This is a genomic window from Paenibacillus sp. 1011MAR3C5 (assembly GCF_003591485.1).
Classification (GTDB): Bacteria; Bacillota; Bacilli; order Paenibacillales; family Paenibacillaceae; genus Pristimantibacillus.
The window spans coordinates 980,418-1,038,088 of sequence record NZ_QZCF01000001.1 but is presented as its reverse complement, the minus strand read 5'-3'; the positions used below and the strand labels follow the sequence as shown (position 1 = coordinate 1,038,088).

Below are 57,671 nucleotides of genomic sequence, written 5' to 3'. Positions count from 1 at the left end.
AAGGACACCGCGCGCTGACAGCCTCCAATCCGGATAGCGGCTATGAAATTATTTGGCCGATTCGCAAGGCCGGGTTGAATAAGGATAACGTTTTTGTCAGCGGCTTTGAAAGCCTGGGCTGGAATGTCAACGTCATTACAACCGAGGCGAAGGATCCGGAAGCGATCTTTGCTTACTATGATTGGATTACGGGGCCAGAAGGCCAGAAGGTGCTGTTCTTTGGGCCAAAGGGCTTGTACTGGGATGAAGAGAATGAAGACGGATCGCCCATTCCGAATGAAACCTACACGAATGTCGATGCTAACGAGCGCACGGAAAAAATGAGAACCTTCGAGGATTTCAACTGGGCGGGCAACACCAGCTTTATCGACACAGCGAAAATGAGCCTGGAGTCGTCGCTTTCGAAGTCGCAGCAATCATGGGAGACGATCGCACAATCCACCGTTACTTGGGCGACTTCCAAAGACATAACAGAGTTCGTTAATACCGAGCCGCTGCCGGATTCCGAGATTGGCGTGATCTCGCAAAATGTTCATGACATTTATACCGTGTCTTTTGCGAAGATGGTTCTTGCCAAAACGGAAGATGAGGTAAAAGCCGTCATGGAGCAGGCCAAAAAAGATTCTGAAAAAGCGGGCCTTGCCAAGCTGCTTGAGTTCAGAACAGAGAAATGGCAGGCGAACGTAGAGAAAATCAATAGGGGACATTAAGAATTCGCTCATACATTTGTGCGCGTGCTTTGCTTATCGGGTTATACAGCTTACAACGAGAGAATAAGACTGTAGACTTATGGAGGTAAAGTACGCGACAGATGTATATTTTTTTGCAAAAAAAACGATAGACGGAGGTATCTATTATGTTGGCAAAGGTAAGAGCAAGATTGTCTCTTCTGCTGGTGTTCAGCATGGTCGTTACATCGCTTGGACTGGGCGGCGCAAGCGCGGCGCAGGCTGAGGAGACTGAGAACGCGCCCTTTGAGACGGAGCTAATTGTGAGAACCGTCAATCAGTTTAAAAATGATGCGGATGTCCAGGCATTCGTAGACATGGCAGATCAATATAACGTTACCGTGATCAGCATGAATGTAAAGCAGGATGAAGATGACGAGGTTCCGTCAGGACAAGTGTTTTACGACAGCTCCATTGCGCCGGTAGCTGCGGGCTACGAAAGCTTTGACGCGCTGCAACATGTTATTGATGCCGCTCATAGCAAAGGGATCAAGGTGCACGCCTGGATTCCGCAGTTCCATGATCAGGCGGCATTTATGGCGCATCCGGATTGGCAAATGCATGCGTGGGTAGACGGAACGCAGGTTCCGTTCACCGGCTCGAACGGTTCCGAATATTTCATCAATCCGATCCACCATGAAGTGCAGGCGTATGAGCGTTCGATTATTCATGAGGTAATCGAAAATTATGATATAGATGGCGTTGTGCTGGATTGGATACGATTTGATGACTACAACATGGATGTTAGCGATTATACGATAGGGAAGTTTGAGGCGGAATTTGGCTATTCCCCTTTAACCATTGATTTTGATGAAGCTTCCGCTCAGCGTGAGGAATGGAACGAATGGAGAACGGAGCAGATTGGCAATTATGTGGGGGATATTCGCAATGACATTACCAGCTCGACTAAACCGGATATGAAGCTTGGCGTATATATCCTGCCGCCTGAATTTGTGGAAGTGGGACAAGATGCGGAGAAGTTCAAAGCCCATATCGACTTTATCGCGCCAATGGCTTATTTCGATGATTGGGGCTTTGCGGCGGATTGGGTATACAGCGATGAGTACGGCATATTAAAGGATACGGCGGATCGGGTTAGCGGCGAGGAGGTAGATATCATTGCCACGCTGGACAATGATTGGACCGATGACGAGTATCAGCAGGTATACCAAGGGATTCGGGAAAACTACCCGAATGTACAACGCTTGTCCTTCTTTGCCTACAATACTTGGCCTGAGGAGGAGCTAGCCAAAATCAACGAAAGAAGGCAGTGGCCGGAAGCGGGCTGGGAGCCGCCGACCCAGGAGGATTATGAAGCGGAGCTGCCTGATGGCTGGAAAGCCAGAAATATCGGCTTGAAGCCGGGATCGGCCGAGTATGATGAGACATCGGGACAGTATGAAATCAGCAGTCTTTCTTCTGACATTTGGGGCAATATGGACACGTTGAATTACGTTTATCGGCAAATCGAAGGCGATGCTACGGTTATCGCCCAGGTTGCATCTATGGAGCAGATGAGCGAATGGGCAAAAGCGGGCGTCATGATCAGGGAGTCGCTTGACCGCGAAGCGAAGCATGCCGATATGATGATTACGCCTGACAATGGCGCTACGTTTCAGTATAGGGAGCATGCTCGCGGAAGCATGGCCGATCAGACTGCCGATGCCGAGGTTCCCCTTTGGGTGAAGCTGAGTCGCGAGGGCGACAGTTTTGCCGGCTTTATCTCGGAGGATGGAACAGAGTGGCAGAATGTCGGCAGTATCACAATACCGATGAGCGATCAGGTGTATATTGGGCTTGCCGTCAGCAACCCGGGATCAACATCGGATAACAAGGCTACATTCCAAGAGGTGCAGGTGCTCGGAGAGGGAGAGGAGCCTGGACCGATAGATCCGGAACCGAATGACAATGATATCCCGCCGCCATGGCAGGCGGCCAGTATCGGCGAAGGAGAGAATCAAGGGAGCAGCTCCCGCTATGATGGGATCGCGAAGGCTTTTACATTAAAAAGCATAGAGACGGATATCTGGGGCGAAAGCGACTCGCTGCACTATATCTATCAATCGCTCGAAGGCGATGGTTATATTTCAGCAAGAGTTCGCAGTATGGATCAGGTGAGCGAATGGGCGAAGGCCGGCGTGATGATCAGGGAGTCGCTTGAAGGGAACGCCAAGCATGTCGATATGATGATGACGCCTAATGTGGCAAGCTTCCAATACCGCAATCAGACAGGCGGCAGCACAGCTGATGCCACGAGCGATGAGGATATGCCAATGTGGGTGAAAGTCGTTCGCTCTGGCAATTTGTTTATCGGCCTTATATCTGACAACGGCACAGAATGGAAGAAAGTTAGCGAACGGGAAATTGCAATGGCGGATGAGGTGCTTGCAGGTCTTGCATTAAGCAACCCAGGGTCATCGGATGCCAATCAAACGATTATCGATCAGGTTGTGGTTTATGAAGGCAGCGATACCGAGAAGCCTACCGTTCCGGGCTTGCCGCAGGTCGAGGAAGCAACAGGGGATTCCATTGTTCTGACCTGGTCGGCTTCGAGCGATAATATTGCGGTAAAGGGCTACGAAGTGACGTATGGACAAACCACTGTACTTACTACTGGTACGAGGATTTTCCTGGAGGGACTTTCTTCGAATACGGCTTACCAATTTGAAATAAGAGCAGTAGATTTGGCGGGCAATCGTTCGGATAAAGCCGAAATTTCGGGCAAGACTGAGGGTTACAATGTGCTAAAGGGTCACAACTGGGAACAATTTTCCGGCGCTGTCGCGTCCGGCAATCAAGTCATTATACAGGGAATGGGCCGTGGCATCGTACCGCTTGGCAATCATCCGTCACAGCCTGCCGTCGCCAATCCCCCTATTAACCTTAAGGGACCTCGATTGAGCGTTGATGGTGACTTTAGTGTAGATTTTTCGCTGCTAGCCTCGCAACAGGCGCAGGCATCCGTACAGTTGTATGGAGCACTGCCGGTCATTCAGGATGAGTGGCGGGAAGAAGGCAGATATGTCAGCATGGAGCTTTACAATGGCAAGCTGAACGTAAGCGTATATGACGGCGATTCCTCTAATCCGGCAACAGGCCAGTTCAACTATACCGGGACGGGAGAGGTCATGGTTTCCCTGGCGAGGAATAAGGGCAAGCTGGAATTTTACCTCAATAGAACTAAAGTGGGCGAGCTTGATGATCCGGGTGTATTTGAAAGCGGAAAAGCGTACTTTGGCGCAAATGCCGCCGTCGGCAAGTCATTTATCATTCAAGCGATTTATGTGAAGCCGCTAAACGAGTCCTCAACCGTCGAGGTGAGAGACCAGCAGTTTAGTAAGTCCGCAAGCAAGGCGCAATCACTGCGCAGCTTGGCGGAGCAAAATTACCCGCACTTATCGATTGGCACGGCGGTTTCTGTTAATGCTCTAATAAGCGATCCGCAATATGCCGAACTATTGGGCCGCGAGTTCAATATGATTACTCCGGAAAATGACATGAAGTTTCAATTTATACATCCGCAGCGGAATCAGTATGCTTTTGCCGAGATGGATGCCTTGATGGAATATGCCGAGCTGAACAATATGAAGGTTCATGGGCATACGATGGCATGGAGCGAAGCGGTGCCAAGATGGGTGACAGAGGGCAATTTCAGCGATAGCGAGCTGAAAACGATTTTGGAGGAGCATATCGCAACAGTTGTAGGCCGCTATCCGCAAATTATGAGCTGGGACATCATTAATGAACCGCTTGCCGGCATGAATGACGATCCTTCTATCCGGCCTTCGATCTGGTATGACAGGCTCGGCGAGGCATATATCGAGATTGCGCTGCGCGCTGCGCATGCCGCCAATCCGGCTGCTAAGCTTTATATTAATGAATACTGGATTGAAGAAAACAATGTAAAAAGCAACGCTGTATACGAAATGGTGAAGGGACTGAAGCAGCGCGGCATACCGATTCATGGTGTGGGCTTCCAGATGCATGAGGATTTGACGGATGAGTGGGATCCGGTCAGTGCGGAGGAATTTAAAACAACGGCAACTAAATTTGCCCATCTGGGAATCGAGGTTCGCGTATCCGAGCTGGATATGAATATTCATAAAGCGGTGAATGAGGAAACGCTTCAAGAGCAAGGCGAGTATTTTGGCTCCATCGCGGATATGGTCAAAAAGTTTAATGTCGGAGGCGTGAAGTTTGGCGCATTATCGATGTGGGGCTTTACAGACCGGTATTCATCCCTGCAGCCTCATCATTCGTATGGCGATTATGGCAACGGACTTATTTTTGATGAGAATTATGCGGCAAAGCCAGCCTATGATGCCTTAGCAGAGTCGCTTAAGGAGCCAGCGCCGCCTGTTCGGCCTAACCCCAATCCAAATTCGGGCGAATCTGGAGTTGACGTTGGCAACGGCGCAAATGACATGTCGGCTGAGCGGAGCTTTTCCTCTAATGAAGGGGGAGAGTTGAAGCTTGGTGACCGATTCGAAGCGGTTATAGCCGAAAACGCACAGCCATCCGATTGGAGCTTGAAGCTAAGACAGGTGCCTGAGGCGGAAGCGAATCAGCTGCTGGTGAATTGGAGGGGCGGCAGCCTATCGCCTGTATTTGAACTGGCGCATCTTGCAGCAAAGCCATTCGCCAAGCCGACTGCCATTAAAATAAAGGCAGATGTCAAACGACTAACGGAAGGACAGGAAGCTGCTATTTACTTTTATAATCAAACTAGCGGCAGTTGGGAAAAGGTTGAAGGCTCGCAGCTTGTAGACGGTTATGTGACAGCCCATACGGAGCAATCGGGATATTTTGCCGTATTGGCGGAGGATCGTGCTTTGACAGTCGAATTTACAGATATCCATAACCATTGGGCCAAACAGGAGATCGAACTGGCTGTCAGAAAAGGCTTCGTACAAGGGTATGAGGACGGCAGCTTTCAACCGGACCGCAGCGTAAGCCGCGCAGAATTTATTCATATGCTTGTTCAGGCGCTAAACGGTGCTGCGAAGACTAATGCGGCTGCTGAAGCTGGTGAGGTTGCGGGAACAAAGGAAGCTGTTGATAGCGATAATCCAAGAAAGGGAAGCGGTAATAGCATTGTGTTTGCGGATCAAGCATCAGTAGGCAAGTGGGCGCAGGCATCCATAGCGGTCGCCGTTGAACAAGGCTGGATTACGGGATATAAGGATGGCTATTTGCGGCCGAATGATCCTTTGACAAGAATGGAGCTGGCGGTTATCGTTGCCAGGGCGTTGAAGCTTTCCGAAGAAAACAATCAAACTGAGGTTGTGTCCGGCAAGACGAATAATCGCTTTGCCCCTCATGATGCGGCTACAAGGGCCGATGCAGTCAAAGTCATTTTATCGATGATTTAAAAAGAGAAAAGGATGATTAAACCAGCTTATGCCCATAGTGTAACGGCGTAAGCTGGTTAGTAGCTGGCAGTATGTTCGGAAGATATCCAATATTTTTAGGATCTCCCGACGATTTCTGATGTGCCTTCTCGCCCAGAGAGCGCAAGCTCTCCAAGTGCTCCGCTGTCATGGCAACTTGCCGTTCTCCATGAGATAGCAGATCTTAAGATGCCTCAAACCTCCATTTACTGGAGGTTTTTTGTTATGGAAAATAAAGAAATGGGCGGCACTAAAAGTTGCTAGTTGAAATCAGCTTGACGCTGGCTAAAAACCAAGATATTATTAAGCAGTAACTTAGTAAATTAGTAATTTAGTAAATCGATAAGAAGCGGAGAGATAAACGTGCCTGCTGCAAAGGAACACCAATCCATTGTGGTATCGGAAAATAACGAGAAGGTTGCGATTTTGCTGCTTCCTTCGGCATCATGACAGACAGGAGGGAAACCAATCATGAGTGAAACGGAATCATTTGAGCTGTCACCCGGAAGACCGATGACGGATGCGGAACAAGGGTTGATTTGGAAAAAGCCGCTGTCTCATAAGGTCAGCGAAGAGGAGCTGCGCATTAGCAAGGAAGTGAGGCGCAATTGGCATCGCGGGGAAATGAAAATCGCCAACATTCTGCTTGAAGGCGACGCAGGCTCCGGCAAAACACAATTGGCAAAAGCATTGTCCGCTAATTTCGGACTTCCATATACGAAAGTGACTTGTTTTGCAGATATGGATAAATCGGATATTATCGGTGCGATATTGCCGGTGATATCATCTGATCGATTAGAGAAATTGGAGCCTGCCGAGCAAGCGGTATTGCAAGTACTCTATGCAAGCGATGGCTTCCAAAGCGCAACCAAAATTTTAATGGACGCCTTAGAGCTTACACAAGAACAAGCATCCTTAAAGATGAGGCAATTGCTTAAGCTTGCGTCAGAGAACACAGACGGCGAAGCCGTTGAGTATCGCTTTTACCCATCGGAAATCGTCAGGGCTTATCGGTATGGTTACCTGCTGGAGATTCAGGAGCCCAACGTCATTCGCGACGCTGCGGTGCTGATGGCATTGAACTCGGCTTTGGAGCTGGATGGCAGTATCAATCTTCCTACGGAAATCATACGCAGACATCCGGACTTCATTGCAGTTATCACGACCAATCGGAGCTATGCAGGCTCCAGGCCGCTGAACGAAGCCTTGCGCGACAGAATACAGCACTCGGAGAAGATGGACCTGCCTGCCAAGGAAGTGATGGTGGAGCGGGCCAAGTCCAAAACGGGCTATCAAGATGAAAGCGTACTGAGCGTATTGGCAGATAGCATTATCGTTTTGGACCAAACAGCCCGGGTCAATGCCATTAAAGGCGTGGCGGGCATGCGTTCCTTCTTCTACTGGGCAGATGCGGTCGCGGGCGGTGCCTCGGCGCAAGAATCGCTTTATTATAAGGTGATCTATAAAATAACGACGGATCCCGAAGAGATCAAAATGCTAGAGGATGCTCTGAAAAAGCAAGGCTTGATGGCAAGCTTAGAGGACATTGATGTTGTAAAAAAAAACGAACATTCAACGATGAGGCCATAGAGCTCAAGATATGGGGAGATATTGGCGCTGCTGATTATGAGCATGACAGCGAAGCGGAAGAGAAGGGGATCGCGCTGAGAAAGTCTGCTGATAGTGAAGATAGTTCTTCCCTCCTTTCTGATCAATCTACCGATATGGCAAGCTCGGATACCGGGGACAATGGCGCTCCCCAATATCATGAAGCCAATCCAGAGCCGATGTCAGAGGATGCGAAGCAGAGGGAGCGCGATTTTCGAAAAAAGCTCAATCAAGCCGCCAGAGAAATCGTGTCTGATTCCATTCATGCAAGAGTGAAGCTTATTGTTCACCGCCCGGATTACGATCAGGATAGCAAGAGACAGTACATCCGGTTAAGCCAGGAGCTTATGCCAGTCGTACAGGAGATTGCCCGTAAGACATTGCCGTTATTGGAGCATGAGACGTCTGCCGAGTTCGAGCGGAATCGCTACTATGGCAGCAGGTTTCAAGCGGACAGCGTAGCTTATAGGGATTATCGCTATTTTGCCAAAAAACGTACTCCGTCTGAATCGCCTTCTCTGGTGGTTGGTCTTCGAGTGGATGAATCCGCATCGATGTCGGCCTTTGGCAGATTGGAAGCAGCCAAGCGAGCGGTCATCGCGGTCTATGAATTTTGCCGGCTATGCCAGATCCCTGTCGTGATCTACGGCGACACTGCGGATGTATCCAAGCTGGAGCAAATGTCTCTCTATGCCTATGCTGACTTTGACAAGCCGGATGTCCATGACCGATACAGGCTGATGAGGATTCAGGCAAGAAGCAATAACCGCGATGGCATGGCTCTTCGGATTATGGCGGAACGATTAGTACAAGCGCCGCAGCAAACGAAGCTGTTGATCAGCATCAGCGACGGGCAGCCCAAGGCAATGGATGATTATACAGGCAGTTATGCGGCAAGGGACATGCAGCAGACGATAGTGGAATATGAGCGGAAAGGGGTCGCCTTTCTGGCATCCGCCATCGGTCAGGACAAGGATGTCATTCATGACATATATGGGCAGGACAAGTTTCTGGATATTGCCAATTTACGCGAGTTTCCCGCAAGGCTAGTCCGGATTATCGCCCGGTATTTATAATTTGAGGAGGAAAAACGATGGATATGAATAAACGCAAAGAGCTGCTTGAAGACTATAAGCAAATCAAGACGTATATGGGCGTCATCCAAATTAAAAATAAAATAAACGGCAAAATCTTTCTCGACAGCTACCCCAATCTGAAAAACAAATGGTTGACCCTGCAGATGCAGCTGGATATGGGGAGATTTGCAAATCTAGAGCTTCAGAGGGAATGGAAAGAGTTCGGTTCTGACGCCTTCGACTATGAGGTGCTGGAGCAGAAGGACGCAAGCAAGGTCGACGATGTGCGCTGGGAGCGGAAGCAAATCTTAAAGCCGTGGATGGAGAAGCTGCAGCCCTACGGGGAAAGCGGATATAACAAGCCTCCTAAGGATTAAATGTATGTGCGTTACCCGTCAATGGATCTATCGGCGGGGTGTTGCCGTATATGAATTGACTTGCACTGAAAACCAAGATAAGATGAAACCGTCATTTAGTAAATGAGTAAATTGGTACAAGGAAAGAGGGAGAAAGATGAAAATACCTACTACCTTAAAGCATAAACCTGTAGTTGTATCCGAAAATTATGAGCAGGTTGATGGCCGAATGGCCGGGAATACGGATGCGAAGGGTCTTTCCTTGGGACTGGCCCAATGGAACGATAGAGGAAAGGTCGATATTTCGGCCAAGGTATGGCGATATACGGGAGAGAAGTGGTCCAGGCAATCGGAGGAGCTGCCCCTTCATCGCGTGCTCGATTTGTCCGTTCTGATTTGCAGCTCTCTGGCGCACTTCCGGGAGGCTTACCGCTACGACCAGCTATATGATCCGCAGCAGCCGGTGATCGATCGGGTAGGTCTGCAAGGGGATGCCATGACCGTGGCGATCTGTACAGACAACGAGAGAATTAATGAGGATATCAAGCTGTTCAGCCAGGCGCTGAGCGACGATGGCGAATTGATCGGCGAGCGTCTGCGTACATTATCCAAGATATTAAAGGATATGGGGTATTAATATAGCTCCCTGTAAAAGCAAACCGGAACGCTAGCCCATTGCTTGGCAATGGACAAGTATTCCGGTTTTTTATTCGTCAATATACTTTTATTGCGACGATAATATTGGCGATTAAGATGGCTGTCAACAGGCAAGGGAGCGTTAATCATCTCCCAAGCCTGCTGCCATCCAATGGATACTTAACGGTATCCCGTTACATCCGCCGGTTTTCCGGCGTCCTGCACTTCTGTAATGTAGCGCCAGGCATCGGGCTGCGAGCCGTCCAGGTCATGAATGCCGTAAATTTTGGCAAGCTCGCCGCTGGAAGTTGATCGTCCTCTCCAGCGAGACACATCCGGGTCGCCCGCTAATGCAGCGATGCCGCGGCCGATATATCGCGGCGTTTCCGAGATGGCGAAGTGCGGCTCCCGCTCAAGCGCATCCTGCCATTTGTCTTCGGTTACGCCAAAGACCTCAAGCATAATCTCGGAGCGGAGCCAGCCGGGTGTAACGGAGAGAGCGGTGCAGCCATGAGGCGTTAGCTCATGTGCCAGCGATTTGGCCATCCGCAGAATCGATGTCTTGGCCAGATCATAATAGAGGGACAGCCTGTAATTGGCATCGTTATAGGATTGAGTGCCATCCGTCACCTCAACGACCAGTCCGCCCGGATTGCGGATCAAGAGAGGCAGCGCATAACGGCTCGTAATAATATGGGTATCAATCGACAGCCGCAGCATGCGCATACCGCCTTCCAGCGAATGCTCCCAGACGGGAACATTCCATTCCACCATATATTCGCCGCCCCAGATATCATTGACCAAGATGTCCAGCCGTCCATGCTCGCTCTCGATCTGAGCGATTAATGCTTCTACCTGTAGCGGGTCAAGATGGTCGACCCGTACCGCGATGCCGGTGCCGCCAGCCTGTTCGACCAGTTCCGCCGTATCTTCAATCGTCTCAGGCCGATTGTATTCCGAGCGTTCCGCCCGTGTGGTTCGGCCCGTCACATAGACCGTTGCGCCAGCGGCGCCCAGTTCAATGGCGATGCCTCGGCCCGCGCCGCGTGTTCCTCCGGCTACGAGAGCTACTTTTCCGGATAAAGGTTTCATATTCTTCAGCTCCTTTCTTCGTATACTGCCTCATTATAAAGCCAGGAATACGACAGCTTATGTCATATATGCATAATTATTTTGCATAATCAGCGCTTATGGGGATACTTGCCAGGATGGTACAATGATGCAATCAAGCACGCAGTACCTAGGGCAAATAGGGAGGAGAAGGATCATGAGCGCGATTAAGCATATGGTTGTGTTTTCACTGCATTCGGGCAAGAACAATGAAGAGGCTGAGCTTTTTTTGCAAACTAGCAAGGATGAGCTGGCCGCAATACCCGGCGTAGAGCAATTTGAGGTTTTCCGCCAGGTAAGTCCGAAAGCTGATTTCGATTACGGCTTCTCTATGGTTTTTGAAGATGGACAAGCGTATGAACGTTATAATAACCATCCGGTACATGTTCAATATGTACAGGAGCGGTGGATGAAGCAGGTTAGCCGCTTCCAAGAGATCGACCTCATTCTTCACCAGAAATAACGAATTCAGCCCTTCACCTCGTATGGTGAAGGGCTGTTTTATTTCAAAGGCAGCACGCGCGCGGCATCCGTCATCCTTGGTGATGTTTGAACGGGGCTACTGGTTAGCTTGAGGCTGGCCGATGATTCGGATGATGACTTCCGGGATAATCAGCAGAAGCGCAATCGAGCCGTATATGCCAATGGTGTAGCTTTCCGGGTACAAGAACCCGAATCCTTGATGGAACAAAGCTGCGATTAGATGGATCAGCATGTTGGTGAAACAGAAGGCATAGCTGCGAATCATCCAGTTCCGGTGCTTGATCATTTGTTTCTTCTTGATTTGCACGAGCGCAGTAATCGTAATAATCGGCCATAGGATATTGAGCAGATTGAAGCCCATGCTGCTTATTTTCCCTCCCGTGGCGTAAGGAGCCATGTAACCGGAAGTAATCACAACGATCAGGACGGATACGATGTACAGGTAGCCGTTCATGCGGTGAAGCTTGCGGTAAAGCAGCAGAAAGCGCGCAGAAAAGTTGATAAGACCCGAAGCCATTGCGATACATGCAAAGGCGACATGAATGTACATCACGTTCAGCCAGACGGGAAGTTTCAGCTCGCGCTTAAGATCGGTTTTATAGCTGAGAAAGCTGCCCGCCTCAGGGTCGATCCAATAATTTTTGGCCAGCGCATAAAGGATAAATAGGATACTGACGGCAACTAACAAACCATATAGCGATATTCGTTTATTCATATTAAGAAATTCGCTCTCCTGTTAGTTTGGAAGCGGGCAGAATGCCAGCCTTGGCCACACCTGTCATCCGGTTGCCGACCGTTTCGACCTCGAACCTGAGATTTAAGCGCATAGGCTTCGTAATGCGAAGCGACCAAACCAGCTTATTCCCGTGCAGTACAGGGTCGATAAATTCCGCTGTCTCATTGTCTTGAATTGCCTTTCCCCGAATGAGGCCGTTGCTTGAGGTAATAAAAAGTTTAACTTGAAGCTTGCCTACCGGAGTGGCAATCGTCGTATCCCATTCTCCGTCGAAGGAAGAAGCTTGTGAGGGCACCTGATCCATCCCTTCTTTCTGTACCGATATATCAGACTCTTGAATGCTCGCGTTCTCTTTGCTTGGGGCTTGCTGGGCTGGCGACATTCCGGTATTCCTCCATGCCGTGCCCCGGCGTTCATATTCGAACAGCTGCTCAACCGCATGCGCGATACGCGGCCCAAGCTCCCGCTCCACCGTATATAGCGCAACATCGATTCCGGAGGTCACACCGCCGCCTGTAATCAGATTGCCGTCATCCACGACACGGGCCTGGACTGGAATAGCGCCTGTTGCTCCCAGCACCTCCATACCCAAATGATGGGTCACTGCCGGTCTGCCTTCCAGCAAGCCGCCCATCGCAAGAAGCAGCGAGCCGCCGCAAACGGTAACGACAATGGTGTCCAACTGCCGGAGCGCCTGCTCGACTTTACTTGTCAGATCTGTCTGCATAGCCCGATTCAAGATGGCTGGGATCGTATCGGGACCGTCTCCTTCTACTTGGCCTGAAGCGCCAGGAACTAGAATGATATCCGCTTGCTCCGGGTTCAGGACCCCGGTCGCTTCTATCCGAAGCCCATTGGTGCCGCTGGCTACAATTCTGGGTCCCTCGGCCGTAACCAGTTCTACGCGAATCGCGTCATCGGCATACATGGCAGCAGCGTGAAACACCTCATAAGGGGCCAGCGCATCCAGCAGGTCGAATCCATCGAATAAGAGAATTTGGACATTTTTCATGCATAATACCTCCTCTTGAACTTCACTTCCGTTGTTGCTGCTATTAACTTACCAAATGAGTCTCTCAATCCAAGCGGCAAAAAGGTCACGAAATGATAAACAAAGCATCACAATATGCTGTGAGTTGATTGCGCAGTTCGGAATGATGTTAAACTAGGTGTTGAAGGTGGGATATGGATGGCTGAGGCGCAGACGGTTCTCGTCGTAGACGATGACCGGAGTATCGTAGAATTGCTTAGAGATTTTTTGGAGCATGAACAATTTAACGTAATAACCGCTTGCGACGCCGATCATGCATGGGGCTTGTTCCAGCAGCATGAGGTTGATTGCATCGTTCTTGATATTATGATGCCGGGCGAAAACGGATTTGAGCTATGCCGCCGGCTGCGGAAGGACAGCGACGTTCCAGTCCTGTTCCTAAGTGCGCGCAGCGACGATGTGGACAAGATCCGGGGACTTACGCTGGGAGGAGACGATTATATCGTCAAGACCGCTTCACCCGGCGAGATCGTCGCCAGAGTCAAAGCGGTATTGCGCCGTACCTCAACCCGGAAATCTGCGGCAGAGAGCATTCTGGATTACGGTCGGCTCCGTATTCATTTGACGGCTAGAGAAGTGACCGTAAATGGCGAGATAGCAGTGCTTACCCCTAAGGAGTATGACCTGCTTCGGTTATTCGCCGAGCATCCCCGGCAAGTCTTTTCGTATGAGCAGCTGCTGGACAAGTTCTGGGACGGGGTAGGCGACAAGCATACGATTCGGGTGCATCTCAGCCGGCTGCGCGAGAAAATTGAGGTTGATCCGAATCAGCCGCAGCTGCTGGTCAACGTGTGGGGAGTCGGATACCGCTTTGAAGGAGGATAAGATGAGAACGCTTCGTATTCGCTCATTCCTGGTGCTGTGTTTTCTCCTCCTCCTCTTGTTGCCCTGGATCTTCTATGTAACAGCTTATTTCCTGGAGAACCAGACGCTTAGCTTCATGAATAGCCGTCAGCAGGATGAAGCGCTGCAAAGCCAACTAAACGAAGTGGTGGCCTTCATCGAAGCAGGCACAGCCAAGTGGACGGATGCCGACTGGCAAAGCCAGCTTCAAAAGCAGCTTAAGCCTACGAAGATAGATGTGTCCCTTCAGACTGAAACTGGCGCCGACATCTACCGGTCGAACCCGGATCGCCGAGGCTCGCGGGCTTCGACAGAACGGTATACGATTATGGAGAGCGGGCAGCTGCTTGGCAAGGCGATCCTTTATCTGCCAAGGTCCAATCAGACTCCGGTGATGTCGGCGCTTGCGGGTTTGCTGTTTGCTTTCATTATCATCGGGATGGAAATGCGAAGATTTCTCTTAAGGCCGCTAGAGAGGATGAGCGCTGCCGCCAGGCAAATTGCCGACGGGGATTGGGATGTTCAGCTGCCGCAGACGAGAATGACGGAAATCGCCGAGGTCCGCGACGGCTTTGACGTGATGGTGAAGGGCATGCAGACCGCCTACCGGAAACAAGCGGAGCTGGAGGAGGAAAGACGATTCGTTATTGCAGCAGTCGCCCATGACTTGCGCACGCCGCTGTTCGCCTTGCGGGGGTATCTCGACGGACTAGAGCAGGGAATTGCCAAATCTCCGGAGAAAGCGGCGCGTTACTTGGCGGTCTGCAAGGAGAAGTCGGCGCAGTTGGACCGATTGGTGGAAGATTTGTTTACCTTTACGAAAATGGAATATGCGGAGTCGTCATTGAAGCAGGAATCGGCTGATCTGGCTTCTGTCATTCGGAAGTCGCTAGATAGTGTTAGCCCGGCAGCTAGGCATAAGGATATTTCCTTCACCAGCGAATTGCCGGAAGGGTGTATCGTAAGCGGTGATGCGCACTTGCTGGAGCGTGCAATTAGCAATCTACTGGACAATGCCGTTAGACATACGCCTCCGGAAGGCGGCATTTTTGTTCATTGCGGCAAAGCGGAACGCCGAGTGACATTCGCCATTCATGATCCAGGCCCAGGCTTCGCGGAGGAGGAGCTGCAGCGTGCATTCGAGCCTCTCTACCGGGGAGAAACATCCAGAAACCGCTCGACGGGGGGCAGCGGTCTAGGACTTACGATCGCCCAGCGCATTGTCCGGCGACATGGCGGCGAGCTTGCGGTCAGCAATCACACAGATGGTGGAGCACAATTGACAGGATGGCTTCCCGCCTATGCTCCCGTTGAAAAGACGGCCCTCCATAATGAAAATAAGCTCTTAGGATGATTCATCCTGAGGGCTTTTTGCGGGATATGCGGCAGTAAGCGCGTGGATGAGATGAGAGCATGGAGAAGAGCCAATGGGAGGAGACGTTCATCTATCGAACGGATTGTATCTAGCTGTGGATGCAGAATAACCGGCAGCGGGCTCTTGGCAATATTCGTGATAGCGAGCGAGCCAGGCATGGAAAGGCTATTTGTATACAAGAAAACGCTGAATGCACTTGGGACATTCAGCGTTTTTTTAGTATTAGAACAAGCCACGGGTGCGTGCTGCCAAGACGGCTTGCGTGCGCGAGGACACCTCAAGTTTATGGTAGAGACGCGACAGATAGACACGCACCGTTCCTTCGGAGAGTGCGAGCTCCGAGGCAATCTGCTTGTTCGACGAACCCTCGCAAATCAGTCTTAGCAAGCCGAGCTCGCTCTCGGTCAATGGCTTCTGATCGGCCGATGCTTGCGGTGCTGATGATTCCGGCGATGGCCGATCGCTCCGAAACGCTTGCAGAAGGGAACGGGCATAGACTGCGGTCGAGTCCTCCGGATTCTGCTGATTATGACTAGGTCTGAACCGCACATAGTCGCTTAGAAGCTCGGCAGCCGGCTGTCCTTCATCCAGGAAGCTTCGAGCGTAATCCATTCCTTGAGCGATAGCGAGCGCTTCTCCCAGCCGGCTCATTGCGGCTTTGCGCTGACCGCGCTGGCGCTCGGCGATCGCTGCAAGCAAGGAGATCTCCACGATGCTTGCGACAATGCCCTCACGCTCCGCTTGCGGTTTAAGCCTTGCTAATAGCTGCAGCGCCTGTGACGATTTCTTCTGTCTGATGAGCAGCCGCGCCAGCGATAAATATTCGAATTCCCGGTTCAAAGTGGGATGCGCCTTTCCGGACAAGTGCAGCAGTTCGGCTGCCTGCTTGGCTGCTCCAACAGCATGAACGTACAGATGCAAGCGGATGAGGAAGGCGCGCAGCGCTCTGAACCAGCGCATATCTGAATAATAAATCGCCACTTCCATGCCCTCGGCAATCCAGTCATAAGCAAGCTGCTCATGTCCCTCAGCCAAGTACAATCGTGCCTGAAGAATCCGATAAGGAATAAACAGGCCGGGCGTATCTTCGATGTCTTTGTATGCGCCAATCTGATGGAGAAGCTCCTGGCACTCCTGAAGCCGATTCCATTCATAGTAGCCTTCGCATATCGAGAGCTTTACGTACAAATTAAACAAGGAGTTCTTCCAGCCCATCGACTCGAGCGCTTGACTGAATCGGAGACCAATGGTCTCCACTTCCTTGGAGAGAATGCCTTTGAGTCCAATAATCGTCCGGTTCAGCTGCGGTTCCGTCACGTTGAAGTTATAGCCGTAGAAGACGACATTATCGCGTGTCAACCCCTCCTTTAAACGTGTTGTAAATGAAAGCCATTCCTCGTAATCGCCGCCAAAAAAGAGGATGTTGGACCGGACGAAGAATATGCCGCTATGAATAGACTTCAAGCGCTGCCTGTCTTCAATGGCAGCTGCCTGTGCTTCCAAGGAAAGCAAGAGCTGGCCGGCCCGCTCAATATGGCCGGTCACCGTGAGAATGAAGATGTACAGGATGGACCATTCAGGCGAAGACACCGCTTCGGCCGGCTTGCTTTCGAACCACCGGAGTACTTTCCGAAACTCCCCTTGCCTTAAAATATCCCCGACATGCGTCTCCAGGAGCTGTTCCATCAGCCCGTATTCCCCGGCGGCAATCGCATGGTCGATGGCGTCGTCGATCATGCCGCGCTCAGAATGGCTGATGCTGGCTCGTCTATGAGACTCCAGCCAGCTATCTTTTTCGTTACGCTCAAGCATTTTGCTAAGAAACTCCGCGAACAAAGGATGATACCGGTACCAGACCCCGTGGAGGTCAATTGGCAGAACAAATAGATGATTGGCTTCCAGCCAAGACAACACAGCTGCGCTATTGGGATTCATCGTTACTGTGCCAGCCAGCTCTGCGTCCATCCGCTTCAGGATGGAGGAGCGCAGCAGGAACTTCTGAATGTCTTCCGGCAGCGAGCTGAATACTTCTGCGAACAGATAATCGGATACGCTGCGTTCGCTTCCCTGGAATTGTTCAATATAGCGGTCTCGTTCCGCTGTCTGGGCAAGCGATACGGCTGCAAGCTGCATGCCGGTTACCCAGCCTTCTGTCCGTTGATGAAGGCTTTGGATATGCGCCTTAGACAGAGAGAGGTTATGCGTTTTGCTATAAAACGCCTCTGCTTCTCCTTCATCGAATTGCATCGTATGGATAGACAGAACAGTCAGCTCACCCAGGGCCAGCCACCTGCTTGTAGAGAAAGGCAGCTCGGTTCGGCTCGCTACCACTAGATGAACATGAGCAGGCAAATACGCAATGGCGTAGGACAGGCTGTCGTGAATATGCTGATCGGTAATGACATGATAGTCATCCAGAATAAGCGCAAGGGTATGATCCAGCTCGTGAAGCTCGTTCATTAAGGCATCGATAAAGGTATACAGGGAGGCATGCGGCAGCGTATGAGCAAGCGACTCGATTCGAACGGCCGTTGCTTCCGGCAGCGAGCCGGATAGAGCCGCAGCCGCATATCTCCAGAAGCGGACAGCGTCATTATCGAGCATATCAAGAGAGAGCCACGCCGTGCGGGAATCCAAGCTGCGGGCCCATTGCCCGAGCAAGGTGGATTTGCCGAAGCCTGCAGGGGCGCATATGACCGTAAGCTTGCCCTCCAAGCTTCGGTTCAGCTGTTGCAGCAAACGGCTGCGTTCAATCAGACCCTCCCTGAGACGTGGAGCGGTTATTTTTGTTTTCAGCAGGTTGATATGGCTGGCGTTATTCTTCAGCTTCATAGTTCCTCCATATGCAGACAAGCTTTCTTGCTTTCAGTATAGCGGAACCCCTGTCATAAAAATAGGCGGAATTAACATTTGCAAATTGTTTCGGAAACGAATTTCCATACAATGAATAGAATTGTGTCACTTCATGTCGGGATATGGAGGACTTAGATTAAGGGAGGTAGCAGGAGAAGATGAACGCGGGATACATAAGGAAGAGAGGACATACCGGGAGGCGCTTGGCGCTGAACTGGCTCTTGATCGCGGTGCTGGCAATAGGAGCTTGGGCTGCTCCCGGTGCTGCCAATGCAGCGGGAGATGAACCTTATACATTGAAGGTAACATCAATATCTGCAGGCGACTCACATGTCTTGGCTCTGCTGAGCGATGGAACGGTCAGGGCTTGGGGCCGCAATAATATCGGGCAATTTGGCAACGGCTCTATAGAGTCTTTGAATGTAGCCATGCCTGTCTACGAGATGTACAACGGGCAGCATCGGACTTTGACCAAAATCGTGGCGGTCTCTGCGGGGCCGCAATACTCATTGGCTTTGGATGAGAACGGAGTCGTCTATTCCTGGGGGTTTAATGCCAGCAATGAGCTTGGGCGTGATCCGGAGTTTATGGTGAGCTATGCGGCGGAGCCAATCGCGGGCCTTCCTAAGATTGTGAAAATATCGGCAGGTTCAACACATGCCTCGGCTTTGGCGGAGGATGGCACGGTATGGGCTTGGGGAGACAATCAGATGGGGCAGGCTGGAATCGGCACTTCGCGTAATTATGTCCAGTTCCCTGTCCAAGTGCTTGCCTCAGCCGGCGTTCCTTTGACGGATATACGGGATATTAAGTCCAAAGGCAGCCAGACGTACGCCATTCAGGGCGATGAGGGAAAGCTGCTAGCTTGGGGGTATAACGGCAGAGGACAGTTGGGCGACGGTACTTACACCCATCGGTCATATCCTATTCGGGTAACAAAGGCGGATGGTACGCCGCTTGAGCAAATCCGGGCAATTGGCAGCGGCGACGCTTACGGGCTTGCCATAGCGAATGACGGGGCGTTATGGGTGTGGGGAAGCAACGAAGCAGCGCAGCTTGGTCTGAATCATACCTCAATCAGAACCCGTGCCGAGAAGCTGATTCTTCCGTCAGGCGATCCATTTGACGATGTGAAGATGGTGGACGGAGGCTTCAATCATACGCTTGCCATTAAGCAGGACGGGAGTGTGTGGGCATGGGGAAGCAGCATGAATTATGATGGAAATGCGGTTACCGGGCAATTAGGCCTTGGGGATAATGCCTCCTTCGTTCAGTCGCCGGAGATAGTTGGGCTGGCGGAGAATGGAGCGGCTATTTCCGATATTCAGCAGGTGGCAACAGCTGCGTTTTATAGTGTCGTGCTGCGAGAGGACGGTACAGTATGGAGCGCAGGCAGCAACAACTATGGTCAACTGGGCGGCAACCGTTCGGAGACGCATCTTGCACGCTTTGCTCAAATGACAATGACAGATCCCCGTCAAGCTTATTGGGCGATTGGTAAAACGGAAGTTCTTTTGAATGAAGAGGTTGCGGTGAGCCTGCAGCTGGCGGATTATTGGAGGCGAAATTCCAAATTCGGCACTGATAAAATCGAAATTCAGTCCAGCATCGGAACGGTTGATCAGCTTATATACGAAGGGGATGGGAAGTTTTCTGCCAAAGTAGCAAGCACATCCGAAGGCCGGGCTGTAATAACAGCCAGCATCAATGGCGTCGTCATTCCGGCTAAGCAAAACGTAAGATTCTTATCAGCGGAGACGCAATACAAGGAGGCGTTGGACTTTGTTATTGCGGATGCGGAGGCGGAGCTGGCAGCGACGGAAGAAGGCATTGATCCTGGACAATATCCGGCAAGCGCGAGATTGGCGTTTGCCCAGGCGATAACAGAGGCGAAAGCTGTCTCTGCCGAAACTGGGGTTCCTTATACCATCTATGATACGGCACGAAAAAATCTATTGAATGCGCTTATGGACTATTGGGATTCGGAAATTATTGAAGTCGATAAGACGGCTCTGAATGCGGTGATTAGCGAAGCTCAAAGCGAACTGTCCACAACGGTAGGGGGCAATGATCCCGGCCAGTATCCAGCGAGTGCTAGAACAGCGTTAGATCAAGCGATCACAGCTGCGAATACAGTGGCGTTGAATGTAATAGCTACGACGGCGCAAGTTGAGCAAGCACGCATTGATCTAAGCGCTGCACTCACGACGTATCGTGGGTCGAAGGTGCCGGAGGCGGATAAGACGGCACTGAACGCAGTCATTGCGGAAGCCGAGACGGAACTGGCTTCGACAGAGGAAGGAACGAATCCGGGTCAGTATCCGGCGAGTGCTAGAACGGTGTTAGGTCAAGCGATCACAGCTGCGAAGGTAGTGGCGTTGAATGTAATAGCTACGGCGGCGCAAGTTGAGCAAGCACGCATTGATCTAAGCGCTGCACTCACGACGTATCGTGGGGCGAAGGTGCAGGAGGCGGATAAGACGGCACTGAACGCAGTCATTGCGGAAGCCGAGACGGAACTGGCTTCGACAGAGGAAGGAACGAATCCGGGCCAGTATCCGGCGATTGCTAGAACGGCATTGAGCCAAGCGATCACCACCGCTAAGATAGTAGCGTCGAACGCGAAAGCGACAGCGGCGCAAGTGGAAAAAGCGCGTACCGACTTAAACGCTGCGCTCGCAACATATCGCGCAGCCAAAGTCCCGGAAGCGGGTAAAGACGCGCTGAACGCAGTCATCGTAGAAGCGGAGACAGAGCTGTCCTCCACAGTGGAAGGAACCAACCCTGGACAATATCCGGCAAGCGCCAGAACGGCGTTGAGTCAAGCAATTACTGCTGCTAAGACAGTAGCGTCGAATGAGCAAGCGACAGCGGCGCAAGTGGAAAAAGCGCGTACCGACTTAAACGCTGCGCTCACAACATATCGCGCAGCCAAAGTCCCGGAAGCGGGTAAAGGCGCGCTGAACGCAGTCATCGTAGAAGCGGAAGCAGAACTGGACTCGACTACAGAAGGCACAAATCCAGGCCAGTATCCAGCTAACGCCAGAACGGCGTTGAGTCAAGCGATTACTGCTGCTAAGACAGTAGCGTCGAACGCGAAAGCGACAGCGGCGCAAGTGGAAAAAGCGCGTACCGACTTAAACGCTGCGCTCACAACATATCGCGCAGCCAAAGTCCCGGAAGCGGGTAAAGACGCGCTGAACGCAGTCATCGTAGAAGCGGAAGCAGAACTGGACTCGACTACAGAAGGCACAAATCCAGGCCAGTATCCAGCTAACGCCAGAACGGCGTTGAGTCAAGCAATTACTGCTGCTAAGATAGTAGCGTCGAACGCGCAAGCGACAGTTGCGCAAGTAGAGCAAGCACGCATCGACTTGAACGCTGCACTTGCTGCTTACCGAGCTTCAGAAGTGGTTCAGCCGGACGCGCCCATCTGGACGAGCGGCGAGGCCAAGGTATCGGAAGTGACAGGTACAGCCCTGAAGCTTACTTGGCCGGAAGCAAAGGCTGACTCCGGTGTAACGGGTTATCGCATTTATATGAACAACGATCTGAAACCGCTGGTTCAAATCGATGCCGGGCAAGATAACAGCTATCTAGTCGATAGTCTCGATACTGGCGTTCGCTATTCGTTTACCGTAAGAGCATTTAATGACGCGGGTGAAAGCGTAGGCTTATCCGTTGAAGTCGTCACATTGGCGGATAAAACAGTTCTTCTCGAGCAAATTCAGACAGCGAAGAAGCGTTTAGCGGATACCAGCGAGAGTACGCGTCCCGGAACATATCCAGCAAGCGCTCGAACCGTGCTGACAACGGCGATTGTTACGGCCGAAGCGGAAGTAGATAAGGCCGACTCCTTGCAGGTGACGATAGACACTGCTGCAACTGTCTTGCAACAGGCCATTGCTGCCTATGACGACTCTGTCATCAAGCCTGGACCAACCAGCCCAGGCGGCCCGTCTACTGAGCCGGAGCGGTCCAGCAATAACGAACTTAAGCAATTAACTATTATGGCCGGCGACAGCCGCATCGAGCTTGTTCCTGCTTTCTCGGCGTCCATATCCGATTACACCATCGAAACAGAAGCGGAGGAACTGGAGATCACCTTCGAGTTCGCGCATCATGGAGCAGAGGCAACGGTGTTCCAGGATGGCAAAAAAATTAGCGGAAGGCTATGGAAGCTGCTTGCAGGTGAAAACAAATTTATCATTACCATCGTTGCGGAAGATGGAACAGAGCGCGTATATAGACTGAACATTCAGCGTAAAGCACCCGAGCCAAAACCGCCGTTAAAGGAACTGATTGATATCGCAGGTCATTGGGCTGAGAATCAGATTAAGCAAGCAGTGGCCTTGGAACTGGTGGATGGTTATCCGGATCAGACCTTCCGTCCGAATCAATCCGTTACCCGTGCAGAGTTTGTCGTCATGCTGGTGAAGCTGCTGCAACCTAAGTGGACCGGCACAACTCATGAATTCACGGATCAAGCATCGATAGGCACATGGGCGGAACGAGCTACCGCTCAAGCGCTGGAGCTAGGATGGGTGCAAGGGTATGATGACGGTACCTTCCGTCCGAACCAATCGATCACTCGAGCTGAAGCTGCTGTCATTCTTGCCAGAGCGCTTGGCATTGGCAAAGACAGCGCGGAAATCACCGGTTTTTCGGACGATAGCAGCATTCCGTCATGGGCTAAGGCAGCGGTCGAGGCACTCCGTCTTGAAGGTAAGATCGGCGGTCGAGGCGCGAATCTGTATATGCCGCAAGCCAACATCACGCGCTCGGAATCCATTGCGCTGTTGATGAGGCTGTACACAGACAACGAAATCGAGTAAGTCATTTGGCAATATGAAAATTGGCAAGAAGCAGGTACGGAGGCCTACGGTTTCTCCTCATGCCTGCTTCTTTTTATTTGCGCTCTTCTATTTCATTTTGATGAACAGAAGGAATTATAATAAAGAGCTAAATCCATAAAAGCCCTAATACGGTATCTCTGATGGATCAAGTCGACGTGACCAATGGAGCGCATATTCTCTATTATTATACGAATCATGATGCTTATATTAAAAACGCCACATCGTTTCTCATCAACGGACTTATTCAAGATGAACATGTCGTATTCATCGATAGCGAGCCGAATTACATGGAAGTGATCCATTCACTTACCGGCCGCGTAGGTAGGGATGTCTTGGAACGGATTCATTATGTCAATCATGTCGACTTTTATTATGAGCACGGCATGATGCTTGTATCCGAAGTGATGAACAATTTCGCAAAACTGTTCGCCCCTTTGCAGCAAGACTTGAGAGCAATCCGGTCTTGGGGCCAAGTGCCATGGGATGAGAACGGAAACAATGCGGAGCAGCTTCTGATTTATGAGCACCGCTGCGATTCTTCCATACTGAACGCCCAGATGTTGGGGGTATGTGCTTATGACGCCAAGCGAATTCCAGCTTATGTCCAAAACGAGATGATGCGCTCGCATGAATATTTTATGACGGATGATTCTCTTGCGCCCTCCATGTTTTACCGGGACACCAGTCGCTCGGTTATTATTCCGTCTCCGGCAGTCCATATGGAGATGCAATCGGAGATGGACCTTTATAAGCAAAAGCTTGATTTTGCCCATGCCGTATCCCATGAGGTTCGCAATCCGCTTACCGTGATCCGGGCATATGCGATGCTCATGCTTAACCCGCGTGCAGAGATGGGCGAAGATCACATACGCAAGCTGCAAGCAATCGTCGACTATGTGGACGTAATTGATCATGAAATTGCCCATATTATTAATACGGAGCAGCTTCTCTCGACAGATACGCTGTGGCAGAAGGAAGCGGTTAGCGTGAAGCCGCTTCTGGATGAGGTGCTGCACATGATGACGACAAAGGCGCGTACGCAAGGTGTGGAATGCCACTCATTGATGAATGTGCAGGAGGCACAAATTTATGGGAGCAGCATCGGCTTCAAGCTTATTGTGTCCAATCTCATTAGCAATGCAATCAAATACAGCCACGAAGGTTCATCTATATCGGTGCATGCCAATGTCCGTGACGGAAAGCTCCAACTTGAAGTCAGAGATAAAGGAGTCGGCATGTCGAAAGAGCAGCTGGAGAAGCTGTTCCGCAAGTATGAGAAGATGAATACGGACAAAAGCGGGCAAGGAATCGGTTTGTTTATGGTAAAGAAGCTGACAGATCATTTTGAGGGCAGTATCGATGTGAAAAGCGAGCTTTGCGCTGGGACAGAGGTACAAGTAGAGTTACCGCTTTTAACGGAGAGCAGTATTTTCGTGAACGGGAAAATGGATGGTTGAATCAATCAGGAAATGGCGGGTGTATGAAAGGCGAGGTCTCATTATAATGGCTGTATCATCATTCAGTGGGCAGGTGATAGTTATGGAATGGCCTTCATGCCCATTGAGCGAAGCTCGGAGCAGGCTAGAATGACGACGCTCCGGTTCACCTCCAGCTGCTCGGCTAATTTGCGCTCGGAAGGCAGCAGGCTGCCGGGAGGAAACTCGCCGTAGGATATGCGCTGCTCCAGATGATCCGCTATTTGAATGAATCATAAATTTTGTAAAACTTTTCATTTTGTTAGGCGTCTATTTGTCTATAAGCGCAAATAGCGGTGGGAGATGAGCTTTTTTTATGAACATTTTAAGGTCAGTTGGTTATGCGGCCTGTTTGACAGGTCTGCTGCTTGCCGTTATTTCGTGTTCCCGTCCTGAAGTGGCTGTTCCAACTTTGACCGAACCTTCGCTTTCGCCAATTTCAACAGCTGCTTCAATTCAATACCCGGTATCTTCCCAAACGCCTGCATCAGCAGCGGTTGCCGGCTTGTCCTTGCCGCTAAAGCTTGAATTGCAACGCAAGGATACGGAGGATGGCTTCAGCTTGGAATATGAAAGCTCTGATATTGCTCGCATCCATGTGTCACAGACATGGATCTCGCCTGAAGTTGAGGAAATGTCATATGGCGTACATGTTGTGACCACTTACAGAAGCGGCGATGCCAACCAATCTGCTGTTCAACAAGATGCTGTTGTGGTCAATCCCAGGACAGGGCAATATATTACTTATCCGCTTTATTATTTTACATACCGGGATGAACCCGATTACTCCCTTGCTGAGGGCTACGGATTCACAGATGACCGCTATTTTGTTTATATTGCCATGTGGAATCATTCCGAGATTGAAATGGGATACCGATATGAAGTGGTCAAGATGGATATTCTAACAGGTGAAAAGATCGTTATATCCAATCAGCCTGATCACCTCGAGAGGATAGACATGTATGCTCACTGCTGGATGAACGAAGCGGGGGACGGCTTGTTTCTAAACAGCTTTGGAGGTACGCTGCTGCGTATCGATCTGGATACGGGAGAATCCGTCGTGAATTCCGAAGAGATCAAACATTCATGGCCGTTCTTTTTGACTTCAATCGCGCCGGATGGAGAGCGCTTCTGGCATACTAGCCTTGAAGACCAAGCGTTCAGATTGTATCAAGCGGATGGAGAACCGCTTCGTGACATCCCCTTCGGAGACAACTACATGTTTGACCATATATTGTGGAGTGTAAAAGGTCAATACGCTTATCAGGATTATACGTCCCAGAATAGCGACATCGTGGAGCGGAGAAATAATTCCGAGTTCAAAGAAATTGCGGCGGAGAGCATCATGATCTATGATCAGGATGGCAAAGAAGTGGAAGTCATATCTGCCCGCACGAAAGACCGGTATGTGGAGCTGGCAGGATGGGTAAGCGATGATGCCGGATTGGAATATGCCCTCATTCATACGTATAGCTGGAAGCCCAATGAAGAGGGTGAAGATCTGTACGGTGTATTAGGAAACCAGACGAACTCTGCATTCAGTTTGTATGATCCACGCCGTGATGCTTACCAATCATTAAAAGTTACGAAGGACAAGACGCTTCTGAAGCATCCCCATGCGGCCATGCACGATTACGGACCAATCTATGCGGTGGATATAAAGGATGGCTATATAATAGAAGTAACATCCGAAGGGTATTGGGTCGATAGCGGCAACACTGACGAATTGGTTTGGGTTGCGGCTGACGTGGAGAATGGCAGGTCATATTCCGTGCAGGTGTGGAACAAGCAGCCGGAGGACGGCAGTTCAGCTTATGAGGCGCTTGATCTTAGAGCCTACAAAGCAACAGAAGGCAAGCTGCTGTCGAGAGACGATATACGATATGTCACCATTCAATAAAGAATGCCGAAGGAGCGTGTGTAGCAGGCCCCTTCGGCATTTTTTGAAATGAACTTCGTTATCTTCCATATTGCTGTATCATCCAACCACTACAGCGCGCTGCCGCCGAAGATCATGCGGTGTTCCCACTGAGTGCCCTTGATGGAGTCAACGCGTACGCCGCCGCTTTTCTTGGAATACGTGTGCAGCACTTTACCGTTGCCCAGGTACAAAGCGACATGTGTTACCTTTTGCTTCGACTTGTTGATCCTGGAGTAGCTGGATGCTTTGGAGCCTTTGTAAGACATGAAGAATACCAGATCGCCGCGCTTCAGGCTGGACCAGCTTTTCTTCACTGTGGAATGCTTCTTCACGTAGCTTGCTTGAGTAGCGGAAGATCCGGGCAGTGTTTTTCCTGCCGCTTGTTTAAAGATATGCTTGACGAAATCGGAGCAATCAAAGGTTCTTGTATTGCTGCGGCTCGATCCGAATTCGTAAGGCGTACCCATATACTTGCCGCCGAGCTTAATGGCTGCTTCAATCTTGGCAGATTTGCTTGACGCTGTTGCGGCGTATGCCGTATCCGCGCCATGTTGAAGCGGTGTAATTCCTGTTACAAGCAATGCGGTTGTAACGGCTCCTGCAATAAGTGTTTTTGCGAATATGTTTTGTTTCATTGTTTGCACCTCCTGGTTGGTACAACTACCGTAACATAGGGTTTGGAACCGTTTTAACCCCACAAAATATGGTCCGTTGCCCAATTCCGCCTCTTAAGGCGGGGAAGCGACTCGACTTAAGTCTAGTTCAAAAACCGCCGAAAGTCCGTTTTATAAAGGGTTTGAACGATCTATACTAAGTACATAAGCAAGAGCTGCTGAACAAGGTTGAATCATCAAAAATGAAAGAATTCTAATAGAAGAAAGGAGAGAGATTTGGACATGAATGGAAAAAGCGCACTTGGTGTCTTGCTAATTGTCATTGGCGGCCTGGCCGTTTTGAACGTATTCAATATTAATCTGGGTTGGATATTTGGACTTCTGCTTCCGTTCATCCTGATCGGCTTCGGCGTAGTAGGGTGGATGAACAATAAGAAAATAATCGGCGGCGTACTGATCGCGATTGGTGGCGTGATGCTGCTGGGCAAGCTCGGCGGAATCTTCATGCTCTTGCTGGCCATCGGGCTTATCGCAGTCGGCGTATCGCTGTTCAGAAACAAGAGATCCTATTAATATAAGAAGTATAGATAACTGGGTTAGGAGGATATATAGATGAGCATTGCACGTCGTATCCGGGACATTACAGTCGCAACGTTGAACGAGAGATTGGAGAAAGCGGAGGATCCGGTGCGGATGATTGATCAGTTCCTCTGGTCGACGAGGGAGGATATCATCCAGGCTGAGAAGCTCCATCAGCAATATGCGAATCACAGCAACCATCTCCGGTCGCAGTGGCTGCAGGCTGAAGCACAGAAGGAACGCCGCGAGCAGCAAGCGATGACAGCGCTCAAGGCTGGAGAAGAGAACATGGCGAGGATTGCTCTTCATGAGAAGGCAAGCTGCGAGGAACGTTCCGCACAGTACAGAGAGCTCTATGAGCAAAGCCGGCAAAATACGCAGGATCTGGAAGAGCAATTGCGGGAGATGCGCAGCGAATACCAGACGGTATACGATAAGCGCGAATATTATGCAGCACGTATGGAATCCGTCAGATTGCAGCAGCGCCTGAACAGCAGAGTACAGGGAGGCGTATCCGACGGAGCTCACCCAGGCACGATGTTCCGCCAAATGGAAGACCGTATCAGCGATCTGGAGCAGGAAGCCAGAAGCTTGCGGGATGTGCGAAGAATGGGTAGAGAGTTTGATCAAGGCGGTACTGGCAACACGGTCAAGTCCGTGATCGAACGCGAGCTTGCCGAGTTGAAACGCAAGCTTGAGAAGGAGGGATGGTCGTCTTGAAAAAGCTATATCGCTCCAGACGGGATAAGAAATTGCTCGGCCTGTGCGGCGGGCTAAGTGAAATGTTGAATGTGGATGCCACACTTATTCGAATACTGCTCATCGTCATCACTGTCCTATCGAGCGGTATGGCCATCTTCATCTACATTATCGCTGGCATGGTTGTACCGAAAGAGCCGCCCATCTACGGCGGGTTCGGCCCCAATGGCTACGGCAATGGGCATAACAATGGCTACGGCGGCGGTTTTGGTGGCGGCTACGGCCCTCAAAACGGTCCGCAACACGGTCCTCACACGGGTTACAACGGCGGTTTCAACCAATATCAGAACAATACGCCTCCGAACAATTGGGGTACTTCATACGGTAAGGAAGAGCCTGCTGCAGGCTCGCAATTTGATAGCATGATGGACGATCTGGAGAAAAAGGCATTGCGCCGCGAAATCGAAGAACTGAAAGAAAAATTAGCGAAACAGGAGAAGGGAGAATAATACAATGGGAATCTTTAAAAGAATGAAGGATATGACAAAAGCGTCTATGAACGAGGTACTGGACAAGCTGGAAGATCCGGTAGTAATGCTTAATCAATACCTGAGAGATATGGAATCCGAGATTCATCAAGCAGAAGTAACAGTAGCCAAGCAAATGGCGAATGAGCGCCGCATGAAGCAGCGCCTGGACGACTCTGTACGCAATGCGGCAGAGCGCGAGTCCAAAGCGGAAGCAGCACTTCGGGCAGGCCAAGAGGAATTGACTCGCAAGCTGTTGGAGGAAAAATTGTACTTCGATCAGAAGGTTGTGGAATACACAGATCTTCATGCTCAAGCAAAAGGGCAGGCAGAAGAGCTGCTTGGGCAGCTGCACTCCATGAAAGAAGAGTTCTACCAGCTTCGCAACAAGCGCAATGAGCTGGCGTCCCGCGCTCAAGTGGCGAAGGCTCAGAAGCAAATGGCTCAGCTGAGCTCGAACCATACGATCGACAGCGGCACAGCATCGCGCGGCTTCTACCGGATGGAAGAGAAGATCATGCAGTTGGAAGCGGAAGCGGATGTGCTTCGTACACCTTACTCTTCCTACAGTGGCGGCAGTACATCCGCCCCGGTAAATGCAGTTGACCTTGAGAAGCGTATGAAAGTGGATGAGCAACTGGAGGCTCTTAAGAGCAAGATGAACGGATCGGCTCCTAGCAAGGCGGAAACGGAATAAAGACCCTATAAAGGATGGAAGCAGCGGACCGGCTACCGGTCTGCTCTTTCATGCTTTCATTAGCGGATTCGCGAGCATAGCCGAGCATTGCATCATGCATAATGCCCGGTTACATAAGGAGCTGTAGGCATGCAGGATCAGGAAAAAAACACCGGAGAACAAGGTAAGGCCGCAAGACGACGCAACGTAGTGGAGACGCTGCTTTGGCTGCTCATTATAGCGTCATTGGTCGTCATATTGCTGCAGGGGCTTGATATCGTCGAGCCGTTCATCTTGCAGGGCAGGTGGGCAATTACAGGTCTCGGCCTGGTCGGTGCGGGACTTGCGGTGGCGGCGCTTAACGGCTATCTGCAAAACTCCAAGCTGAAAGCCAGGCTCAAGCGTCTTACCGAGCAGCAGCGCAAGCGACGTTATTCCGTAACCCTGAACGATCATCCGTCGGACGCAGGGGATGACGATCACGAGCGGGAGAGCGATCCGCAGTGGACCGAAAAGGTGAGATTCACGGCGGTGCTAGAGGAACGCCAGCGTCTTGCGCGCGAGCTGCATGATGCGGTCAGCCAGCAGTTATTCGCGATCTCCATGACGGCGACTGCGGTCAGCCGTACGATTGAGCGGGACTGGGAGCGGGCGAAGCGACAAGTGCAGCTGATCGAGGAGATGGCCGCGGTCGCGCAGTCCGAGATGAGAGCGCTTCTGCTTCATCTTCGTCCGGTTCATCTGGACGGCAAAAATCTGGGACAGGCTTTAACGACGCTGATTGACGAATTAAAGCAGAAAGTGCCGATGGAAATTATTTTGGAGGTCGATGAATCGATTGTCCTGCTGCCGCAGACGGAGGATCATCTGTTCCGTATTGCTCAAGAGGCGCTCTCCAATACACTTCGTCACTCCAAGGCGGGCAGCATGCGCATCCGGTTGCTTCGATTGGACAATAAGGTGCATTTGACCTTGCAGGATAATGGAGTCGGCTTCGATCTGGAAGCGAAGAAGCAGACGTCTTACGGCTTGTTGACGATGGAAGAGCGGGTAAGCGAGCTTGGGGGTTCCCTTCAGGTGATCTCGCAGCCGGGAGAAGGCACAACGATTCATCTGTGGGTGCCGATGGACGGACTTAAGGCAGGGAGTTAAGATAGAAGCATAGCGAAAGGAGCGGGACATATGGAGGAACCGATTAAGGTACTGCTGGTTGACGATCACGAGATGGTTCGGATCGGACTTGCGGCCGTGCTTGATACTGAAGATGGAATTGAAGTTGTAGGGGAAGCCAGCAATGGCGTGGACGGCATCCGATTGGCACAGTCCTACAGGCCGGATGTCGTCCTGATGGATCTGGTTATGGAGGGGATGGACGGCGTGGAGACGACAGCCAAGCTGCTGGAGACCCATCCGGATTGCAAAGTCATTGTACTTACGAGCTTTATCGATGACAGCAAAATATATCCGGTTATCGAAGCCGGAGCGTTCAGCTATTTGCTGAAGACTTCCCGTGCAAGTGAGATTGCGGAAGCGATCCGCGCTGCTGCTAGGGGACAATCCGTGCTGGAGTCGCAGGTAGCGGCCAAGATGATGAACCGGTTCCGCGCGCCGAAGCAGCAGGAGCAGCCGCGCTTGCATGATGATCTGACCGAGCGGGAGATGGATGTGCTGAAGCGGGTTGCGCAGGGCAAGTCCAATCAGGAGATAGCGGACGAGCTCTTTATCGGTGTGAAGACCGTTAAATTCCATGTGACGAATATCTTCAACAAGCTGAATGTGGAGGACCGCACGCAAGCTGCGATCTACGCCCATAAGCAAGGGATTGCAGACTAGGGCGTTATGCTGTGCCTGCGATTTTCAAGCAGGGTGAACAGAGCGTCAACGTCATCAATCGGGATGACGGGCAGAAGAGGCTCCGAGCTAAGGCCCCATTCGGCATCGGGCCTCCCTTCGGCTGCGGTTGCCAAGGCCTCTGGCCAGCATACCAGCGCTATGGGCTGGCTGATTGCTTGCAGCAAGGCAAGCTGGGAAGCTTCGCGGGCAAAGACGATCTTGGGATAAGGCGCTGACTTGAAGCCTTCGATCAGAATAATGTCAACGTCTTGCGCCATTGCAGCGATTAACGAGTCCAGCTCGGTGCCTGACGACTTCAGAATAGCAGTACGGCTGGCAGAGGTGATGGCGGTGACGTCGGCTCCCGCAGCCTGGTGCTGCCAGGTGTCGGTGCCCGGCGTATCGATCTGGAAGTCATGCGCGTCATGCTTGATCGTGCCGACGCGTTGCCCTTTTCTCTTATATTTCTCCGTTAACCGGCAGACCGAGGTGGTCTTGCCGGTGTTTTTGTATCCAACGAATTGAATAATAAAGGCTGTATGATGACTCAAGGGAAGGGCCTCCTTGTAGTTAGATATGTATTCGTATATCGGTAATATCTCGCATTACGATCAAGTGTATCATATACGTGGTTAGAGCCGCTTAATGCTGTTTTGGCTAAGAACGCCATATCCAACCTGTACACTCGCTATGTTACAATAAGAGCAATTATTTAGGGAATTACGGAAAATGATACATTACAGGGTTGGGGGAATCCGGGTGGCAGAGGATATAAGCTTGGACAGCATGAGGAGCGGGGGGAGCGACGGGCGGTTCAACCGGCGCGCGATCAGGGTGGATGAGGCGCAGGGGCGCGTGCTTGCCGCTGCGGCGCGGGCCGCAATCGAGCAGGTGCCGCTTGCGGAAGCCGGCGGCCGTCGGCTCGCGCAGCAGCTGCTCGCGACAAGCGACTGGCCGCCCTTCGCGCGCGCCGGGCTCGACGGCTATGCCGTGCGCGCGGCAGATACGGCGCAGGCGTCGCCGGAGTCCCCGGCGGCGCTGCGCGTCATAGACACGGTCGCGGCGGGCGAGCCCGCCCTGGCGGCCGTACAGCCGGGCACTGCTGCGCGCATCATGACCGGCGCGCCTGTGCCCCAGGGGGCCGACGCGGTCGTCATGCTGGAGCAGACCGCGGAGGGCATGGCCGGGGACGAACGGACGGCGCTGGTGAAGGCCGCCGCCCGCCCCGGGCAGAACGTGGCTCCCCAGGGCGAGGAATTCCGCCTGGGGAGCCCTATCGCTGAGCCCGGCGAGCTGCTGCGGCCGGGCCATATTGCGCTGCTGGGCACGTTCGGCTATGCCGACGTGCCTGTATACAAGCGCCCCCGCGTCGCGGTATTCGCCACGGGGAGCGAGCTGCTCCCCGTGGCCGCTCCGCTCGCGCCGGGCCTCATCCGCGACAGCAACAGCCCGATGGTCGCGGCCATGATCCGCCAGCATGGGGGCGAGCCGCTGCTGTGCGGCGCGCTCCCCGATGAGCCGGAGGCAGTGCGCGAGGCGCTTCTCGGCATTGGGGCGGAAGCGGATATGATCGTGACGACAGGCGGCGTGTCGGTCGGCGATTATGATGCGATGGCTATGCTGCTACGGGGGCTGAGCCCCTGCGAGCCGGCCCAGCAATTGTCCGGGGTTTCCCAGGAGCGGCTCTTGTTCAACCGCGTATCGATGAGGCCGGGAAGCCCGACATCGGCAGCGTGGATGGGAGGAAAGCTTGTCCTGGCGCTATCCGGCAATCCCGGAGCCTGCTTCGTCGGCTTCGAGCTATTCGCCGCTCCTGCTCTGCGTGCTATGCAGGGCGACCCTTCACCGCAGCATCGCAAATGGAAGGCAGTATTGGCTCGTGAGATCGGGAAGGGCAGTCCGCATGACCGCTATATTCGTGTCTCGCTGCAGTACGGTGAAGACGGCAGAATATATGCCGATCCGCTTGCCTTCGGCAAGTCGAGCATGACGGCTTCTATTGCCGATGCGGAAGCGATTGCTGTTATTCCGTCAGGACGGAACGGTGCCGCAGCAGGAAGTATCGTCGAAGCATGGCTTCTGCCTCAATAATATTTGTTCAAGACGACCCCTCGCATGGGAAGCGGCCAATAGGATTGCATTGCGCCGTAATACATGGCATAGGGATAGGCGGTTGTAAAGGGCAGGCGAAGCAGGTCGATGGATTGGCGCTGCTCCGCGAAGGTCAGGGCATGCTTCAAACCTTGAATGAAGCCGTCTGCGCCGAGCAGCAGCCTGCGCAGCTTGCTGCTGTCTCCCAGAATGTCCGGCAGCTCTTGGCGGTCCGCTCCGGCTTCAGCCTTTGAGGCATGGTTTCTTGTCGCTTCACGCTCAGCCGAAGCAACCATCGAACCCTCCCAGCGAAGCTGGCCATCCGAACCTCTACGAATGCCAAGCTGCTCCTGGGCGGGGTGGCGCAGCGCCAGCTCGACCGCTTCCCATACTTCCGGCTGCAACCGGTCTTCATGCGAGCGGAAGCTGCTCCCCAGTTCATTGATCATACCCACCAGCTCATCGATCCGCGAATGGACGAATGAGGCGTTTCGTATGCCGCTGTCGCGGCCAAGCTCTTGCAGCATGCGGTCGAGCCGCTTCTGCGCCTCTTGCGCTTGTCGCAGCCATACGGCTGCGCTGTCCGCCGCATCGCTATATATCCGGTTCCAATCCTCTCTTTGCACGACGGAAACCTGCTCAAAGCTGGTCAGGCGATACGCCGCGTAGCGGTTCACCGGCTGCAGCTTAGTATAATGCATCGTTCTCTCAATGCCTCGTATAGCCCGAGTGTAGTGGGTCATTTTCGGTCCTCCCCCCAAAATATTTTTAAGCTCATCATAGCTTAAGCAGGACGAGAAGGCTGGCGAATGGCGGAGGCGAAGCTTGGCGATTGCAAGCGAAAACGGAGGGAAATGCTTCTTCGGTGCGCGGCTTCTGTCGATTACACGATCAGGAACACAAAAGCAATGTCGTCCAGGTCAAGCTTAAGCGTGTCGTCGGGGCTTTCTTCGTGCGCGGACAAGGAAGGATTATGGCCCTTGGAAGCGTATTTAGTAGGGGAATGGTTCAGTCCCGCGGCCTTTGCCCTTTTCTTTTTCCCGTTCTTTTTGCCTGCTGCTGACACCGGCAGCTCCATCTCGGTCTTGCGTGGAGATTGATCCGCTTCTGTCGCAGTAGAGTCGCGGTTTACTCTTGCGTAATAAGCGGCACCGCAGCTGCTATATGGATTGCCGAGAACCAGCTTGCCGCTTTGGCAAGAACGAATGATTCCAAGCTGTCTGTAGCCTGACTTGGAGAACACCACCACCGGCATCCCGCCATAAGTCGATAATACTTCTTCTCTCAGTGGATAAATCTGCTCCATTCCATCTGTCACCTCGCCAGTATTGTTGCAACCAGTGTATTCACCAGCAGGGCGAACGTGTATAAGTCGTGTTCAAAGTCCGGTTTTCAGCACATGAGCTTATGCTTCCGATGATGCGTTTTTTCAAAACGCTGCAGAAGATGGGATGAAGCTAGGAAATGAGGAGCGGAGCGTAGTGGAAGCTTTTGTGAGCACCGGAAGTTCCGGCTGAATGTCATATCGATGTCGAGTAGACTTCCTAATCTGCTTCGTGATCAAAGGCGGACTTGTTGAACAACCTCTATAAGCCAATTGCATGGGAGGCAATGGTATGTATATTCCGGAAAAATCGGCGCTTCATCTTGGCACGGCTTCCTCGGCGCAAGCTGCCAAGCGAAAGCCGGCTCGTAAAAATCGTTTTTTTGGCATGGCGGGCGCATTCGTCCTGTTGACGATTCTTATTCTCCTTGCACTCCTTCTCTCCAAGTCCGATACCCAAAACCAGCCTGCTATAAACCAGCTTTCGCATGATTTGTCCAAGCTATGGGGGTGGGCAGACGAAACGATGCAGGGCGGCGCTTCTACCGCGGACTGGCATTTGCGCTGGCAGGTAGATGTAGCGGTACCCGGTGATTATGAACGTTTGGCGGAACTGCTGTTTGTCGATCCAGATGGAAAACCGACCGAGAGAAAGGTGTTGAATGAAGGAAAGACGATGCAAGGACGTTGGTTGGGACAAGGGGGCGTGCTCTCGCTGCATATGGTGGAAGAGACGGAATCCGGGGCGCGGCTGATGGTCATGCTGGATCGTGATGCGGACAGCGATGCGCGGTTGAATGAGCTTGTTGCCGATGTGAAGGGGATTGCGGGAAGAATCGGGCAAATATCGCAGCATGTGACCGGGAGTGTAAAGTCGCATGGATTTGTATCAAGTCCCGAGATGGCTTCGCGTCTTGAGCGGCTGTCGCAGGGCAAAGCACTGGAGGAATACCAGGATCGCGGAACGCGAAGCACCACATACAGCTCGGCGCTCTTGCAGACGTCCCAGCCGATCGGAAGAGGGAGAACGGCGAATCTTCAGATTGCCGTTCACGAGCATACGGAGATGCAGTCTACGGAGCTGACGATTGGCGTACCGCTCATTACGGGAGAATTCGGTGCTGTCGAAGCAGCTGAAGAACCGGCTGATGAGCTGTTGGCGGCCCATTAAAACGAATATCTCTCCGGGCATTCCTCAGACATCCAAGAATGAGGCAATCCCGGTGCAGCACCATACGCCAGTTCCTGTGTGGCATATCGATCTTGGCGCCTTTCCGATTGATTTTGCAGCCATTTGAAAAACCGATGATTCCACAAACTTCTGATTATTCTGCAATCAGAAGAACTTGTGCAACTCATCATTATTTTTTATGAGCCGTTCAATGGCGAAAAAAGGGTGAATATGCTACACTACATAACATGTAATTCGTATAAAAATTCCATAGAAAGAATGAGGCATATGACTTACAATACGACTGTAGATTCGATCTCACCAGAGGGCGCCGTCTATTATCTATTCGGTGCGACCGGCGACTTGGCCCGGCGCAAGCTGTTCCCGGCGCTATTCAGTTTATATAAAGAAGGCAAGCTGTCGGAAAACTTCGCGGTCGTCGGCCTTGCGCGCCGTCCCCGTACAAACGAGCAATTCCGTTCTGATCTGTATGATTCCATCAATGAATTCTGCCGCTACAAGGCGGATGACGCCGAGCTGTGGAGCCGGTTCACAGAGCATTTCGTCTATATGTCCCTCGACATCAACAACGTCGACGGCTTCCGCGAGCTGGATGCATTGTCTACGGAGCTGGACCACAAATTCGACATTCCGGGCAATCGCTTGTTCTATTTGGCGCTTGCGCCTTCCTTGTTCGGACCTGTATCCTTCAATCTTCGCGATGGAGGACTGCTGGAGTCGAAGGGCTGGCATCGCCTTGTGATTGAGAAGCCGTTCGGTTACGATCTGCCGTCCGCGCAGAAGCTCAACGAGCAGCTTAACCAGGTGTTCAAAGAGGAAGAGATCTTCCGTATTGATCATTATCTCGGCAAGGAAATGGTTCAGAATATTCAAGTTATCCGCTTTGCGAATGCATTTTTTGAACCGTTGTGGAACAATAACCATATTGCCAACGTTCAGATTACGCTATCGGAGACGGTAGGCGTCGAGGAACGCGGAGGCTACTACGACAAGTCCGGCGCGCTGAGAGATATGGGACAGAACCATATGCTCCAGATGCTGACCATGATTGCAATGGAACCGCCAAGCCGACTGCATGGTGAGGATATTCGCGACGAGAAGGTGAAGGTGCTTCGCTCGCTGAGGGGTTATACTTCCGGCGATGACGTGCGCAAGCATGTCGTTCGCGGACAATATTCGGAAGGCAAAGTAGGGAACAAGGAATTGCCTGGCTACCGCCAAGAGGATTCCGTGGATCCAGAATCGGCGACCGAGACGTATTTTGCGGCGAAAGTATTCGTCGACAACTTCCGCTGGGCAGGCGTTCCATTCTATATTCGTACGGGCAAGCGCATGCCTGTGAAGACGACGGAAGTCGTTGTGGAATTCAAGTCGATGCCGAATAATGTGCTGTTCGCACAGCGCCATGATCTGGCACCGAATCTGCTGGTTATCCGCGTCAATCCGATGGAAGGCATCTATATCAAGATCAATGCCAAGAAGCCGGGATCGGACAATGCGGTACAGCCTGTATCGATGGAGTTCTGCCAAAGCTGTCAGATCGGCATCAATACGCCGGAAGCGTACGAGCGTCTCATTCATGACGCGGCACGCGGCGATTCCACCTATTTCACCCGCTGGGATGAAGTGTCCCATGCGTGGGAATTCGTCGACCGCATCGCGCAAGCATGGCGGGAAGAGAAGAGCGATCTCGCTTTCTATCCGGCAGGATCGTGGGGCCCTGAAGAGGCAGGACGACTGCTGGACGAAGAGGGCTTCCATTGGTGGCCGGTGAATGGCCAGGAAGAAGACAATGTCATCTGGATCACGAACAGCGGCAAGTAGCATCTGCGCTTTTCGCTGTCGTAAACCTTGCATAACGTGAAGGGAAGGCAAGCATGAGTCAATCATTAAGCGATGAAATTAAACAGGAAGTGGACAGAAGACGCACGTTCGCGATTATCTCCCATCCTGACGCAGGGAAGACGACCCTGACCGAGAAGCTCCTCCTATTCGGAGGAGCCATTCGGCTTGCAGGGTCCGTCAAAGCGCGCAAGGCCAGCCGCCACGCAACGTCGGACTGGATGGAGATTGAGAAGCAACGGGGAATCTCCGTTACGTCTTCCGTCATGCAATTTGATTATTTGGACCATCGGGTTAACATTCTGGATACCCCTGGTCACCAGGATTTCTCCGAGGACACGTACCGTACACTGACAGCAGCGGACAGCGCGGTCATGCTTATCGACGTCGCAAAGGGCGTCGAGGCGCAGACAATTAAGCTGTTCCAGGTATGCCGCAAGCGCGGTATTCCGATCTTCACGTTCATCAATAAGCTGGACCGTGAAGGGAAAAGTCCGTTCGAGCTGATGGAAGAGCTGGAGCAGGTGCTAGGCATCCGCTCTGTGCCGATGAACTGGCCGATCGGGATGGGACGCGAGCTGTGCGGTGTATACGACCGGATGAAGTCACAGGTTGAGCTGTTCCAAGGCCAAGACCATTCCACGATCGAAGTGCGGAAGGTTAGCGATTATAACGATTCCATCATCCGTGAGATGGCGGGCGATTTTCTGACTGATCAGTTGATCTCGGAGTTGGAGCTGCTTGATGTCGCGGGCGATCCGTTCGACTACGAGAAGGTACAGGCGGGCGAGCTGACGCCGATCTTCTTCGGCAGCGCCGTGAACAACTTCGGTGTGCAGACGTTCCTGGAGAACTTCCTGCAGCTTGCGCCGAAGCCGACCTCCCGCAACAGCACGTCAGGTCCTATAGAGCCGTCGAATGAGAAGTTCAGCGGTTATGTGTTCAAGATTCAAGCCAACATGAATCCAGCCCATCGCGACCGGATCGCGTTTCTGCGCATCTGCTCGGGACGATTCGAGCGGGGGATGAGCGTTAAGCATGTACGCAATAAGAAAGAGATCAAGCTGTCGCAGCCGCAGCAATTTTTGGCTCAAGACCGCGATATTGTAGAGACAGCTTATCCGGGCGATATCATCGGCTTGTTCGATCCCGGCATCTTCCGCATTGGTGATTCGCTCTCGCAAGGTTCGGAAGTGGAATTCGACGAGCTGCCGACCTTCTCGCCGGAGATCTTCTCCAAAGTTACGGTGAAGAACGCGCTGAAGCATAAGCAGTACCAGAAGGGGCTCGACCAGTTGACGGAGGAAGGCACCATTCAGGTGTTCTACTCGACTGGCAACTTCGATGAGACGATTCTGGGCGTTGTCGGCCATCTGCAATTCGAGGTATTCGAGCATCGCATGAAGGCTGAATACGGCGTTGATATCCAGCTGCACCGGATGACGTTCCAATTCGCTAGATGGATTGTGGACGATCAGATCGATCCCTCCAAGTTCCGGATCAACTCTACGCTGGTCAAGGATAAGAAGGGCAATTATGTTGCTTTGTTCGAGAATGAATATGCGATGAGAACAGCCATGGACAAAAATCCGAGCTCCAAGTTTTTGGAGACGGCTCCATAATTTACTTAGGATAAGAATCCTCCTGCGGAAGCAAAATGCCCCGTAGGAGGATTCTTTAGGTTTTTCTACAAATCTCTTAAGAAATTATTAACCACAGGCACTCTATGTTTTGGTAGACTGATAGAGGTATAGAAAAAAAGCAACACAAAAGGAGTGCATCCAGGGAATATTATGAAAAATCGTAAATTGAAATGGTTAATACCCGCAGGAATTTTGGTCATTGCCGCATGTGTCTTGATTGTGTGGTTCGCCACACGCCCGAATTCATCTACACCGGCTCTGCCAACCCCGAAACCGACGACGATTACGGAAATCCCGCAAGTGGAGACGCCGCAGGAGCAATATGACGTTGTTGTGGTCGGAACGGATCCCGAAGGCGTAACCGCAGCGGTCTCGGCTGCGCGTAACGGCTTGAAGACATTGCTGGTTGATGGTAAGGATCGGGACATTCTAGGCGGCTTGTTCACGCTCGGCTGGCTGAACAGCCTTGACATGAACCGCATGCCGGACGGCAAGGATTATTACAATAAAGGATTATTTAAGGAATGGTTCGATCTAATCGAAGGCGATTCCTTCGACATTACGACAGCCGCCAATGCATTCCATCAATTGGTGGAAGCGGAGAAGCTGATTGAAGTGCGCATGGGCGTCAAGTCCATTGAACCACTTGTTGAAGCGGCTTCCGACGGTACACCAACGGTGAAAGGCGTCAAGCTGACGATGAACGATGGCAAGGAGATGAACGTTAACTCCAGCGCAGTCATTGACGCCACGCAGGATGCGGACATCGCCGCCGCAGCAGGCGCCGAATTCACATTCGGCCGTGAGGATATCGGTGATACAAAGCTGCTGATGGCAGTGACGCCCGTATTTAAGCTGAAGAATGTCACGCCTGAGGTATGGGGCAAAATTAAACATCGGTTGAACAATGATGAATATCCGGGCACAGGCGCCAACGAGGAGAGCGCATGGGGATATATTGAGATGTGGGATTACCCGTCTACGAACCCTGAGCGTATCCGCTCGCGCGGCTTTAACCTTGGCCGTCAAAACGATGAGTCGATGCTGGTTAACTCCGTACAAATTTTTGGCGTAGATCCGTTCGATCCGGCATCGAAAGAGGAAGCTTACGAAATCGCCCGCAAAGAAATTCCGCTTATGCTGGAGCATGCGAAAAAGCTGTATCCGGAATTTGAGACGATTGAGCTTGGAGAGCTTGCTCCTGAGCTGTACATTCGCGAGACGCGCCACTTGGTTGGCATGTACCGTCTGAATATGATCGATCTGCTGGAGCAGCGGACGCATCCGGATGATATTGCATTCGGCTCTTATCCGGTCGACATTCAGAGCACATCGTCGGCCAAGACGGATCGCGGCACGGTGCTGATGGCGCCGAAGCTGTATGGCGTTCCATTCGGCGCATTGGTTCCGCAAGCGGTTGACGGCTTGCTGGTCGTGGGGCGTTCCGCAAGCTTCGATACGCTTCCGCACGGCAGCGCGCGCGTAGTGCCGCTGGGGATGGCTACTGGACAAGCAGCCGGTGCGGCTGTGAAGATTGCAATGGATGAGAAAGTGACGCTTCGCCAGCTGGCGGCGGACGAGGCTATGGTGAAGTCGCTGCGGACGCTGCTTACAGAGCAGGGCGTAGATCTGGAAGCTCCGAAGACAGAGCCGTACAAGTTCATCGGCCATCCGGCTTATGAGGGACTTAAAGCTGCTGCAAGCATTGGCATTGCGCAAGGCGCCTATGCGAATGACTTCCAGTTGGACGCTGCATCCAATCCGCAGCGCATGCTAACGAATATGAAAGGCGTGGCCAAAGCACATGCCGAAGCCTTCCCTTATTCAGCGGATGCCGCTATTCAAGGCATGGACGAGCCGGCCAAGCAACCGCTTACGCTTGAACAGGCCGCTTATACGCTTGCGCTTATGCTTGAAGAAGGAGCGCAGAAGGAAGGCGCTTTGGAGCGCTTGAAGTCGAACGGGACGCTGCTTGACGGTACGATTGCTACGATTAAGGATCCGAACAACCTGACCAACGGCGATGTGTATATGCTGATCAAAGATGCGATTTCCTTCACGACAGGCGTAATTTATTAAAGCAAAATAGGCAAGACATACTTGCAGCCGGCGGCGCTATTTATAGCGTCGCTGTTTTTTTTGCTGCCAAATTGATGAAACGGTTTAATCCCCAATCTCGTAAATAGGATAGAGTCTAGCAAATAAAGGAATGGAGTGAGAGATTGAAAACTTTATCGGTACGATCTTCTTTCTGGTTCAAATCCGTCGTAGCGGCGGCGTTGTCCTTCACGCTTCTGACGCCGGCATTCCAGGCATCGGCTGCCGAAGCGGATTCGCCTGCTGCGGGCAAGACGTTGGATGCGGCGAGTGCAACAGCGTTCCTGGATGACTTCTTCGCGGCGGAGACGACCAAGCCACATTATGTCGGAGCTTCCGTCGTCATTGTCAAAGACGGTCAAGTGCTTGCGCAGAAGGGATACGGCTACGCTGATCAGGAAGGCAAAAAAGCGGTAGACCCGGCATCATCCGTATTCCGTATCGCATCTGTGTCCAAGAGCATCACGGCGTCAGCGATCATGCAATTGGTCGAGCAGGGCAAGATTGGGTTGCAGGATGATTTCACGAAGTATGTGAAAGACTTGTCATTGAACAATCCTTTCGATAAGCCGGTTACGATCGAAAACCTGCTGACACATACGACTGGATTTCAGATTCAGGACGTGAAACCGGAGGATATTCATAACGACTTTGAAAAAGTAGTCGAAATTGACGATTATGTCCGCGCGAATGTACCTCCTGTGGTAAGGGAGCCGGGCAGCAGCTATATGTATGATAATTATGCTTCACTGGTATTGGGATTGATCGTAGAGAATGTAAGCGGAGAGCCATATGCCGACTACATAGACAAGCATATCTTTGAGCCGCTTGGCATGGAGAGCAGCGGTTTTCTGATTGAAGGCAAGATGAAGGATAATCTTGCTGTCGGCTATGGACCTGCGCACAATCCGATTGAGCCGTACGCGCTCACTCCAACGGTGATGCCGCATGGCGGCATGCTGTCGACGGCAGAGGATATGAGCAAGTTTATGCTGGCATTCCTGAACGGTGGAACATCGAGCACAGGACGCATCTTGTCCGAGGAATCCGTGAAGCAGATGGAGATTTACCGTTCCTCCATACATGAGCTCATGCCAAACACTACGTACGGCTTCGAGGCTCCATTCCAGATTCCGGGTGCAGGCAGCAGCTCGAAAATCATTACAAAAGCCGGGGATTTGAACGGCTATAGCTCTTATTTATTTTTCATCCCTGAGCAAAAGACGGGCGTATTCCTGACTTATAATCAAAACGGAGCATTGCGCAACTTGCTCTACCCACAGTTCATCTCGACATTCTTCCCGCAATATGCGGCACCGGCAAAGCTGGAGGCATTCGAGGAGAAGCCTGACCAGTTAGCCAAGTTTGCTGGCTATTATTCCGACTTGCGACTCAATGTGTTGAAGTCTGCAGTGCAAGGAGAAGCCAAGCTTACGATTCATGATGCCATCCTGGGAACAAGAGAACTGAAGCAAGTAGACGAGAACTTGTTTGTCGATCAACTGACCAATCAGTTCACAGCGTTCAAGCTTGATAGCGACGGTAATGCGCTCTATATGAAGGAGCCGTATCTTAACCCGTTCGGGTATGCCATGAAAGGCGCCGCAGCAGCAGGCTATGCGGACATTGCGGCAGACCATCCATACGCGCGCGCAATTCATGCTCTGCAATCGCTAGGCTACTACGCAAATAAAGGCAACGAAAACTTCCAACCGGAACAGGCTGTAACGAGAAGCGAATTTGTGAAAAATGCGCTTACGCTCTTTACGGTTCCCGCAAGCAAAACGGAGCCGACTGCCTTCACGGACTTGGCTGGCCATCCGAATGCGGGCTATGTGCAAGTAGCATTCGAGATCGGGCTCGTTCAAGGCAATGGTAAAGGCAGCTTCAAGCCAGATCAAGCGATTACCCGCCAGGAAGCGGCGGCTATCCTGTGGAGAATGATTGTCGGACAATATGAGCCTGAAGTATTCCAAAGCATCAAGCTGGCACCGGGCACGGATGAGTGGGCCGCTGATGCGGTACGTACGCTGATTGCGTTCCAAATTCACGGACCTGAGGTACAGCCGCAAGAAGACGGAACGATCGACTACCTGTCCGGCAAAACCTTGAACCGTGCAGAAGAAGCGGCGATTTTGTTCTCGTTGAACTTCTCTCCGACTGATCAAATCTATGCCGCGATGCAGCAGCAAGCACAGGCTCCTCAGTCCGAGACGCCTCCGGCTGAAGCGCAAGAAGCTGCTTAACAGACAGCGATAGACAGCAGAAGAGGACACCGCTAGTGCGGTGTCCTCTTCTTTATTCTTTCTAGAGATTCTAACATGGATATCAGATTACTTCAGCCAAGCGTCTACTTTGTCCGAATTGGCTTCAACCCATGCTTTTGCTGCATCTTCCGGAGATGCGCCTTCAACGATTTGAATCATCACTTCAGCCATGTCATCAGGGGACCATTCGAAAGCATCCAGGAAAGCGTAGGCTTCCGGCTGGTCGTCTTTCAATCCGTTGCGAACGATAGTGTGGATTTGCTCATCCTGTCCGTATACACCCTTCGGATCTTCCAGATACTTCAGATCCATCTTGGCGAATTTCCAGTGAGGCGTCCAGCCAGTTACGATAATCGGTTCTTCGTTCGAATAGGCTTTCTCCAATTCTTGCGTCATCGCTGCAGAGGAGCTGGAGAGCAGCTTCCAGTTACCGGCCAAGCCGTATTCTTCCAGAACCTTCTCAGTAGCCATCATCAGACCAGCGCCCGGCTCAATGCCCACGATGGTGTGTTTGACGGAATCGCCAACCGCGTCATTCAGGTCTTCGATGCTCGTAATGTCCATATAAGAAGGAACGACAAGACCAAGCTTAGTACCATTCAGATTCGGGCCTAGATCCTCGAATTTGCCTTCGTTGTCCTTCACATAGGTTTCATGAGTCGTTGGCAGCCACGCGGCTACCATTGCATCAGCGCTGCCATTAGCGATACCGGACCACATTGGCCCTGCATCAACCTGCAGCATGTCGACCTTGTAGCCAAGCTTCTGCTCCAATACTTCCTTGACGACATTGGTGCTGGCGATCTCGGAATCCCAAGCCACATAAGCCAGCTTGATCTCCTTCTTCGGATCTTTTGCGGTGCTGTTGCCGTCTCCGTTAGATCCGCCGCTTCCGCATGCTGCCAGCATAGCCAGAGCTGTTACTACTGCTACGATTAAACTCCATTTTTTCAACTTCATCAAATCAAATCACTCCTAAAAAAGTTTTTGTGAAAACTGTAAATCGCATGCATAACCTTTGGTTTAGTGAAGCATAATTGCTCCGAAAGCAATAAGGCTAACTTTAAAAATGCAGATTAAGCGCTTATTCATCAGGATTGCTTTTCGGTGCGTTGAACGACCTTCTGCGTAAGCCGGTCCAGTATAATGGCCAGGATTACGATGGCAAGTCCTGCCTCGAAGCCGACACCTGTCCGGCCTTGTGTAACTGCCCGGTAGACATATTCCCCGACGCCTTGGGCGCCGATCATCGATGCGATAACGACCATGGACAGAGACAGCATTATCGTCTGGTTAATGCCTGCCATAATGGTCGGTACGGCGATAGGCAGCTGCAGCTTGAACAGCTTCTGGAGCGGGGTAGAACCGAAAGCGTCAGCCGCTTCCACCAGTTCGCCCGGTACTTGCCTGATCCCCAGATTGGTTAGGCGGATGGTCGGCGGAATCGCGAATATAATGGATGAGATAACGCCAGGCACGACGCCGAGGCGGAAGAAGGTTACGGCCGGAAGCAAATATACGAATGCAGGCATCGTTTGCATGAAGTCTAACAAGGGGGTAAAGATTCTCTGCATAGCATTGCTTCTGGCACATAAAATACCGATCGGTACGCCGATGACGACGGATATGATGGCTGCTGTCAGGACGAGCGCAAGCGTCTGCATCGTCGGGCCCCATAAGCCCAGATTTTCAATGATGAGCATACCGACAGCTGTAAAGAGAGCCATCTTCCACTTGCCAAGGAACCAGGCCAGCACGACGAACAGAGCGATGATGACGAGCGCAGGAAGTCCTCTCAGCACATCGTCAAGTCCGTTCACTGTGCCGCCGATGATCATGCTGATGAAGTCGAACAGCGGCCCCAGATTGTTTTCGAGCCACTTCTCGATGCTCTCGATCCAATCTGCGAGCGGAATCTTAGGAAGATTCATTCGGAGTCACCTCCATCCAGCAGCGAGTTGCCGTTGCCCGCAAGTGCGGCAAGCACGGCGCCTTTGATGACAACGCCTTTGAGGCGTCCGGTGTCATCGATGACAGCAACCGGCAGCTTCGCGTTGCCCATCATTTCAAACAATTCATTCAATAGCGAGTCCGGGGAAGTGACAGGCACTTCCTTCTGCATGACGTCCTCAAGCCCTTTCGCTTCTTTCAGGGCTGCTGAAGCATCTTCCGCCGATACGAGCCCGAGCAGCTTCATCGAACGGTCGACGACATACAGGCTGGATACGCCTCGATCACGCATGAATTGGAGTGCGACGCGCGGACCTTTGTCGATCGTAATCGTCTCGGCCTTCTCCATTGCGTGAGATGCGGTTAGCACCTTCGACAGATCGACGTCCTCAACGAACCGCTCCACATATTTGTTGGCCGGCTGCATCAATATTTCTTCCGGCGAACCGATCTGAACGATGCTGCCATCCTTCATTAACGCGATTTGGTCTCCGATCCGCAGCGCCTCATCCAAATCATGCGTAATGAACACGATCGTTTTTTTCATTTTGGTCTGCAGCTCCAGAAGTTCATCCTGCATATCCTTGCGGATCAGCGGATCAAGCGCGCTGAATGCCTCATCCATCAGCAGCACTTCCGGGTCATTGGCAAGTCCCCGTGCCAGCCCGACGCGCTGCTGCATGCCGCCGCTGAGCTGATGCGGGTAGCTGTTCTCGTAGCCCGACAGCCCAACAAGCTTCAGCGATTCCATCGCCATCTCCCGCCGCTTCTTCTTCTCAATCCCTTGGATCTCCAGCCCATATTCAATGTTCTGAATGACGGTCCGATGAGGGAAGAGTGCGAACTTCTGGAAGACCATGCCGATGTTCTTCCGGCGGTATTGGCGCAGTTGCTCCGAGTTCATCCGCAGAACGTCATTCCCGTTGAACAGAAGCTGTCCGGTCGTCGGCTCGATGAGACGGTTAAGCAGCCGTACGAGCGTTGACTTGCCGCTGCCTGACAAGCCCATGATAACGAAGATCTGACCGGATTCAATGGAGAAGTCGGCTTGATTGACGCCGACGGTCAGCTTCGTTTCCTTCAATATTTTCTCTTTGGACCAACCTTTCTCCAGCAGCGGTATGGCCTTTTTCGGATCATCTCCGAAAATTTTGGTTAACTGTTTGGCTTCTAAAATCGCCATTTAACGTTCCCCTTTCGTGCCCCCTCGTGGAAAAATTCGACTCTACTAGTGTAGTTGGATATCTTTGTTATGGTCAAAGAGCGTGAGCTAGCGTGAGGAGTGTACAGTTATAACTTTACAAACTTTACGTACAGAATACTCCGGATAACTCCGTTTTTCGATCGGATTGCCTTCTTTACATCTCAGAGGGCAATTGATTACAATAGCTGTAGTAAGTTTGAAGGGGTTTGGCGTACGATTTTGGAGGGACATTATGGACGAGCTTGCGGGATTGACGGAAGAGCAGCGGGTTAAGCTGCTGCATACAAGAAGACGCGTCATTGAATCGATTGGCAAAAATATGGACTTATACGGCATCACGCTGTCAATCGGGCATCTGTACGGGAATATGTATTTCAATCAAACTCCTGTTACGCTCGATGAGATGAGCCAAACGATGGGCATGAGCAAGACGTCGATGAGCACGGGGATGCGCACGCTGCATGATTTGAAGATGATCAACAAAGTATGGGGAAAAGGCTCGCGGAAGGATTTGTATGAGGTTGTCCCGGATTGGCATCAGAACTTCGCCGATTTCTTCTCTATTAAATGGAGAAAGGCCCTGGAACAAAACATGAGCGCGCTTGGCCGCAGCATGAAGGAGATTGATGCGCTTATTGCGGAGCATGGTGAGGATGAAGCGTTCCTCGCACTGCTTGCAAGTGACAAATCGAAAATAGACGAAGCGTTTAAATATTATACATGGCTGGACCGTTTGATCGATTCCTTCGAGTCCGGAGAAATCTATCAGTATTTCCCGAAAGAAGAATAGAACTTGCAACCGCGGCTGGCTCAGCTCGCGGTTTTTTTATTGCGAAAAGGAGCGACGAGGAAGATAGATTTTGCATGGCAAAAATACTATGTTATGCTAAAATTAACATTTTATTTAAGTAAGGAGCGGAGCCATGCTTAGGTCTTCACATCCCGGAAGTTCAAGTCCAAGCGGCAAGTTACTGATTGCGGATGGCAATGTCGTTCTGGAGGATCGGATGATTCAGGCGTCGATCGCTGTGGAGAATGGACGTATTGCGGCCATTATTGAAGAGAAAGACAAGGAGCGCTGGATCGAGCACTGGAACGGGAGTGCAGCGTTCCTGCAAGCGGCAGGGAAATATGTGTTGCCGGGACTGATTGATATCCACTGCGATGCGATTGAGAAAGAGGTTCAGCCAAGACCGAATACGCTATTTCCACTAGATATGGCTTTTCTGGAATTCGAGCGCAAGCTTCCGGTTCATGGCATTACGACGATGTATCATTCCTTGTCGCTGGGAGTCGGTCTTAGCCTGAGGGGCGACCATTTGCTAACCGAAATGGTGGAGCTGATTCATCGTTACAGCAAACAGCGGTCCATGATTCGCAATCGCGTGCATCTGCGCTATGAAGTAACGCACCAGCATGGTCTGCCGATCGTCAAACAATTTATTGAAGAGGACAAAATTCATTATTTGTCGTTCATGAACCATTCGCCGGGTCAGGGACAGTACCGAAAGCCAGGATCGTTCGAGAGCTATGTAATGAAAAATCAGGGAGTCTCGATGGAGGAAGTTCAGCAAATCGTACATGATCTGCTGCTAAAGCAGCAGAGTGTGGACTGGGAAGAGTTGCGGAAGATTAGCAGGTTGGCTTTGGATAAAGGGATATCCATTGCATCCCACGACGATGATACGATGGAGAAGATAGATGAAAACCGGAGCTATGGCGTATCGGTGAGTGAATTTCCGATTACACTGGAGGTCGCAACTTACGGCATGGAGCAAGGAATGTCCGTTTGTGTAGGCGCTCCCAATGTGGTAAGGGGAGGCTCGCATGATCACAATCTGAGCGCTTCGGAGGCGATACGATCAGGAGCGGCAGCCATATTGTGCTCTGACTACCACCCCTCATCCATGCTCGCTGCCCTGTTCAAATTAGCGGATGAAGCTATTATTGATCTTCCCGGCGCGGTGCGTATGGCAACGCTGCACCCGGCACGAGCGCTGGGTGTTGGTGACCAGCTTGGATCGATTGAAGAGGGCAAGCTCGCTGACCTCATTGTCGTCGACCGGTTCCAGGGAATGCCTTGGGTCACCGATGCGATTGTGGGCGGCGTACATGTCTATGCCGCGGATGTCAGATACTAGGACGGAGACGGATTGCCGCCATTCTCCTGATGAAGATGGCGATGGAGCGAATCGACCATCTGGCTTTGCTCCGACGTGCTTGATTCCTTCCAGATCATCTCGAATAATACGCCTAATCCGGGCAATGCCTTCTCGTCGTGATCGACGGAATCGACAATAACCTCGGTAAGCTGTTCTTTGGTGTTATCGTGGACGCGATTGACAATCGCTTGGCGAAGATCGATGATTTGCAAGGCGGTGACCTCCTAAGGTTCAAAATTGTGCAATCTTACTATGCCCAACAACGGAGAAAGCCATCCATGGCGCAGGTTATGGTATACTGTAGCTACGAAACGAACGATGGAAGGTCAGGTTAATTTTGATGCGCGAGATGAATCATTTATACATAGGCTCACCACAGAACGACAAGGTCAAGCATTGGGCATCCTTGCTGGTAAAGAAAAATCGCGACCGCGAGGGGCAATATATAATCGAAGGGGTTCATCTGATACAGGAGGCTGTCAAGTCAGGCGCGACAGTCCTCCAAATGGTATATGACGATGAACGCGGCATGCCAGCCGAGCTAGAGGATATAGCTTTGACGGGCAATTTGAAAGCGGAATGGATCAGAGCGTCCAGAGCAGTGATGGGGAAGTGTACCGATACGGATACGCCTCCTCCGGTATTTGCCGTGCTGCGCAAGCCGGATATGCTGATGGACAAGCTGTACGGTTCGACTAGTCTGGTTATCGCGCTGGATGGCGTACGGGATCCCGGCAATGTCGGGACGATCATTCGCAGCGCAGATGCCGCCGGTGCAGATGCGGTCGTGCTGGGGCAGGGCTGCGTTGATCTCTATAATCCGAAGACGGTTCGCTCGACGATGGGCTCCCTGTTCCATCTTCCGATTATTCAGGGAGATCTGGCGGAGATGCTCCCCAAAGCAAGAGCGGCAGGGGCAAAAGCGATCGGCACCAGCTTGCAAGCCGACCATAGCTGCTACAGCTACGACTGGCGCCAGCCGACATGGCTGCTGATGGGCAGCGAGTCCGAGGGCTTGTCCCCGGAGGTGCGGGCGCTGGTGAGCGAATCGGTGATTATCCCGATGGAAGGCGGCGCGGAGTCGCTCAACGTCGCGATGGCGACGACGGTGCTATTGTTCGAGGCTTTGCGGCAGCGGAAGTTTGTTTAAGAGAAGGCGTTAGCGATGAGATTGTCAACATAGAGTGATGATGCAAAAAGCCCAGATGGCATCGAGGTGATTAGAGTGTCCGTTATCTTGCTAAAGGAAATATATGACTCTGTTTTTTCATCTTATTCAGGCAATTCAGTTCAAAAAGAAGAAGCAGCCCAAATGGCATTGGTAGATGAATTCATAAAGCTTGCTCCAGAAGCTCGACCCTTGTTGGATGCGGTTGCTGAATCATTAAATCGATACGGAAAAAAGTTGATGTTTGAAGTAAGCTCGACTATGCAGGTAACCTTTACTGCCTTTACCCAAGAGTATAAAAAAGACATCACCGTAACGTTAAAACCTCAAATAGCAAAAGATGAAATGAAAAGCGTGTTTATTCATGAGTTGGGGGAAGTAAGCTACATAGCATGTTCGTTGCCTGATGTAATAGATCACAATGACTATGAGGGTGTAAGAGGAAGGCTCATTGAGCTATTTAGCCATCCGCATGTACTAAGCCTGGCTCAAAGGCATGGACTTGGAGACATCGAACTTGAGATGCGTAAAAGAAGAGGCCAATCATGGAAGGACAAAGATTATATTGCGGAGTACCATTACGGTTGGCATATTACCTTGATGATTGCTTGGGCATTTATAACTTTTCCAGAGCTCATAAAGGAAAAGGAAAATATAATCGGGTATCATGAACACCGTTCAACAATCGACCAAATAGTTGCAATATGCCAAGCTACGGATACGATGAGTGATAAAACGATAGTAGAATCTGCAATGACAAAGGTTATTACTATTCTGAACGGAATCGGTTTGAGTAATGTTGTAATGGAACCGCGATAGCGATTTTATTTTTGGAAGAATAAGAAGAGACCGAGATTCTCATCCCGGTCTTTTTCATATTCTCATTTATTCGGATTCCTACTTCAAAAATCCTGCTTCAAAAATCTTAAACAGATTATCAAGAGTGGTAGGATCGCTGTAGGACGAAGCTTCTGTATCGATCTCGATCACATGCCCGTTTTTCACGGCAGGGATGTTCTTCCACGTCTCAAGCTCCATGAAGGAAACATCAGCCTTCGAGTTGCGGCTCAGGATAATCCAATCGCCGGTATATTGGTCCAGCACCTCAGTCGATAGTGTGAACAAGCCGCTTTCAAGCGCGTCTTGTTTTACTTTTTCCGGCATGTTCAGCTTCATTGCTTGGTACAGCAGCTCGGTTCCGCGTGCAAAGTTGTTGCCGAATACATAGAACGTCTTATTGTCGCCGACTTCGATTACCGATACGGTTGCGACTTTGCCGATTTTCTCTTTAACCTTCTTGCCTAGCTCTTCAGCGCGTTTTGTGAAATCGTCGATCCAAGCCTGCGCTTCTTTTTCTTTATTGATGAGCTTGCCAACTTCTAGCTGTTGCGTCAAATAATCGTTTTTGCCCCAGGTATACACAACTGTCGGCGCAATTTCCTGCAGCTTGCTGATGTTGTTCAGTTGAGCCCCAGCCAGGATCAGATCCGGCTCCAGCTCCAGGATTTTCTCCAGGTTTGTATCCGAAACGACAGCCGTGTCCGTCAGCATCTCTGTGAAGAGGGGATTGGCATACGTCCACTCATCGACCCCGACGAGTTTAGCGCCCAACGAGAGCAAATTCGGTGCGCTGGATAGCGCGACAATACGCTGCGGATTAGCCGGGACCTCTACCGGACCAAGCTCGGATTGATAAGTAATCGTCCCGCTATTGCCGTTGTTGCCGGCATCGGGTGCTGCCGATTCGCTTGGACTTGGGGATGGAGAAGGATGATTTGCTTCGTTGTTGCTTCCGCAGGCGCTGATGATCAGCACCATCATAAGAATAAATGGAGCTAGTAACTTTCGATTCATTGTTGGAACGCCAACCCTTCTATTGATGATGATAGTCATTCTCATTTTAACGCATAGGTTATTTAATCATATTACGAATCGGGTTGTCAAACAAAATCGCTGCTTCAAATTGTGAACCTTTAAAGGCTGAGCCATTAATGAAGCTATTTTTAAGAAATGAATAATCGGGGGCAGTTTTATCGTAGAGTTGAAAATAGCCCGTCTATTGTGCGTTTTGAACAAAAGTTAAAACGCTTTAATTTTGTTGTTGACTTTCGATTAGCACGATTTTACAATACGTATATAAGCGCTTTCAATTGGAGGGGAGTGAGGGAAGCACCGAAGCAAGGGAATTTAGCACGTTAAAAGTTAAAGCGCTTAAATTTTAATGCTCAACTATCTACTGAAAGGCAGTGATGAACATGAAGATTCGTGATTCCTACAAGCCTTACTCACCTGTGGCGATTATCTCCATCATGGTGCTGGTCGTTGTTCTGGCCTTATCTCTTACCTTGGCACCGATTGGATATGCCGCAAGCGCTGCTAGCGGCTCGGGCGAGCCGGATAAGCCGCTTAGACCCTTCCCTCAGCATATGAGCTATGCGGAAGGAAGCATCAAGCCGAGCCATGTGACCCAGAAGCAGATGGATGCCGAGGTTGCATTGCTGTATGACCAATACAAGCTGAAGTACATCAAGAAAAACCCGTACGATAACAGCCAATATTATATCTGGTACAACGACGGAGGCTGGAACGGGGATGCCATTACCGTATCTGAAGCACATGGCTATGGCATGATGATTACAGCGCTAATGGCGGGACATGATCCGGAAGCGAAAGGGATTTTCGACGGCATGTACCGGTTTTTCCGCGCACATCCGAGCGAGCTTCATCCTGACCTGATGGCATGGCAGCAGGCTGACCGCGATGGCGCGATCATGGATGTGAACGGCACCGACTCTGCTATCGACGGCGACATGGACATTGCATATTCGTTGCTGTTAGCCGACAAGCAATGGGGCAGCGCAGGGGCAATTAACTACAAGGGCGAAGCGGTCAAAGTGATTAATGCGATCATGGACAGCGAAGTTCATCCGGAGCACTTCCACCTGCAACTGGGTGATTGGGTTCCAATCTCCGACAGCGACCCAAGCTTCAAGCCGGCTACCCGTCCTTCGGACTTTATGCTTCAGCATTTGAAGGAGTTCTACAAAGCAACTGGCGACAAGCGCTGGTTGAATGTTATCGAGACGACTTATGGCATCGTTAATGATGTGCACAAGTCATACAGCCCGGAGACGGGACTGCTGCCGGACTTCGTCTATCGCGATGCGGACGGCACATACAAGCCGGTATCGGAATTCAAGTGGACGACGGAAAGCGGACACTTCCTGGAGTCGGAATTCGACGGCGCGTATAACTACAATTCTTGCCGCACGCCTTGGCGGATTGCATCCGACTTCCTGCTGACGGGCGATAAGAGAGCGTATGATCAATTGTCTACGCTGAACGCATTTGTATCTGAGAAGCATACCGCGCCATATGAAGTATGGTCCGGCTATTCGCTTGACGGCAAGACGAAGCTGAGCGAGTGGGACGGCGGCCTTGAATTTACGGCTCCGCTCATGGTCAGCGCGATGATCGACAAGAGCAATCAGCAATGGCTGAATGATCTGTGGGATTACCACACAGAGGAAGCGAACTCCGTAGCGCTGGAATGGCGCTATTACTACGGCAACTCGATTCGTCTGCTCAGCATGATCGTGGTATCCGGCAACTGGTGGTCGCCGACAGGAGTCGCTTCGACCGATATTGCAGGCCACGCGGCTGAAGCGGATATCGTGAAGTCGCTTGCAGAGGGCATTGTGAACGGCTATCCGAACGGCATGTTCAAGCCGGATGAAGGCGTATCCCGTGCAGAATTCTCTGTCATGCTGGCGAAGTCGCTGAAGCTGGAAGGAAACGGAGCATCGCTGCCATTCGAGGATAAAGCATCGATCGCACCATGGGCTAACCGCTATGTCGCACAAATCGTAGAGACGGGCATCGCCAATGGACTCTTCGGATCACAGTTCCTGCCGGCGCAGAAGCTGACAAGAGCGGAAGCGGCTGTATTGCTGGCATCCGCAAAGAAGCTGGAGCTGTCGGCGGAATCCGCAGCAACGGGCTTTTCGGATGATGCTGCTATACCTGCCTGGGCCAAACCATCGATTCTGGCTCTAGGTGAAGCGGGCGTGTCGTTATTCCAGCCGCAATCGCAGCCGTTCGGACCGGATACTGCGCTTACTCGCGCAGAAGCCATTACATTACTTAGAACGCTTGCGGGCGCTTAAGACAGTCGATTCGATCCGTGCGAGGCAGCGGTACTGCCAACTTCGCTCAAAATGTGATATCGTAAAGAGATACGCGGGACTATCGCAAGGAGAGAAGCACGGATGAAAGTGAACATATTCGACGTGGCACGGAAGTCGGGACTATCGGTTGTGACAGTGTCACGGGTCATTAATAACGCGGGAACGGTGCGGGAGAAGAATCGGCTGAAGGTTCTTCATGCTATGAAGGAGCTTGGTTATTCTCCCAGCGCTGCCGCCCGCAGCCTCGCACGGGGAAAGACAGGGGTTATCGGCATTGCGATCATGACGCTGAACGACTCCTTCCTCGATGCCGTTGTGAAGGAAATCAATGATAAGATGGCGGAGCATCACTACTTGCTGGCGCTCTTCATCTCGCAAGAAGATGAAAATGATATGCATAATGCGATATTTCAAGAGGATCGGGTAGACGGCATGATTGTGTTGTCCCCGATTAACGAAGAGAGATATGAGCAGGAATTGACACGCAAAAACATTCCTTACGTCCTCGTCGATAATCAGCAAGAGAACTCCCTCGCGCCGTCCGTGCAAGTAGACAACTTCCGCGGCGGCTACGAGGCGACGAGACATCTGATTGATCTTGGACATGTCTCTATTGCTCATATATGCGGTTCCGATTCGTTCCTTAGCAGCAAGGAGAGGGTTCGCGGCTACAAGGAAGCGATGGCGGAGGCGGGACTCGAACCCCGGATTGAACAAGGCAACTTTGATATTCCATCGGGATACGAGATTGCGCAACGCTGGATCCAGACGGGAAGTCTGCCCACGGCTGTCTTCGCCGGGGATGATATGATGGCATTCGGCGTGATGGATGCGCTGAAGAACAACGGCCTACGGATACCGGATGATGTATCAGTCGTCGGGTATGACGACCAGTTGTTCGCGACTCAGCTTCGTCCATTGCTTACAACCGTACGCCAGCCCGTCGAATCGATCGGCGCACAGGCGATCGAGCTGCTGCTCAAGCAGATCGGGAACAAGGAAGAGCATGATCATGATGCGGTGGAGCATATCAAGCTTCAGCCGGAGCTAATTGTCCGGGAATCTACGAGAAGGCAGCTTCGTCCGTAAGCAGCATAAGGAATAGCATAGCGATGAGCAAGGCTTGCTCGATTTCTTCTCTTCAAGTCTCATACAATCCGTTGGAGGTGTCGTGATGAACACGAATCTGGCTAATTGCGGGAAAGACTTGAATAGCGGTAAAACGATGAGGAAAGTCATGATGATAGGCCTTGTGCTGGCTTTGCTCATGACAATTATGAAAACGCAATCATTTCTATTGGATACAGTATATGGAGCAGGTGAAATGCGTCCTTTCCCACAGCAAGTCTCTTATTCCGGCATGATTAAACCTAATCATGTGACCCAGGCAGCCATGAATGCGTCGGTCGCATCCTACTATGATTATTGGAAAGGGAAGTATCTGAAAAACAATCTTGCCTCTCTGCCAGGCGGCTACTATGTAAAGGGTGAGATTACAGGCAGCTCGGGCGGCTTCGTACCGCTCGGCACTTCCGAGGGACAGGGTTACGGCATGATCATTACAGCGCTCATGGCCGGTCATGATGCCAATGCCAAAACGATCTATGACGGACTGTTCAAGACGGCAAGAGCGTTCAAAAGCTCTGTAAATTCAAATCTGATGGGCTGGGTCGTAGCCGACCATGTCAATGCGCAAGGCCATTTCAGCTCGGCAACGGATGGTGATCTGGACATCGCCTATTCGCTTATTTTGGCACATAACCAATGGGGCTCCGGCGGTTCGATCAACTACTTGCAAGAAGCTGTTAAAATGATCAATGCGATCAAATCGAGCAACGTAACGAACAACAATCGTCTGAATCTGGGGGACTGGGACTCCAAGACAACTCATAATTCCAGACCTTCGGACTGGATGATGAGCCATCTGCGCGCCTTCCATGAAGTGACCGGTGACAATACGTGGCTGAATGTCATCAACGCGCTCTACACGGCTTATTCCCAAGTGAGCAATACGTATGCGCCGACAACCGGACTGATCTCCGACTTTATTATTAACAGTCCTGCTCAGCCTGCTCCGGAGTGGTTCCTGAACGAGTTCCAGCAGACCAACCAATATTACTACAATGCAGCCAGAGTCCCGCTTAGAATGGTGATGGACTATGCCATGTACGGCGAGACGCGCGGCAAGACAATCGCGGATAAAATATCGACCTGGATTAAAGGAGCAACAAACAATAATCCAGCCAATGTAAAGGCGGGTTACTCGCTTAGCGGAACCGCGCTTAACACATACAGCTCCGCTGTATTCACTTCACCGTTCATCTCCGGCGCTACGGCAAGCAGCGGCAACCAAGCATGGGTGAATGCTGGCTGGGATTATATGAAAAACGCGAAGTCCAGCTATTTCAGCGACTCGTACAATATGCTTAACCTGCTCTACATCTCAGGCAACTGGTGGAAGCCGACTGCGCAGGGCGGCGGCTCGACTAGCGGGGTGACCTTGCCTGTCGTATCGGACACGTATGTAAGAGGCGGCACGTACAGCACAATCAATTACAGCACGGAAACCTCGATGACCGTGAAGAAAAACGATCCGAATCTGTCATTTGCCAGACAGGGTTACTTGAAGTTTATCAAATCATCGGTGAGCGGTCCGATTACTTCGGCTAAGATCAGGCTCTATGTGGAGAGTGTTCATAGCAATGCCGCCGCCGTACCGATCCGGGCATTCGGCATCTACAACAATATGTGGTCTGAGGCCTCGATCACCTTCGCGAATCAGCCGACCGAAGCGGGCGTTTCACAAGGCTCGGCTACGGCAACCGCGACACCTGGCTACATCTATCTGGATGTCACATCGTTCGTCAATTCGCAATCGAGCGACACGGTTTCGTTCCGTATTGTGGGGATTGACCATGATGCCGGAGCGGTTCTGGCGACAAAAGAAAACTCCACATCATCCAAACGTCCGGTTCTCCTTATTAATGGAGGCTAAGAGCTGGCATCATGTTTGCCAGTATGCAGCACTCCCCCTTTACAACATCTCTGCATTTGGTTGACACTGCTTTAATAGTTGGGAGCTATAGTTGTCCTGGAAGCAAGGCACCAACAGAATACGA

General features: G+C 51.5%; 44 protein-coding genes and 2 pseudogenes (1 of these 46 only partly in view). 32 read left to right on the top strand and 14 right to left on the bottom strand.

The genetic code is table 11. The features are described 5' to 3' along the window. The 6 genes from D3P07_RS04675 to D3P07_RS04650 all read left to right on the top strand — a co-directional run. Positions 1–710, top strand: partial view of an extracellular solute-binding protein gene (locus D3P07_RS04675; protein WP_119798888.1) — the 3' portion only. It extends 943 nt beyond the left edge of the window; the window shows 710 of its 1,653 coding nt (coding positions 944–1,653); its start codon lies off the left edge, out of view; the stop codon is at positions 708–710. Between the two features lie 146 nt (positions 711–856). After that, positions 857–6,100, top strand: a complete 5,244-nt coding sequence (locus D3P07_RS04670) for an endo-1,4-beta-xylanase (RefSeq protein ID WP_119798887.1) — start codon at positions 857–859, stop codon at positions 6,098–6,100. Between the two features lie 489 nt (positions 6,101–6,589). Further along, positions 6,590–7,708 carry an AAA family ATPase gene (locus D3P07_RS04665; RefSeq protein ID WP_119798886.1) on the top strand — a complete coding sequence of 373 codons (1,119 nt, stop codon included), beginning with the start codon at positions 6,590–6,592 and terminating at the stop codon, positions 7,706–7,708. A 134-nt stretch (positions 7,709–7,842) separates the two neighbouring features. Then, positions 7,843–8,802 (top strand): vWA domain-containing protein, encoded by a 960-nt coding sequence (locus tag D3P07_RS04660; protein ID WP_259391338.1) that lies wholly within the window; start codon positions 7,843–7,845, stop codon positions 8,800–8,802. A gap of 17 nt (positions 8,803–8,819) precedes the next feature. Then, positions 8,820–9,179, top strand: coding sequence for a GIY-YIG nuclease family protein (locus tag D3P07_RS04655; RefSeq protein ID WP_119798884.1), 360 nt, complete (start codon positions 8,820–8,822; stop codon positions 9,177–9,179). 136 nt (positions 9,180–9,315) lie between these two features. Further along, a complete protein-coding gene (locus D3P07_RS04650) occupies positions 9,316–9,795 on the top strand; it encodes a DUF6530 family protein (RefSeq protein ID WP_119798883.1) in 480 nt (159 codons plus the stop codon). Between the two features lie 179 nt (positions 9,796–9,974). Here the strand turns inward: D3P07_RS04650 and D3P07_RS04645 are convergent, their stop codons facing one another. Next, positions 9,975–10,886 carry an SDR family oxidoreductase gene (locus tag D3P07_RS04645; protein WP_119798882.1) on the bottom strand — a complete coding sequence of 304 codons (912 nt, stop codon included), beginning with the start codon at positions 10,884–10,886 and terminating at the stop codon, positions 9,975–9,977. A 175-nt stretch (positions 10,887–11,061) separates the two neighbouring features. On the opposite strand from D3P07_RS04645, the gene D3P07_RS04640 reads away from it, so the two are divergent. After that, on the top strand, positions 11,062–11,367 hold the full coding sequence (locus D3P07_RS04640; protein ID WP_119798881.1) for a Dabb family protein: 306 nt from the start codon (positions 11,062–11,064) through the stop codon (positions 11,365–11,367). Positions 11,368–11,463: 96 nt separating this feature from the next. On the opposite strand, the gene D3P07_RS04635 is transcribed toward D3P07_RS04640, so the two are convergent. After that, on the bottom strand, positions 11,464–12,102 hold the full coding sequence (locus D3P07_RS04635; RefSeq protein WP_119798880.1) for a DUF2306 domain-containing protein: 639 nt from the start codon (positions 12,100–12,102) through the stop codon (positions 11,464–11,466). 1 nt (position 12,103) lies between these two features. After that, positions 12,104–13,135, bottom strand: a complete 1,032-nt coding sequence (locus D3P07_RS04630; RefSeq protein WP_119798879.1) for a DJ-1/PfpI family protein — start codon at positions 13,133–13,135, stop codon at positions 12,104–12,106. Between the two features lie 177 nt (positions 13,136–13,312). On the opposite strand from D3P07_RS04630, the gene D3P07_RS04625 reads away from it, so the two are divergent. Together D3P07_RS04625 and D3P07_RS04620 are read left to right on the top strand one after the other, a co-directional pair. Continuing rightward, positions 13,313–13,999: a response regulator transcription factor gene (locus D3P07_RS04625; protein ID WP_119798878.1), complete on the top strand. Its 687-nt coding sequence runs from the start codon at positions 13,313–13,315 to the stop codon at positions 13,997–13,999. Position 14,000: 1 nt separating this feature from the next. Next, positions 14,001–15,371 carry a sensor histidine kinase gene (locus D3P07_RS04620; RefSeq protein WP_119798877.1) on the top strand — a complete coding sequence of 457 codons (1,371 nt, stop codon included), beginning with the start codon at positions 14,001–14,003 and terminating at the stop codon, positions 15,369–15,371. A 243-nt stretch (positions 15,372–15,614) separates the two neighbouring features. Here D3P07_RS04620 and D3P07_RS04615 read toward each other — a convergent pair whose 3' ends face one another. After that, the gene (locus tag D3P07_RS04615) at positions 15,615–18,224 is read right to left on the bottom strand and encodes a winged helix-turn-helix domain-containing protein (protein ID WP_119798876.1); all 2,610 of its coding nucleotides are present in this window, start codon (positions 18,222–18,224) and stop codon (positions 15,615–15,617) included. Between the two features lie 179 nt (positions 18,225–18,403). On the opposite strand from D3P07_RS04615, the gene D3P07_RS04610 reads away from it, so the two are divergent. Together D3P07_RS04610 and D3P07_RS04605 are read left to right on the top strand one after the other, a co-directional pair. Further along, positions 18,404–23,080: an S-layer homology domain-containing protein gene (locus D3P07_RS04610; RefSeq protein WP_119798875.1), complete on the top strand. Its 4,677-nt coding sequence runs from the start codon at positions 18,404–18,406 to the stop codon at positions 23,078–23,080. A gap of 161 nt (positions 23,081–23,241) precedes the next feature. Next, a complete protein-coding gene (locus D3P07_RS04605) occupies positions 23,242–24,558 on the top strand; it encodes an ATP-binding protein (protein WP_119798874.1) in 1,317 nt (438 codons plus the stop codon). 95 nt (positions 24,559–24,653) lie between these two features. Here D3P07_RS04605 and D3P07_RS04600 read toward each other — a convergent pair. Beyond that, positions 24,654–24,806, bottom strand: a pseudogene (locus D3P07_RS04600) (winged helix-turn-helix domain-containing protein); the annotation flags it as partial. A gap of 86 nt (positions 24,807–24,892) precedes the next feature. Here D3P07_RS04600 and D3P07_RS04595 point away from each other — a divergent pair. After that, complete coding sequence (locus D3P07_RS04595) at positions 24,893–26,476, top strand: hypothetical protein (protein ID WP_119798873.1); 1,584 nt, start codon at positions 24,893–24,895, stop codon at positions 26,474–26,476. Positions 26,477–26,565: 89 nt separating this feature from the next. On the opposite strand, the gene D3P07_RS04590 is transcribed toward D3P07_RS04595, so the two are convergent. Continuing rightward, positions 26,566–27,132 carry a C40 family peptidase gene (locus D3P07_RS04590; RefSeq protein ID WP_119798872.1) on the bottom strand — a complete coding sequence of 189 codons (567 nt, stop codon included), beginning with the start codon at positions 27,130–27,132 and terminating at the stop codon, positions 26,566–26,568. 261 nt (positions 27,133–27,393) lie between these two features. On the opposite strand from D3P07_RS04590, the gene D3P07_RS04585 reads away from it, so the two are divergent. From D3P07_RS04585 to D3P07_RS04560, 6 genes are all read left to right on the top strand, one after another. After that, positions 27,394–27,684 (top strand): LiaF transmembrane domain-containing protein, encoded by a 291-nt coding sequence (locus D3P07_RS04585; protein WP_119798871.1) that lies wholly within the window; start codon positions 27,394–27,396, stop codon positions 27,682–27,684. Between the two features lie 39 nt (positions 27,685–27,723). Then, positions 27,724–28,410: a PspA/IM30 family protein gene (locus D3P07_RS04580; RefSeq protein WP_119798870.1), complete on the top strand. Its 687-nt coding sequence runs from the start codon at positions 27,724–27,726 to the stop codon at positions 28,408–28,410. Further along, on the top strand, positions 28,398–28,898 hold the full coding sequence (locus D3P07_RS04575; protein WP_182914178.1) for a PspC domain-containing protein: 501 nt from the start codon (positions 28,398–28,400) through the stop codon (positions 28,896–28,898). The genes D3P07_RS04580 and D3P07_RS04575 overlap by 13 nt, the downstream gene beginning before the upstream one ends. Positions 28,899–28,902: 4 nt before the next feature. After that, positions 28,903–29,613, top strand: coding sequence for a PspA/IM30 family protein (locus D3P07_RS04570; RefSeq protein WP_119798868.1), 711 nt, complete (start codon positions 28,903–28,905; stop codon positions 29,611–29,613). A gap of 129 nt (positions 29,614–29,742) precedes the next feature. Further along, positions 29,743–30,744: a sensor histidine kinase gene (locus D3P07_RS04565; protein ID WP_119798867.1), complete on the top strand. Its 1,002-nt coding sequence runs from the start codon at positions 29,743–29,745 to the stop codon at positions 30,742–30,744. Positions 30,745–30,774: 30 nt separating this feature from the next. Further along, positions 30,775–31,425: a response regulator gene (locus tag D3P07_RS04560; RefSeq protein ID WP_119798866.1), complete on the top strand. Its 651-nt coding sequence runs from the start codon at positions 30,775–30,777 to the stop codon at positions 31,423–31,425. Here the strand turns inward: D3P07_RS04560 and mobB are convergent. After that, entirely contained in the window at positions 31,422–31,976 is a 555-nt protein-coding gene (gene mobB / locus D3P07_RS04555; protein ID WP_182914177.1) for a molybdopterin-guanine dinucleotide biosynthesis protein B, read from the bottom strand. The two genes, D3P07_RS04560 and mobB, sit on opposite strands and share 4 nt — an antisense overlap. 178 nt (positions 31,977–32,154) lie before the next feature. On the opposite strand from mobB, the gene D3P07_RS04550 reads away from it, so the two are divergent. Further along, entirely contained in the window at positions 32,155–33,516 is a 1,362-nt protein-coding gene (locus D3P07_RS04550) for a molybdopterin molybdotransferase MoeA (protein ID WP_310732522.1), read from the top strand. Here the strand turns inward: D3P07_RS04550 and D3P07_RS04545 are convergent. Together D3P07_RS04545 and D3P07_RS04540 are read right to left on the bottom strand one after the other, a co-directional pair. Then, positions 33,510–34,259 (bottom strand): hypothetical protein, encoded by a 750-nt coding sequence (locus D3P07_RS04545; RefSeq protein WP_119798864.1) that lies wholly within the window; start codon positions 34,257–34,259, stop codon positions 33,510–33,512. The genes D3P07_RS04550 and D3P07_RS04545 overlap by 7 nt on opposite strands. A gap of 140 nt (positions 34,260–34,399) precedes the next feature. Continuing rightward, complete coding sequence (locus tag D3P07_RS04540) at positions 34,400–34,822, bottom strand: hypothetical protein (protein ID WP_119798863.1); 423 nt, start codon at positions 34,820–34,822, stop codon at positions 34,400–34,402. A 310-nt stretch (positions 34,823–35,132) separates the two neighbouring features. Here D3P07_RS04540 and D3P07_RS04535 point away from each other — a divergent pair, with 310 nt between their 5' ends. From D3P07_RS04535 to D3P07_RS04515, 5 genes are all read left to right on the top strand, one after another. Continuing rightward, complete coding sequence (locus D3P07_RS04535) at positions 35,133–36,011, top strand: YwmB family TATA-box binding protein (RefSeq protein ID WP_182914176.1); 879 nt, start codon at positions 35,133–35,135, stop codon at positions 36,009–36,011. 288 nt (positions 36,012–36,299) lie between these two features. Then, positions 36,300–37,856, top strand: a complete 1,557-nt coding sequence (gene zwf / locus D3P07_RS04530) for a glucose-6-phosphate dehydrogenase (protein ID WP_119798861.1) — start codon at positions 36,300–36,302, stop codon at positions 37,854–37,856. A gap of 53 nt (positions 37,857–37,909) precedes the next feature. Next, positions 37,910–39,496, top strand: a complete 1,587-nt coding sequence (locus D3P07_RS04525; protein WP_119798860.1) for a peptide chain release factor 3 — start codon at positions 37,910–37,912, stop codon at positions 39,494–39,496. 171 nt (positions 39,497–39,667) lie between these two features. Further along, complete coding sequence (locus D3P07_RS04520) at positions 39,668–41,596, top strand: FAD-dependent oxidoreductase (RefSeq protein ID WP_119798859.1); 1,929 nt, start codon at positions 39,668–39,670, stop codon at positions 41,594–41,596. 143 nt (positions 41,597–41,739) lie between these two features. Then, positions 41,740–43,860 (top strand): serine hydrolase domain-containing protein, encoded by a 2,121-nt coding sequence (locus tag D3P07_RS04515; RefSeq protein ID WP_119798858.1) that lies wholly within the window; start codon positions 41,740–41,742, stop codon positions 43,858–43,860. An 87-nt stretch (positions 43,861–43,947) separates the two neighbouring features. On the opposite strand, the gene D3P07_RS04510 is transcribed toward D3P07_RS04515, so the two are convergent. From D3P07_RS04510 to D3P07_RS04500, 3 genes are all read right to left on the bottom strand, one after another. After that, positions 43,948–44,841, bottom strand: a complete 894-nt coding sequence (locus D3P07_RS04510; RefSeq protein ID WP_119798857.1) for a glycine betaine ABC transporter substrate-binding protein — start codon at positions 44,839–44,841, stop codon at positions 43,948–43,950. 131 nt (positions 44,842–44,972) lie between these two features. Further along, complete coding sequence (locus tag D3P07_RS04505) at positions 44,973–45,812, bottom strand: ABC transporter permease (protein ID WP_119798856.1); 840 nt, start codon at positions 45,810–45,812, stop codon at positions 44,973–44,975. Continuing rightward, entirely contained in the window at positions 45,809–47,014 is a 1,206-nt protein-coding gene (locus D3P07_RS04500) for a quaternary amine ABC transporter ATP-binding protein (protein WP_119798855.1), read from the bottom strand. Before D3P07_RS04500 ends, D3P07_RS04505 begins: the two co-directional genes overlap by 4 nt. A 253-nt stretch (positions 47,015–47,267) precedes the next feature. Here D3P07_RS04500 and D3P07_RS04495 point away from each other — a divergent pair, with 253 nt between their 5' ends. Beyond that, on the top strand, positions 47,268–47,825 hold the full coding sequence (locus D3P07_RS04495; protein ID WP_119798854.1) for a GbsR/MarR family transcriptional regulator: 558 nt from the start codon (positions 47,268–47,270) through the stop codon (positions 47,823–47,825). Positions 47,826–47,958: 133 nt separating this feature from the next. After that, complete coding sequence (locus D3P07_RS04490; RefSeq protein ID WP_119798853.1) at positions 47,959–49,176, top strand: alpha-D-ribose 1-methylphosphonate 5-triphosphate diphosphatase; 1,218 nt, start codon at positions 47,959–47,961, stop codon at positions 49,174–49,176. Here the strand turns inward: D3P07_RS04490 and sspI are convergent. Beyond that, positions 49,173–49,409, bottom strand: coding sequence for a small acid-soluble spore protein SspI (sspI, locus tag D3P07_RS04485; RefSeq protein WP_119798852.1), 237 nt, complete (start codon positions 49,407–49,409; stop codon positions 49,173–49,175). The two genes, D3P07_RS04490 and sspI, sit on opposite strands and share 4 nt — an antisense overlap. Before the next feature lie 137 nt (positions 49,410–49,546). Here sspI and D3P07_RS04480 point away from each other — a divergent pair, with 137 nt between their 5' ends. Continuing rightward, a complete protein-coding gene (locus D3P07_RS04480; RefSeq protein WP_119798997.1) occupies positions 49,547–50,347 on the top strand; it encodes a TrmH family RNA methyltransferase in 801 nt (266 codons plus the stop codon). A 75-nt stretch (positions 50,348–50,422) separates the two neighbouring features. Next, positions 50,423–51,184, top strand: a complete 762-nt coding sequence (locus tag D3P07_RS04475) for a hypothetical protein (protein ID WP_147384478.1) — start codon at positions 50,423–50,425, stop codon at positions 51,182–51,184. A gap of 78 nt (positions 51,185–51,262) precedes the next feature. On the opposite strand, the gene D3P07_RS04470 is transcribed toward D3P07_RS04475, so the two are convergent. Next, positions 51,263–52,219, bottom strand: a complete 957-nt coding sequence (locus D3P07_RS04470) for an iron-hydroxamate ABC transporter substrate-binding protein (RefSeq protein ID WP_119798850.1) — start codon at positions 52,217–52,219, stop codon at positions 51,263–51,265. 401 nt (positions 52,220–52,620) lie between these two features. Here D3P07_RS04470 and D3P07_RS04465 point away from each other — a divergent pair, with 401 nt between their 5' ends. The 4 genes and pseudogenes from D3P07_RS04465 (at position 52,621) to D3P07_RS28015 (ending at position 57,547) form a co-directional block, all read left to right on the top strand. Next, the gene (locus D3P07_RS04465; RefSeq protein ID WP_147384477.1) at positions 52,621–54,531 is read left to right on the top strand and encodes a glycosyl hydrolase family 8; all 1,911 of its coding nucleotides are present in this window, start codon (positions 52,621–52,623) and stop codon (positions 54,529–54,531) included. A 102-nt stretch (positions 54,532–54,633) separates the two neighbouring features. Further along, a complete protein-coding gene (locus D3P07_RS04460) occupies positions 54,634–55,641 on the top strand; it encodes a LacI family DNA-binding transcriptional regulator (RefSeq protein WP_119798848.1) in 1,008 nt (335 codons plus the stop codon). A 136-nt stretch (positions 55,642–55,777) separates the two neighbouring features. After that, a pseudogene (locus D3P07_RS27420) lies at positions 55,778–57,016 on the top strand (family 8 glycosyl hydrolase); the annotation flags it as partial. A 30-nt stretch (positions 57,017–57,046) separates the two neighbouring features. Beyond that, complete coding sequence (locus tag D3P07_RS28015) at positions 57,047–57,547, top strand: CBM96 family carbohydrate-binding protein (RefSeq protein ID WP_483870192.1); 501 nt, start codon at positions 57,047–57,049, stop codon at positions 57,545–57,547. Positions 57,548–57,671 lie beyond the last annotated feature (124 nt).

Coding starts and splice junctions, on each gene's coding strand:
- D3P07_RS04665 (WP_119798886.1), top strand. CDS start 6,590: ATGAGTGAAACGGAATCATTTGAGCTGTCACCCGGAAGACCGATGACG.
- D3P07_RS04565 (WP_119798867.1), top strand. CDS start 29,743: ATGCAGGATCAGGAAAAAAACACCGGAGAACAAGGTAAGGCCGCAAGA.
- D3P07_RS04580 (WP_119798870.1), top strand. CDS start 27,724: ATGAGCATTGCACGTCGTATCCGGGACATTACAGTCGCAACGTTGAAC.
- D3P07_RS04470 (WP_119798850.1), bottom strand. CDS start 52,219: ATGAATCGAAAGTTACTAGCTCCATTTATTCTTATGATGGTGCTGATC.
- D3P07_RS04590 (WP_119798872.1), bottom strand. CDS start 27,132: ATGAAACAAAACATATTCGCAAAAACACTTATTGCAGGAGCCGTTACA.
- D3P07_RS04525 (WP_119798860.1), top strand. CDS start 37,910: ATGAGTCAATCATTAAGCGATGAAATTAAACAGGAAGTGGACAGAAGA.
- D3P07_RS04645 (WP_119798882.1), bottom strand. CDS start 10,886: ATGAAACCTTTATCCGGAAAAGTAGCTCTCGTAGCCGGAGGAACACGC.
- D3P07_RS04520 (WP_119798859.1), top strand. CDS start 39,668: ATGAAAAATCGTAAATTGAAATGGTTAATACCCGCAGGAATTTTGGTC.
- D3P07_RS04660 (WP_259391338.1), top strand. CDS start 7,843: ATGGCAAGCTCGGATACCGGGGACAATGGCGCTCCCCAATATCATGAA.
- D3P07_RS04550 (WP_310732522.1), top strand. CDS start 32,155: ATGATACATTACAGGGTTGGGGGAATCCGGGTGGCAGAGGATATAAGC.
- D3P07_RS04585 (WP_119798871.1), top strand. CDS start 27,394: ATGAATGGAAAAAGCGCACTTGGTGTCTTGCTAATTGTCATTGGCGGC.
- D3P07_RS04460 (WP_119798848.1), top strand. CDS start 54,634: ATGAAAGTGAACATATTCGACGTGGCACGGAAGTCGGGACTATCGGTT.
- D3P07_RS04510 (WP_119798857.1), bottom strand. CDS start 44,841: ATGAAGTTGAAAAAATGGAGTTTAATCGTAGCAGTAGTAACAGCTCTG.
- D3P07_RS04465 (WP_147384477.1), top strand. CDS start 52,621: ATGAAGATTCGTGATTCCTACAAGCCTTACTCACCTGTGGCGATTATC.
- D3P07_RS04595 (WP_119798873.1), top strand. CDS start 24,893: ATGAACATTTTAAGGTCAGTTGGTTATGCGGCCTGTTTGACAGGTCTG.
- D3P07_RS04620 (WP_119798877.1), top strand. CDS start 14,001: ATGAGAACGCTTCGTATTCGCTCATTCCTGGTGCTGTGTTTTCTCCTC.
- D3P07_RS04630 (WP_119798879.1), bottom strand. CDS start 13,135: ATGAAAAATGTCCAAATTCTCTTATTCGATGGATTCGACCTGCTGGAT.
- D3P07_RS04670 (WP_119798887.1), top strand. CDS start 857: ATGTTGGCAAAGGTAAGAGCAAGATTGTCTCTTCTGCTGGTGTTCAGC.
- D3P07_RS04495 (WP_119798854.1), top strand. CDS start 47,268: ATGGACGAGCTTGCGGGATTGACGGAAGAGCAGCGGGTTAAGCTGCTG.
- zwf (WP_119798861.1), top strand. CDS start 36,300: ATGACTTACAATACGACTGTAGATTCGATCTCACCAGAGGGCGCCGTC.
- D3P07_RS04625 (WP_119798878.1), top strand. CDS start 13,313: ATGGCTGAGGCGCAGACGGTTCTCGTCGTAGACGATGACCGGAGTATC.
- D3P07_RS04505 (WP_119798856.1), bottom strand. CDS start 45,812: ATGAATCTTCCTAAGATTCCGCTCGCAGATTGGATCGAGAGCATCGAG.
- D3P07_RS04615 (WP_119798876.1), bottom strand. CDS start 18,224: ATGAAGCTGAAGAATAACGCCAGCCATATCAACCTGCTGAAAACAAAA.
- D3P07_RS04605 (WP_119798874.1), top strand. CDS start 23,242: ATGGATCAAGTCGACGTGACCAATGGAGCGCATATTCTCTATTATTAT.
- D3P07_RS04610 (WP_119798875.1), top strand. CDS start 18,404: ATGAACGCGGGATACATAAGGAAGAGAGGACATACCGGGAGGCGCTTG.
- D3P07_RS04570 (WP_119798868.1), top strand. CDS start 28,903: ATGGGAATCTTTAAAAGAATGAAGGATATGACAAAAGCGTCTATGAAC.
- D3P07_RS04650 (WP_119798883.1), top strand. CDS start 9,316: ATGAAAATACCTACTACCTTAAAGCATAAACCTGTAGTTGTATCCGAA.
- D3P07_RS04490 (WP_119798853.1), top strand. CDS start 47,959: ATGCTTAGGTCTTCACATCCCGGAAGTTCAAGTCCAAGCGGCAAGTTA.
- D3P07_RS04640 (WP_119798881.1), top strand. CDS start 11,062: ATGAGCGCGATTAAGCATATGGTTGTGTTTTCACTGCATTCGGGCAAG.
- D3P07_RS04575 (WP_182914178.1), top strand. CDS start 28,398: ATGGTCGTCTTGAAAAAGCTATATCGCTCCAGACGGGATAAGAAATTG.
- D3P07_RS04540 (WP_119798863.1), bottom strand. CDS start 34,822: ATGGAGCAGATTTATCCACTGAGAGAAGAAGTATTATCGACTTATGGC.
- D3P07_RS04545 (WP_119798864.1), bottom strand. CDS start 34,259: ATGACCCACTACACTCGGGCTATACGAGGCATTGAGAGAACGATGCAT.
- D3P07_RS04535 (WP_182914176.1), top strand. CDS start 35,133: ATGTATATTCCGGAAAAATCGGCGCTTCATCTTGGCACGGCTTCCTCG.
- D3P07_RS04655 (WP_119798884.1), top strand. CDS start 8,820: ATGGATATGAATAAACGCAAAGAGCTGCTTGAAGACTATAAGCAAATC.
- D3P07_RS04635 (WP_119798880.1), bottom strand. CDS start 12,102: ATGAATAAACGAATATCGCTATATGGTTTGTTAGTTGCCGTCAGTATC.
- D3P07_RS04480 (WP_119798997.1), top strand. CDS start 49,547: ATGAATCATTTATACATAGGCTCACCACAGAACGACAAGGTCAAGCAT.
- D3P07_RS04500 (WP_119798855.1), bottom strand. CDS start 47,014: ATGGCGATTTTAGAAGCCAAACAGTTAACCAAAATTTTCGGAGATGAT.
- D3P07_RS04560 (WP_119798866.1), top strand. CDS start 30,775: ATGGAGGAACCGATTAAGGTACTGCTGGTTGACGATCACGAGATGGTT.